The sequence below is a fragment of the Streptomyces sp. CA189 genome, assembly GCF_056428985.1.
The window spans coordinates 1-54517 of record NZ_JBWJVM010000058.1; the positions used below are offsets into that span (position 1 = coordinate 1).

Sequence of the window (54517 nt, forward strand, 5' to 3'; positions counted from 1 at the left end):
GTCGCCGCCCAGCTCAACGGCCGACCACGCAAAACGCTCGGCTGGGAAACCCCAGCCGAGCGCCTGCATAAACTCCTCGCGGCCTGAACAACCAACCACGTGTTGCGACGACCCCTAGAAACCGCCGACGGCGGGGGCCCTTCCTCGTGTGTGTGTGCGTGGGGGCTGCGACTCGCGTCCGGGGCTCACTCGTAGCGGTAGAGCCCCTGGTGGCCGAGCATGTCGCGCGGGGTGACGTCCCACGGCGGCATCGGCTCGTCGAGGGCGATCACCCGGCCGCGCTGGAGGTCGCCGAGTGCGAGCGGGGCGGCGGGCAGGTAGCCGGAGGCCGGGTGCCGCTGCTGCCAGCGGTCCCAGAGCAGGTCCACGAAGGCGTGGTGCAGCCAGAAGGCCGGGTCGTTGGGGGCCGTGCCGCCGGTCATGTGGCCGCCGATCCACTGGTGCACCTTGTTGTGGTTGCGCCACTTCTCGCTCTTCGGGGCGGCCCAGCCCTCCAGTTTGTTGCGGAAGCCGCCGCGTCCGGCCGTCGAGTCCCAGGGCGAGCTGTCGTACAGCGGGTCGTCGATGGCCCACTGGAGCTCGGCCGGGGTCGGCAGGCTGATCGGGTTCGCCGGCCGGCCCAGGTTGCGGGTGAGGAAGCGGGCCTCCGTGATGCCGACCGTGACCGTCCAGTTGCCCTTCCCGTAGGCGAACGGGCCGGTCATCACCTGGCGGTCGCTCTCGCGGCCGGTCCCGCCGAGGAAGTCCTCCGCCCACAGGGAGGAGGCCGGGCTGTTGTCGGTGGTCCAGTCCCAGTACGGGATGGTGACGCCCGCGTCGACGGTCTGGAGCAGGCGTTCGAACTCCAGCAGGTAGCGCCGGTGCCAGGGGAAGAAGGACGGCGACATGTGCCCGACGCGCAGTTTGCGGTCGCGGTCGGGGACGAAGTACTTGTCGTGGGTGCGGACGAGCGCGTCGTAGGTGCCGTTGCGCTTGAGCTCGATCACGGCCGCGGTGAAGCGCTTCTTCTGCGCGCTGGTCAGGTTCTTCTGGTTCTGCCGGGTGTACACGACCTGCTACTCCTGTCCCCCGTGCTGCGCGGCGGCGAACGCCAGCTGGGTGGTGCCCAGTTCGTCGACGGCCGCGCGGGCGAGCTCCAGCGGGGTCGCGTAGGACTGGAAGTGGTTGATCCCGCTGAGGTACGTGCCGTCGGAACGGCGCATGACGTGCAGGGCACGGCCGTCGATGCGGACACTGGTGCCCGCCGGGTCGACGGCGATGTGCCGGCCGCGGTACGTCTCCTCGCCCGCCGGGGTCAACGGTGCCGGCGTGAGGGTCTGCCGGGGACGGCGGGCGCGCAGTACGGGGGCCAGCGCCGCGGCCGTGCCCGCGAACACGGCCGCGGTGAAGGCCGTACGCAGGACCGCTCGGCGGGTGAGTGGTGCGGCGGGTGCTGCGTACATACGGTCTCCCTCGCTCGGTGGCCGGTGGCTACGGGTCTAACGCGGCGCGGCGGGCGAGGTCACCGGGGAGCCCTCTACTGCTCGGTGTGTTTGTAGTAGAGGGTGGTCGCCACCAGGCGGCCGGCCGGGTCGGTGGCGTAGTCGGGGATGGATCCGGCCTCGGTCCAGCCGGCGGCGCGGTACACCCGCTCGGCCGGGCTGCCGCTCTCGGTGTCCAGGAACAGCAGCACCACCCCGGCGCGGGCCGCGGCGGCCTCGGCCTCGGCGAGCAGCGCGCGGCCGGTGCCGCGGCCGCGGGCCTCGGGGTGGACCATCAGCTTGCGGACCTCGGCGCGGTGGCGGCCGTTGGCCTTCGTCTCGCGGCTCCAGCTGATGGTGCCGTCGATCCGGCCGTCCGGCCCCCGGGACACCCACAGCGCGAGGGAGCCCTCCTCGACGGCGGGGAGCAGCGAGTCCCACCAGGCGGCGGCCGCCCGGTGGTCGAGGTCGGCGAGGAAGCCGATGGAGGAACCGCCGCGCACGACGGCGAAGAGCAGCGCGGCGAGCTCGTCGCGGTGAGCGGTCAGGGCGGCGGCGTCGATCCGCGTGGGCGAGGCGTTCATCCGCCGAGGATAGGGATCAGCCGGCGGCGCGCTGGAGGCGGGGCAGGTGCAGATCGCGGAAGATCGCGGTCATGCGCAGGGCGAAGACCAGGGAGGCGGACACCGCGATGTTGGCGGTGTCCGGGACCCCGGCCCAGTGCAGGCCGAGGTAGGAGAGGGCTCCGGCGAGCGCGGCCGTGGCGTACACCTCTTCGCGCAGGAGCAGCGGCGGGAACTCCCCGCAGAGCACGTCGCGGACGACCTCTCCGGTGACGCCCGTCAGGACGGCCAGGATGAGCACGGCGACGGGGGTGACGTGCGCGTCGATGGCGGCGCGGGCGCCGATCACGGTGACGACGGCGAGGCCGACGGCGTCGACGATCATGAGCGCGCGGTGCGGGAGGTCGCGGCGGCGCAGGTAGAGCATGGTGGCGACGGCGACGGACCCGATGAGGACGAGTAGCAGCCAGTCGTGCGTCCAGTAGAGCGGGTGCCGGCCGAGGATGAGGTCGCGCAGGGTCCCGCCGGAGCTGCCGGCGGCGAAGGCGAGGACGAGCCCGCCGAAGGGGTCCATGTTGGCGCGGTGCGCGGCGAGGACGCCGGAGGCGGCGAACGCGGCGATGCCGAGGAGGTAGAGGGCGTGCAGCACGGCGCCTCCTTCGAGGGGCGGGGCGGGCAGGGCGGGGCCGGGCCGGGAGCGGTACGAGGGGACCCGTAGAGGTTGCCGGATCCGCCCGGGCGTCCGCATCGGCCGTTCGGCCAGGGCGGCGGCGCCGATGCACCTCCGGCCGCGCCAGGCCCGCGCCACGTGCGCACCCCTCCGGCGCCGCACCCGCGAGCCGGTGCGTCAGGCGCCGTCCGCGAGCCGGTCGCGCTGGATCCGGTGGGCGAGGGTGCGGCGCACGGAGGCCGGGGCGTCCGCGGTGGCCCCCGAGGGGACGTCGAGGCCCCGGCTGATCGCGTCGTACGCCTCCCGGTAGCCGGCGGGCAGCTCTTCCCGGTGCAGCCTCAGGTCCTCCTCGACGAGGCGTCGCAGCTCGTCCACGTCCCGGGGCGTGAAGCGCTTCTTCCCCCGGGCGACGGCATCCACGTGGCGGGCGCAGCGCGCGGTGTCCGGGTACGCCTCGGCGATCTCCTCGGCCAGGCCCCACAGGCGGCCTTCGAGCCAGGGCGCGTCGCCCTGGTCGAGGGAGAGTCCGATCGGCGGGGGCGGGTCCTCCGCCTTGTACTTCGCCACCTGCTTGGACACGGCGGGCTGGCTCATGTCGGTGAGCTGGGCGATCTTGTCCTGGGTCCAGCCGAAGCCCGCGAACACCTTGATCATCTCGGTGCGCAGCTTGCGCATCTCCTCGCCCGCGCGGATGACCTCGTTCATCTCCGCGAGCATCCGCCCGGCCTGCTCCTCCGTCAGCGACTCGGGGATCCCGAGCGCACCCTCTTCACCTGTCATAGCTCGGTTATACACCGGAAGCACGGTCCGGCGACAGGTTTCCATAACCGGGTTGTACAACCCGGTTATGAATGGCAGGCTTCATCCATGCCCACCTTCTGCGCACCCGATGGAACCCGGCTCGCCTACCGCACGATCGGAGACGGCGACCCCGTCCTCTGCATCCCCGGCGGCCCTGCGGACTCCCAGTACCTCGGCGACCTCGGCGGCCTGTCCCGGCACCGCCGGCTGATCCTCCTCGACCTGCGCGGCACCGGCCGGTCCGCGGTTCCCGAAGACACCGGCACCTACCGCTGCGACCGGCTCGTCGACGACGTGGAGGCGCTGCGCGAACACCTCGGGCTCGCCCGGACGGACCTGCTCGGCCACTCCGCCGGGGCGAACATCGCGATGGGGTACGCGGCCCGGTACCCCAGCACCCTCGGCAGGCTCGCCCTGATCGGCCCCAGCACCCGGGCCGTCGGCATCGAGATCAACGCCGCCACGCGGATCGAACTCGCACGGCTCCGCGAGGACGAGCCGTGGTTCCCGGCGGCGTTCGCCGCCCTGGAGGCCGTCTCCGCGGGCACGGGCGGCGACTGGGACGCCCTCGCCCCCTTCTTCTGCGGCCGGTGGGACACCGCGGCACGGGAGCACCACGCCGCCGGCCTGCCGCTCAACCGGGAGGCCGTCGCCCACTTCGGCGCCGAAGGCGCCTTCACCCCGGAGGCCACCCGGGCGGCGCTCGCCTCGTTGGCGGCGCCCGTCCTGCTGCTCACGGGGGAGTTCGACCTGAACAGTCCCCCTCGGTCTGCGGCCGAGCTCGCGGGACTGTTCCCCGACGCCACGCTCTCGGTACAGCCGGGAGCGGGCCACTACCCCTGGGTCGACGACGCCGGGCGGTTCGCGGCAGCCGTCGCGGAGTTCCTGGGGTGATGACCCGCCCGCCTCCTTACGGCGCCGGGAGTTCCGCGAAGTCCGCCACCAGGCCCCGGTGGTGGCCGGCCGTGCCCAGGGCCAGCGAGTCCGCCTTGGCCCGCTTGAGGTAGAGGTGCGCGGGGTGTTCCCAGGTCATGCCGATGCCCCCGTGGAGCTGTACGCACTCCTCGGCGGCCCGGACCGCCACGCCCGAGCAGTAGGCCTGGGCCACCGCCACCGTGAGCGGCGCGTCGGCGGCGCCGGACGCGAGGGCGTCGGCCGCGGCGCGGGCCGCCGCGCGGGCGGAGGCCACGTCGAGCCAGAGCCGGGCGAGACGGTGCTTGAGGGCCTGGAAGGAGCCGAGGGGCCGGTTGAACTGGTGGCGGGTGCGCAGGTACGCCACCGTCTCCGTCAGGCACCACTCGGCGGTCCCGAGCTGTTCCGAGGCGAGCAGCCCGGCCCCCGAGAGCAGTGCTCCGGCGATGGCCGCGCGGGCGGTGGCCGGGTCGGCCAGCCGGGTTCCGGGGGCACCGTCGAGGGTGATGGCGGCCAGCGGGCGGGTCAGGTCCAGCGCCACGAGCGGGGTCCGCGCGACCCCCGCCGCGTCGGCCGGGACGGCGTACAGCCCCGTGTCGGCGAGGACCAGCAGCACATCGGCGCAGACCGCGTCCGCGACCGATGTCACGCTCCCGCTCAGCGACCCCGCGCCGGAGTCCCGGACCGGTGCCGGCAGGGGTGCGCCCGGAGCCAGGGTCAGGGGCAGGGCGGGCACGCAGATGCGGCGGCCCGCCGCGAGCTCCCGTAGGAGCTCGGCGGACTCCGCGCTCTCGCAGCCGAGCAGGATCTCCGTCGAAAGGACCGCGCTCGTGAGGTACGGGACCGGCGCCGCGGCCCGGCCGAGCTCCTCCAGGACCACGGCCGCCTCCCGGTGGCCGGCCCCCTGCCCGCCCAGCTTCTCCGGTACGAGGAGCCCCGCCGTGCCGATGTCGGCGGCGAGCACCCGCCACAGTTCAGGGTCGTGGGGCCGGCCGCCCTCGATCCGGCCGAGGACGGCCGCGGGGTCGCAGCGGGCGGTCAGCAAGGACCGTACCGCCGTGCGGAGTTCCTCCTCCGTCTCGGAGTAGAGCAGGTCCAGGGGGGCTGCGGCGGGAGAGCTCATCGGGCCAGGTCCTTCCACGCGAGGTCCTTGTCGTCGCGCGGCTCGGCAGGCAGGCCGAGGACGCGTTCGGCGACGATGTTGAGGAGGATTTCGCTGGTGCCGCCCTCGATGCTGTTGCCCTTGGCGCGGAGGTAGCGGTAGCCGGCGTCGCGGCCGGTGAAGTCGACGATCTCGGGGCGGCGCAGGGTCCAGTCCTCGTACAACAGGCCTTCTTCGCCCAGGAGTTCCACCTCCAGCCCGCTGATCTCCTGGTTGAGGCGGGCGAAGGTCAGCTTCATGCCCGAGCCCTCGGGCCCGGGCTGGCCCTGGGCGAGCTGCTGGCGCAGCCGCTCCCCGGTCAGCCGGGCGACCTCGGCCTCGACCCACAGCTCCAGCAGCCGCCCGTGCAGATCGTGCGTCCGCAGTTCCGGCCGCTCGCGCCAGACGGCGGCGACCGGGGCGATCATTCCGCCCTCGCGCGGGATCCGCATGCCGCCGATGGAGACGCGTTCGTTCATCAGGGTGGTGCGGGCCACCGCCCAGCCCTGGCCCACCTCGCCGAGGCGGTGGGCGTCGGGGATCCGGACTCCGCTGAGGAAGACCTCGTTGAACTCGGCCTCGCCGGTGATCTGGCGCAGCGGGCGCACCTCGACGCCGGGGGCGGTCATGTCGCACAGGAAGTAGGTGATGCCCTGGTGCTTGGGCAGCGCGGGGTCGGTGCGGGCGATCAGGATGGCCCAGCGGGCGGTGTGGGCGCTGGAGGTCCACACCTTCTGGCCGTCCACCACCCAGTCGCCGCCGTCCTCGCCGTCCTCGCCTTTTCGTACGGCGCGGGTGCCGAGGGCGGCCAGGTCCGAGCCGGCTCCGGGCTCGCTGAAGAGCTGGCACCACACTTCCTCGCCGGTCCACAGCGGGCGCAGGAAGCGCCGCTTCTGCTCCTCGGTGCCGTACGCGAGGATCGTGGGCGCGGCCATGCCGAGGCCGATGCCGATCCGGCGCGGGTCGTTGTCGGGGGCTCCGGCCGCCGCCAGCTCGGCGTCCACGACGGGCTGCAGGGAGCGCGGCGCGCCGAGTCCGCCGAGGCCTTCGGGGTAGTGCACCCAGGCCAGTCCGGCGTCGAAGCGGGCCCGCAGGAACGCTCCGTGGTCGGTGGTGGCGGGCGGGTGCGCGACGAGCAGTTCCCGTACGCGGGCGAGCAGTCGGTCGGCGGTGACCGCGGCGGCCGTCATCGGGAGCCTCCTGCGGGCGAGCCGGGCAGCGTGGCGTCCAGGGCAGGTACGACGACCAGCCGGCCGGTGGTGCTCCCGTCGGCGAGGCGCTGCACGGCGTCCGCGGCTCCGGCGAGCGGGACCCGTTCGCTGACCAGCGGTTTGATGGAGCCTACGGCGGCGAGCCGGGTGAGTTCGGCGTGGCAGGCGGCGATCGCGGCCGGGTCCTTGGCGGCGTACAGGCCCCAGTGGAGGCCGAGGACGGCGTAGTTCTTGACGAGGGCGTGGTTCAGCGCGGGCGCCGGGATGGTGCCGCTCGCGAAGCCGACCACGATGATCCGGCCCTCGAAGGCCACGCACTTGGCCGAGGCGGTGTAGGCCTCGCCGCCGACCGGGTCGTAGACCACGTCGGCCCCGCGTCCACCGGTGAACTCCTTGACGCGGGCCACCAGTTCCTCGCTGGTGCGGTCGATGACGAGATCGCAGCCGAGCTCCTCGGCGGCGCGCACCTTGGCCTTGCCGCCGACGACCCCGATGACGGTGGCTCCGGCGGCCTTGCCGAGCTGGACGGCGGCGCTGCCGACCCCGCCGGCGGCGGCGTGCACGAGGAGGGTCTCGCCGGCCTGGAGCCGGGCCCGCCGGTGCAGGCCGAACCATCCCGTCTGGTAGCCGATGTGCAGGGCGGCCGCCTCGGCGTCGTCGAGGGTGTCCGGGGCGGGGAGCAGGGCGCGCGCGGGGGCGGTGACGTACTCGGCGAAACCGCCGTGCGGCAGGCTCGGGTTGGCGATGACGCGGCGGCCGTCGTCGGTCTCGCCGCAGATCTCGACGCCGGGGGTGAAGGGGAGCGGCGGGCGGATCTGGTACTGGCCGCGCACGAGCAGCGCGTCGGGGAAGTTGACGTTGGCGGCGAGCACCTTGAGCCTCACCTCCCCCTCGCCGGGCACCGGTTCGGGAACCTCTTCGAGGCGCATGGCCTCGCGGGGTTCGCCGGGGGTGTGTACTCGCCATGCCTGCATCCGGGGCCTCCAGCCGCCGACGGGAACCACGCCTCGCGGGCATACTAAGCGGTCGCTTGCACTGCTGTGAACCGGTGGGACCGTATGGAAACCCGGCGGGGACCCGGTGGACCGGGATCCTCCGCAGCCACTCCCGTAAATCCGGTCACTTCCCTCACGCTTTCAGGCAGCATGTGGCGTGCACGTGTCATGACTTAACGGGGAACAGCACAAGTCCAGGGGGAACCGCCACATGAGAAGAAGCATGTCCGCGACCGCTGCCGCCGCAGTCCTGGCGGGTCTGGTCACGGCGACCGGCCCGGCCGTGGCCGCCGAGGCGAAGTGCACGCCGAAGATACAGGTATTGGGACATCTCGCGCCCGACACCCACGTCCCGGACGGCGCTCCGACGCAGGGGGTCCTGGACCTCGGCCCGGGCAATCTCTCCGTCGGCTTCTCCGGCAACAAGCCGGTGTACTGGACCGGCACCCGGCTCCACCGCGTTCCGCTGGGCGACGACACCCGCACGGGCGAGGTGATCGCCGTCAACCGGAGCGGTCTGATGCTGGGCCGGGTGAGCGGCGAGAGCGGCTACCTCTTCACCTACCGGGCCGGCGACGTGGCGGTCACCCCGCTGCCGGGGAGCGGCCGGCCGGACATCGAGGCCGATCTCAACGACGCCGGATACGTCGTCTCCACCACCGCACAGGGGGTCGGCACCGTCTGGAAGGACGGCCTGAAGGTGCGGGAGCTCCCGCTGCCCGCCGACAGCGGCCCCGGGACGCGCATCAAGATGGTCACCGCCGTCAACACCGCGGGCGACGTCCTGGGGCTGGCGGAGCAGGACTACGAGGTGCCCGAGACGGGCCACCACACGTGGTGGAACTATCCGCTGATCTGGCCCGCGGACGGCTCACCGGCCCGGGCCCTGGCGCCGAGCGGCGGCGGCGGATTCGACGACAGCTACGTGCAGGACATGGACGAGAGCGGCCGGGTCGTCGGCTACAACTGGCTCGGCCCGTGGTACGAGTACAAGCCGTTCGTCTGGACCCCGCCGCACACCGGCCCCGCCTCCTCCCCCGGGGTGCTGAGCACGCACCCGTACGGCACCTTCGAAGCGATCAGCCCGACGACCGGAGTGAGCGTCGGCACGGCCAAGTTCCACCCGGAATCGCGGACCCTGCCCGACCAGGCGCAGCTGTGGCCCGGCTCCGGGCCGGTCCTCGCCCTCCCCCGGCTGGCGGCGAACGGCGCCAGCACGGCGGAGGCGGTCGCCGACCGCGACCGGGTCGGCGGATCGGCCGTGAACGCCGACGGCAGGCTCAGGCCGGTCGTCTGGACCTGCGCGAGCAAGCAGGCGTACCTGCCCCAACCGTAGGACCCAGCCGTAGCCGGTGTGACGACCATGGTGATCTGAGCGTGCGCACGCTATCGATGGCGGCATGAAGAACGCTCCGCGCGGTCTGCCCGCGCCCCCACCGCTCGGTTCCGCCGCCCTGCCGCCCGGCACGTTCACCGGCCGGGCGGTGCTCGTGACCGGCGGCGGGACCGGGCTGGGCAAGGCCATCGCCACCGAGTTCGCACGGCTCGGCGCGGACCTGGTGATCGCCGGCCGCCGGATCGAGCAGTTGAAGTCGGCTCAGGAGGAGCTGGCGGCCGTCCCCGGAGCGGGCCGGGTCACGGCCGCCGTCTGCGACATCCGCGACCCCGAACGGGTCGCCGAGGTCTTCGACGCGGCCGCGGCCGCCTTCGGCGGGGTCCCGGACGTGCTCGTCAACAACGCGGCCGCCAACTTCCCCTGCCCGGCCGAGGACTTGTCCCCCAACGCCTGGCGGGCGGTGGTCGACATCACGCTGACCGGCACCTGGTTCGTGACCCGGGAGTTCGGCCGCCGCCACCTCGCCGCGGGCAGCGCCGGGTCCATCGTGAACATCGGCGCCTCGTACGCCTGGACCGGCGGGCCGGGCTACGCCCACAGCGCCGCCGCCAAGGCGGGGGTGAAGAACCTCGTCGAGACCCTCGCCGTCGAGTGGGGTCCGTACGGCATCCAGATCAACGGCCTGGTCCCCGGGCTGTTCCCGCACGCGGACATGACCGAGGACATCCGGGGCGGGCTGGAGCGGGCCGCCCCGGAGGACAAGGACACCAGGCAGCCCGCCCTGCGGGTCGGCGCACCGCGCGAACTGGGCTGGGCCGCCACCTTCCTGGCCTCGCCCTACGCCCGCTTCATCACCGGCCACACCCTGGTGGTGGACGGGGCGAACTGGCAGCGGCGCTCGCTCGTCAACCCCGAAGTGGTGCCGGTGCGCGATCAGTTGGGTCGGGGTCCGTTCACGCCGTGAAACGCCCGCGGAGCGCGGCCAGCCCGCTGCCGTAGGTCCCTTCGCCGAAGATCTCCTCGACCTGGGCGGCGACGGCCTCGTCCGCGAGGTAGCGGGCCGACCAGAGGATCTCGCTGCCGAGCGGGTGGGGGCGTACGGCCAGGGTGGCGACGTACTCCCGGAGCGGGAGCAGGCTCTCCACCACGGCGTACGCGTACACGCGCGCCGCGGGGTCCATGGCGAGCAGCTCCTCGCGGGCGACGACCGTCCCGTCGATACTGAAGACCCGTACGGCTCCCGGCTGTTCGGGGTCGACGCCGCCCTCCATGGCGGCCTTCGGTACGTACGGATGCCACGCGTCGAGTGCGCCGAAACGGCCGACGACCTCCCAGACGGCGTCCGGGGCGGCCGGGACGACGGCGGTCCTGACCAGTTCGCGGGCGGTCAGGGCGGGTCCGGGGCTCCCGCCCTGCTCGGCGCTCCTACTCTGCTCGGCGCTCCCACCCTGCTCGGCGCTCGCACTCCGCTCGGCGCTCACCAGGCACCGTCCCCGCGCAGGACGGCGTCGGCCCCGCCGTCGATGAAGACGACCTGGCCGGTGACGTGGGTGTTCTCGGGGGCGGTCAGCCAGTCCAGCAGCGGGGCGACCTGTTCGGCGGTGGCGTGGCCGTGCAGCGGCATCGGCACGCTCGCGTCGACCACCTCGCGCATTCCGGCGTCGGCGAGGAGCGGGGCCGTCATGGGGGTGGTGATGGTGCCCGGGGCGATGGCGTTGAGCGGGATCCCGGCGCCCGCCCAGTCGACGGTGGGCGCGGTACGGCGGATCCAGCGGGCCACGGCGGCCTTGGAGGAGCCGTAGACGAGGTGGCCCTCGCCGCGCGCGACGGCGGCCGCGGCGGCTTCGGCGGCCGCCTCCTCGTCACCGGCGAGCGCGGCGTCGACGATGGCGGGGTCGGCGGGGTGGATCGAGGCCACGGAGGAGACGACGACGGCGCGGGGGTCGGCTCCGGCGGCGAGCAGCGGGCGCAGGCCCTCCAGGGTGGCGACGGCTCCGAAGTGGTTGACGCGGATGGTCAGCGGGTCGAAGGCGGCGATGCCGGCGCAGGCGACGACGGCGTCCAGGCGGCCGCCGGTGCGCGCGGTGGCGGCTACGACGAGGGCGGCGCGGCCGGCGGCCGTGGCGAGGTCGGCCTCGATGTCGGCGCCCTTGAGGTCGGCGCCGATGACGGTGTGGCCCTGGGCGCGCAACCGGTCCGCGGTGGCGCGGCCGATGCCGGAGGCGGCGCCGGTGACGAGGTAGGTACGAGTCATGGATGGCACGGTACGGCTTTATGGCATGACATGCCACAGTGCGATCGTGTGGCACATTGGCCCCATCTACCCCTGGAGGTGTTGCGGTGAGCACGGCGAGTACGGGCCGCCCGTCGTTGACGGAGCGGCGCAGGGAGACCACGCGGTACGAGATCGCGGAAGCCGCGGCCGCGCTGTTCTCGGAGCGGGGGTACGAGGCCACCACGGTCGACGACATCGCGCGGGCGGCCGGCATCTCCCTGCGCACCTTCTACCGGTACTGCCCGGCCAAGGAGGACGCGCTGACCCCGGTCCTCACCGCCGGAGTCGCCACCCTGGTCGAGGAGCTCGCCCTGCGCCCCGCGGCGGAGCCCCTCACCGAGGCGGTACAGGCCGCCTTCACCACCGCGACGGCGGGCGCGCGCTACGAGGAGCCCGGGCAGACGGTCCGCCTCATCCAGGTGATGAGCCGCGTCCCGGAGATCCGGCTGCGCTGGCTGGCGGCCGCCCGCGCGATGCAGGACCGCCTCGTCCCGGTCCTCGCCGACCGCACGGGCCGCCCCGAAGCCGCCCTGGAGACCCGCCTCTTGGCGGCCGTACTCATCGACGCGGTCACCGTCGCGCTCGAACACTGGGCCGCCGAAGACGGCCGCGACCCGCTCCCGACGGTCTCGGCCCGCGCCCTCGCCCTGCTGCGCCTGGAGGAGTAGCCGGGCCCGGTGTCCGGTGGAGGGGGCGGGTGCCGGCTGTCAGTGGTCCCGGGCACCATGGACCGCATGTCCCACGCTGATCTGACCCTTGACCGGTGGCGCTCGTTCGACCTCCCGGACGTCCGCCGGTTCGCCCGGGAAGCCGCCGGCCTGGCGGGGGCCCGACTGAGCCTGATCGATGCCGCCCCGCACCTCGGCGGCCCGCTGCACCGCGTGCTCGTCGAGCGGGACGGGCGGGAGTTCGCCCTGGTACCCGGGGGAACCGTCCGCCTCGGGTTCGACCTGGACGCCTGGGAGCCGACCCCGGAGCAGACCGCCGACTTCGAGCGGAGCCTGGCCGAGGAGTACGGGTACGGTCCCGATCTCAGGTCGCACCTCGCCGAGTTGCTGAGCCCGCCCCGGACCGTCACCCTGCCGACGGTGTTCATGGCCGTGCGGAACGAGCCGCTCACCGAAGCCCCCGCCGACATGCCCGCCGTGCTCGCGGCGCACGGGCTTCGGATGCCCGGCGCCGACGAGTGGGAGCACGCCTGCGGGGCCGGGGCGCGCACCCTCTTCCGGTGGGGCGACACCTGCCCGATCGACGAGCCGTCCTACGGCAGCGGCGCGGGCGGGCCGCGGTGCGAGCCCAACGCCTTCGGGCTGCGCATCGCCTACGACTCCTACGCCGCCGAGATCGGCGGCGACCCGGGCGCGGTGCACGGCGGGGACGGCGGCGAGTCCGTGTGCGGCGGGTACGGGGACCTGTGGGCCTGGCTGACGCTGGCCACGGCGAACCGCAACCCCGCGATGGCCGAGTTCGTGTACGGGCCCGAGGGCGAGGACGCCTGGGAGGCGTTCTCCGTCCGTCCCGTGCTCAGCCTCCGGTGAAGTGCGGCGGGCGGCGCTGCGCCTTGGCGGTGTAGCCCTCGCGGGAGTCCTCCGAGGTGAGGGTGAGGGCAGCCGTCATCGCCACCCGGTCCAGGGCCGCGGGCAGGGCGGCGTCCGCGTAGGAGTCGATCGCGCGCTTGACGCCCTGGACGGCGAGCGGGGCGTTGGCCGCGATCTCCGCCGCGAGGGCGCGGGCCATCGGCTCCAACTCGTCCAGCGGGACCACCTGTTGGACGAGGTTGAGGCGCTCCGCCGTCCGGGCGTCGATGCGGCGGCCGGTCAGGGCCAGGAACTTCGCCCAGCCGGCGCCCGCCTCGCGGGCGATCCGCAGGTCACCGCCCGCGTCCACCGCTACGCCCAACTGGGCTTCGGGCAGGGCGAACACGGCGTCCTCCGCCGCCACCCGGATGTCCGCCATCAGGGCCAGCTCGAATCCGAAGCCCAGGCAGTAGCCCTGCACCGCGGCCACGACCGGCTGCGGCAGCCGGGCCAGGACCGCGAAGCGTTCGTGGACCCAGCGGATGCCCTCGTAGTAGTTGCGGTTGCGCTCGGCCGCCGAGGCGCCCGTGATCGCGCCGCCCGGGGCCGTCACGTCGATTCCCGCGCAGAACGCCCGGCCCTCGGCCCGCAGCAGGACCACCCGTACGGCCGGGTCGAAGCGGATCCGGTCCGCCAGCAGGCCGAGCTGGCGCGTGGACTCCCAGCTCCAGCCGTTGAGCTTCTCCGGCCGGCAGAGGGTGAGTTCCGCGATCCCGTCCCTGACGTCCAGACGGATCCGTTCCTCACCCTCCGCGATCTCCGTGCTGATGGTGTCGATCACGCGGACACCTTAGGCCGCCCCGCTCAGCGCGGGAAGACCTCGAACGGCACTGCCGGACGGCCCCCGAACCGGGCCGCCGCCTGCTGGGCGTAGCCCGTCAGGAAGCCGCGGACGTACGTCTCCGGGTCCTCGTCCGTCAGCGCCGCGATGTACGCCTTGTGTTCCATCAGGGACTTCACCGACCGCTCCATCCCGGGACCGGCGTCGGCCGCGTGCGTGGGCGTCGTGGTGCCGGACACCGCCACCCAGCGCACCCCGTTCCACGGCTCCAGGCCCTGTTCCGCGAGGAGTTCGGGGAAGATCCAGCGGTTGCCCGCGTCGCCCGCCGCGTCCATGGTGGCCCGGCCGACCGCCTTGTGGTCGGGGGTGTTCCAGTAGCCGCCGCCCTCGGCCCCGCCCCACGTGTCGCGGTGGTTCATCGTGATCACCAGCTCGGGGCGGTGGCGCCGGATGGCGGCCGCGATGTCCCGGCGCAGGTCCAGGCCGTACTCCAGGACCCCGTCGCGGTGGTCGAGGAACTCCACCGTGGGCACCCCCACGACGGCCGCGCTCGCGCGCTGCTCCGCCTCGCGCAGCGGGGCGCACGCGGCGGGGTCGATGGTGTCGATGCCGGCCTCGCCGCGCGTGGCAAGCAGGTAGACGACCTCGCGGCCGCCGTCCGTCCAGTCCGCGATGGCCGCCGCGCAGCCGTACTCCAGGTCGTCCGGGTGCGCCACGACGGCCAGCGCACGCTGCCAGTCGGTCGGCATGGGCTCCAACGGGGCGGGCCCGTGCAGTTGTTCGTTCATGAGTCGCACAATAGGCGAATGGACACACAAGGGCAGGTGGTGGCCCTGCTCGACGCCACCGGGTCGTTCTTCGAGCCGGCGGTCACGGCGTTCCCGGGGGCGGGCGCCGCCGCCTGGGAGCGGGCCGCGCTGCTGGATCCGGGGGCGGCCGGGCCGGACGGCTCCTGGCGGCTGGACTTCCGGTGCTTCGCCGTGTCCCGGCCGGGCGGCCGCTGGGTGCTGATCGACGCGGGGGTCGGACCGGCACGGGGCCCGGCGGCCGGCTGGGCCCCGGTCCCGGGCCGGCTGCCCGCCGCGCTCGGGGAGGCCGGGATCGCCCCGGCCGACGTGGAGGCGGTGGTCCTGACCCACCTGCACGAGGACCACACCGGCTGGACCCAGGGCGAGGCCGGCCGGCCGTTCTTCCCCGACGCGCGGTACCTCGTACAGAGCGCGGAAGTGGCGGCCCTGGACCGGGCGGATCCCGTGTGGGACTGGACGGTGGCCCCACTGCGGGCCGCCGGACAGCTCCACGAGGTGACCGGGGAGCACCGGCTCGCTCCCGGCATCACCCTGCTGCCGACACCCGGGCACACGCCCGGCCACCAGTCGGTGCTGGTGGAAGGGACGGCCGGGCCCGGCGGCGGGGGCCGGGGCCGGGGCCGGGACGTGCTGGTGACCGGTGACGTACTGGTCCACGCGGTGCAGTTGGCCGATCCGGCGGTCCCGTACTCCCACGAACGCGACCGGGCCGCCGCCCGCGCCTCGCGGGAGGAGCTCCTGTCCCTGGCGGTCCGCCGCCGCGCCCTGCTGGCCACCGCCCACCTGACCCGGCCCTTCGTAGAGCCGACCGGACCGGGCCACCGAGCACCCTGAACACCTGCCGCGGCCGACGTGCGACCGCTCGGGAGGCGTCCTAGCATGAAAGACGGCCTTCCGAAGGAGGAAGCCATGGCCCCGCTGTCAGACAGGCACGCCGTGCGTGGCGCGAAGCGGCGGCTCGTCCGGTTCGTGCGGCTCGTACCGGCGGCCGTACTGGCCTCCGGTGCCCTGCTGCTGACGAACGGCTCCCTGCCCGCGGCGGCCCGGGTCCACGTCCCCGCGGAGGTCACGGCCGCGGCGGTGTCGTCCCTTCCGGGGCAGGCCGATGACGAGCAGCTCGCACTCGAAACCCTCGACGAGGTGGTGCGGGGCGACTTCGCCGCCGTCTCGGCCCGCTTCGACGAGACGCTCCGGCACCACGCGACTCCCGAGGCGCTCGCGCAGTCCTGGAAGGACTACCAGGAGCAGTTCGGCCCCTACCGGTCGCACGGGGACCCCCAGCAGGTCACGTCCGTCCAGGGGCCCGTGGTGAACGTGCCCCTGCGCATGGAGAAGGGGGCCGGAGAGTTCCGCGTCACCTTCAACGACGGCGGACACCTCATCGGCCTGTACTTCCTCCGCACGGGCATCCCGGTCCCCTGACTCCCCCGGCGTTCAGGGAGCTCAGGCCTCGTCGCGCACGAGCGCCAGCAGCCGGTCCAGGACGCGCGGGCCGCCGGCGCGGACCCCGTCGTGCTCGAACTCGTCCGTCACCCAGGTCTTCAGGCCGCGGATCGCCCGGGCGGTGGCCAGGGAGTGCGCGGTGTCCACGTACATGTCGTCGTGGTAGACGGCCGCGGCCACCGGCACCTCGTTGACGGCGAGCCGCGCCGGGTCGTACAGCGGGGTCCAGCCGGTACGGGCCAGCAGCAGCTCGGCGGTCTCGCGCAGCGGGGCGAGCGCCGGGTCGCAGTCGAAGTGCCAGGGGTGGATGGTCTCGCCGGTGAAGTACAGCGGCTCCGTGCCCGCGAGGGTCTTCGCGGCGTCGAACCGCGGGTGGCCGGAGCGGACCCCTTCGGCGGCCCAGCCGATGGGCGCGCCCGGGTCCTGGGCGTAGATGGCCTCGTGGATCAGGGCGTAGAGGGGGTGCCCGGCGAAGGAGAGCTGGGCGTGCACGGCCTCCAGGAAGGCGTCGGAGAGGGCGGGCCCGTCCGGGGTGGGGACGAAGGCGTCCTCCAGCAGGTAGTGCAACTGGTGGCTGCCGTCGGAGACGCCGAGGAGCAGACCGAGGGACTGGAAGGCCTCGGCCGTCAGCAGGTATCCGCCGGGGAGCTTTGCCGGGCGCTCGACGAGGTGGGCGGCGATGCGGCGGGCGCGCTCCACGTCCATGGGGTAACGGGCGTAGTGCGCCCGGTTCTTGCGCTCGACGCGGGGGTACGCGGCTTCGTACACCTCGGCGGCGGTGGCGTCGAGGGAGGGCAGCCCGCCGGTGATGAGGGCGGCGCTCAGCCCCTCGGGGGCGGCGCCCAGGTAGTGGGTGACGCAGAAGCCGCCGAAGCTCTGGCCCAGGACCGTCCAGGGCGCGCCGCCGGTGAGGAGCGGGCGGATGGTCTCGGCGTCGCGCACGATGGAGTCGGCGCGGAAGTGGGCGAGGTACTCGGCCTGCTGCGCGGGGCCGCCGCGCAGCGGCAGGGTCTGCCGGTTGACCGGGGTGGAGCGGCCGGTACCGCGCTGGTCGAGCAGCAGCACCCGGAACTCGGTGAGGGCCCGCTCCAGCCAGGCCTGCCGGCCGACGAACCGGCGGGCTCCGAAGCCGGGTCCGCCCTCCAGGTAGAGCAGCCAGGGCAGGGACTCCGGGTCCTTGCCGGTGGCGACCAGTTCGCGTGCGTACAGGTCGATCCGCTCGCCGTCGGGGCGGGCGTGGTCGAGCGGGACGGTGAAGTGGTGGTCGGTGAGGACGACACCGGGCTGGCGGTAGCTGCCGGCGGCTGCGCTCTCGGAGGGCACGGGGTTCACGGGGGTCACGGGAGGTCCCAGGGGTCGGCGCGGTGCGGTGGTGTACGCGGCAGCCGTCCCGGGGCCGGTGGGTGAGGGCGAACCGGGGCGGCGGGCCCGGCCGAGCTTACGCGAGGCCCCCGGGAGCAGTGCCGAAAGGTGCGGCCCCGTCCTTCGGCGGGCCCCTCGGGGTCTCGCCGGGCCGCTGCTCGCCGATCATCGAGCGCAGCCACGTGGCGCCCTTGAGCATGAGCAGGCCCGCGATGATCAGCAGGGCCCCCTGCCACAGGCATTCATTTTCATCACCAGTTTGCCCGGATTTGAGAGAAACCGGACGCAAGCATGACGAGCGACGACGAACCTCCCCCACGAAGGCGAGGCGCGAGGCGCGGGCGGGAGGCCCCGGCGGTCGCGTCACGGGGTCGGGGCGCCACCAGTAGCGCCCGACGATGAGCTCCTCCAGCGCGCGGAGCCTGTCCGCGGCCATGCGCGCACGGCCATCGGGGTGTTCCAACGCGACGCGGAGGTCGGACGCCAGGTGGGCCGCTTCGCGCGCCTCGCAGCCCGCGCGGAGGGATTCCGGAGAGGTCGCCGTCGCACGGGCGATGACGTCGAGAACGGTCTCCAGGTGCGGGCCGCTGAACCGGGCCAGGAAGAACCAGTCGTCGACCGGATCTCCGTTCCGTAGCGGGCCCATTCGAAATCCAGCAGGGCCGTCACGCTCCGACCGCGCGCGAGCCAGTTGTCCCAGTGGCAGTCCGCGTGGACCGGGACGACCGCACGTGCGTGCAGGGGCGCGCGCTCCGCGATCGTCCTCAGGCCGTCGAGCAGGCGGGGAGGGACGGTTCCCTGCCGTTCGAGATCCGCGAGGGTCTTGATCTCGGCGAAGAGCGCGGCCCGGCCGGCAAACCCGCCGTGGTCGAGGGCTTCTCTCAGCATCCGGTCGGCGTGGCCCGTGGGCACCCAGCCGTGCAGTCGGCCGAGCCGCTCGACCGCCTCCTGCGCCAACGCTCGCGCGGTCCCACCGTCCACGCCCGGCATGCCCGTGCCGGGAGCCTCCCCCGGCACGCGGGCGTAGCAGGCGTAGCGGATCTCGCGCGTCGCCGGCCGGTGGAGCCCGCTGCCGATCAGGGGTGCCGTGAGGCCGGCGGGCAGGTGGGGTGCGAGCGCGATCTCCCGGTTCAGCCGCCCGTGGGCGTTGGCATCGATGATCTTCACCACCACGTCCGTGCCGACGTAGACGTGGTGGGAGCCGCTCTCCACGGTGGTCATGGGGCCGGGATCGCGCCCCAGGGCCGCTGCGGCGATCGCGTGAGCGGCGTCGTGCGCTTGGCTCAGTCGGTCGTCAGCGGTCACCGCACGGTGTTCAGAACTCGACCACCGATCGGAGTACCTCGCCGCGTTCCATCCGCTCGAAGGCCGCCTCCACGCCGTCCAGGGCGATGCGCTCGGAGACGAACGCGTCGAGGTCCAGCCGGCCTTGCAGGTAGAGGTCGATGAGCAGCGGGAAGTCCCGCTCGGGCAGGCAGTCCCCGTACCAGGAGGACTTCAGGGCGCCGCCGCGTCCGAAGACGTCCAGCAGCGGGAGTTCGAGCAGCATGTCCGGCGTCGGGACGCCGACCAGTACCACCGTGCCGGCCAGGTCGCGCGCGTAGAACGCCTGCTTGTACGTCTCGGGGCGGCCGACGGCCTCGATGACCACGTCCGCGCCGTTCCCGCCGGTCAGTGCCTGGATGGCCTTGACCACGTCCTCGGCGGCGCCGTTGACGGTGTGCGTGGCGCCGAGTCCGCGCGCCCACTCCAGCTTCCGGTCGTCCAGGTCCACGGCGATGATGCGGGAGGCTCCGGCCAGCCTGGCCCCGGCGATGGCGGCGTTGCCCACTCCCCCGCAGCCGATGACGGCCACGGAGTCGCCGCGCCCCACGTTGCCGGTGTTCAGGGCGGCGCCCAGGCCGGCCATCACCCCGCAGCCGAGCAGCCCGGCGGCGGCCGGAGAGGCGGCCGGGTCCACCTTGGTGCACTGCCCGGCGGCCACCAGTGTCTTCTCGGCGAAGGCCCCGATGCCGAGGGCCGGGGAGAGCGGGGTGCCGTCCTCCAGGGTCATGGGCTGGGTGGCGTTGTGCGTGGCGAAGCAGTACCAGGGGCGGCCCCGCTTACAGGCCCTACAACTCCCGCACACCGCACGCCAGTTGAGAACGACGAAGTCGCCGGGCGCGACGGAGGTGACGTCCGGGCCGACCGACTCGACGACCCCGGCGGCCTCGTGGCCGAGCAGGAAGGGGAACTCGTCGTTGATCCCGCCCTGCCGGTAGTGCAGGTCGGTGTGGCAGACCCCGCAGGCCTGGACCCGTACGAGCGCCTCGCCGGGGCCCGGGTCGGGCACGAGGATCGTCGTGGTCTCCACCGGTGCGCCCTTGCTCCGGGCGATGACCCCTCGTACGCGATGCGTCACGTGCTACCCCGATCTCGATCACTGTCTCTTGGACGGCACCGGAGGCCCCGCGAGGGTTCCGCCGGTCCGGCCAACGTACACGCGCTGTCCCGCGTGCGGGAGTTGCCCCGCGCCCCGGCATACAGCCCGGCCTGGCGCTCTGACCGGACAGGCACACCGGCTTCCGGGCCACAGCTGTGAACAACGTACGCACGACGCTCGTGCAGGCGGTCGGCGGCGCTGTCGTCCTCTTCGGCGCGTACGCCACCTGGCGGCAGCTGAGGGTCAACCAGGAGGGGCTGAACGCCACCCGGGAGGGACACATCACCGACCGCTTCAGCCGGGCGGTCGACCAGCTCGGCAGCGAGAAGACGGACGTGCGGATCGGCGGCCTCTACGCACTGTGGCGGATCGCGGACCATTCGGCTCACGACCGGGAGGCGGTCATCTCGATCAAGGCCGCGTTCCTCCGGACTCACCTGCCATGGCCTCCGCAAGCGCAGGACTCGCCGGCGGCGGAAGCCTCGATCAACTCCGTGCCCCCGCTGGAGACACGTGCCCCGGACGCCCAGGTGGCGCTCACCGGCCTCGGAGTCCTGTGCCAGGAACGCGGGCCGGACTGGCTCAACGTCAGCTACACCGACCTGCGTCGGGCCGACTGCGACGGACTGTGGCTTCACCACATCAACTTCGACGGCGCCTGCCTGGAAGCGGCGAGCATCTACCAGGTCAACCTGACCAAGGCATCGCTGATCGCGGCCAACCTACGGCACGCGGAGCTCGGGACCTCGACTCTCCACCGGAGCCGCTGCATCGAAGCCGACCTGCGCGGCGCTCGCATGGTCAGGGCCGACCTCCGCGAGGCCGACTTCTCGGGGGCCGACCTGCGGGAGGCGAATCTGCGCAAGGCGCGGGGCCATGGCGCCAAGTTCACCGGCGCGGATCTGAGACTGGCTGACCTCCGGGGAACCGACCTCACCAGGGCCGACCTGACACGGGCGAAACGGGAGGGCGCATGGGCGAGCGACGTCACCGTCTGGCCGACAGGCTTCGACGTCCAGGCGGCCGGCGTCGTCATGGTCGAGGACCCCGGCGCCGAACCGAGCATCCCGCTGCAAGCCGCCGCGCTCGCGAGGAACGTCCCACCCCTGCGTTCGGCCTGATGCTTCAACCGAGGTAGTCCTCGGCGAGAGCGACATCCCCCGGTCAAGCCGGCTGCGTCAACCGGCCGTGCCAGAGTGGGCGAATGACCACGGACCACGCGCATTCAGCCGATCTCCGCCCGAAACCATGGCTGGGCACCGCCCCGGCCCACGGAGATCTCATCGCGGCGAAGGCACTCGTGTACGACCGCTGCGGTTTTGCGTGCTCGCAGCCAGTCCCCGAAGCCGAGAGTGCCGAGTACGCCGCCTTCGAGTTCACCCTCGACGGCCTCGCCGTTCGGTTTCGCGCCGCCAAGACGACCCCCACCAAGGCCGGCCAGTTCGTCACCGTCTGGAAGAGGTCCCCGGCCGGGCCCATCCAGCCCTTCGATGCCGCGGACCCCGTCGACCTCTTTGTCATCAGCACCCGCGACGATCACAACTTCGGCCAGTTCGTCTTTCCCACGGACGCGCTCCGCCGGCACGGCGTCGTATCAGCCAACGGTTCAGGTGGGAAACGAGCCTTTCGCATCTACCCGCCCTGGGTGACCCCTGCCAGCCGCCAGGCCGGCCGTACGCAAGCGTGGCAGCTGGGCTTCTTCCTGCGCCTGCACCAAGACGGGCCCATCAACCTGGCCCGCGCCCATGAGCTCTACCACCCGCAGGACAGTGCCGGCATCGGCCGGCCGTCACACCACCACTGATCGCCTACGAGCACTGATCATTCGGAATGACTCGTCTAGGTCAGTTCGGGCGGCAGCGCCGCCCGCAGGGCCTCTGTGAAGGCGGCCACGGCGGGGTGGGCGGCGGCGCCGCTGCGGAAGGCCACGTTGGTGCGGCGTTCCATGGCGAGGCGGGTGAGCACGACGGCCGGATCCACGTGTCCGGTGATCCCGAGCTGCGGCACCACGGCCACCCCCTGGCCGGCCGCGGCCAGGGCGAGCACGGTGGCGAACTCGTCCACCTGGTGCCGGATCCGCGGCGCGAACCCGGCGTCCTCGCAGGCCCGCACCGTCATGGCGTGACAGAGCGTGCCGGGCGTGGCGGTGATCCAGGGCGCATCGGCGTGCGCACGGAGCAACGCCCTCTGCCCGGCCCCGGGTTCGCACTCCGCCGACGCCCACTCCGTCGGCGTCGCCAGATACATCGCCTCGCGGTAGAGCGGTTCCGCGGCGAGCCCCGGCTCCTCCGGCGCAGGGACGAAGTCGTACGCGTGGATCAGGGCCACGTCCAGGTCCCCGGCCCGCAGCGCGTGCGCGACCGCCGCCGGGTCGGTTTCGGACACCATCGGCTCCAGTCCCGGGTGCCGGCGGGCCAGGGCGGCCAGGGCCGCCGGGACGATGGCCCGGGTCGCCGTGGGGAAGGAGCCGACCCGCAGCGCTCCGGCCAGTCCGCCGCGGGCCTCCGCGAGCTCGGCGTCAGCCCGCTCCAGCAGCTCCAGCACCGCGTCGGCGTGCCGGACCAGGTTCTGGCCCGCGGGCGTGAGCCGGACCCGGCGCCCGGTGCGCTCCAGGAGGGGCAGACCGGCCTCGCGCTCGAGGACCGAGAGCTGCTGGGACACCGCCGAAGGGCTGAAGGAGAGCGCCTCGGCCACCGCGGCGATGGTCCCCCGGCGGGCGAGTTCGCGCAGCAGGCGAAGGCGTCGTACATCGAGCATCGGATCAGCTTACGGATCAGATAAGAAAGGCGAACTGGATTCGATGCTCGGCGCACGCCAGGCTCGACCCATGACCCAGATGCCGAGCACGACCACGCCGCCCCCCGCCGCACCCGGCCCGTACGCCCCGCACGGGATCCACGTACCGCTGATCACCCCCTTCACCCCCGCCGGCGAGGTCGCCGCCGAGGCCCTGGAGGCGCTCGCCCACGAGGTGCTCGACGCGGGAGCCACCGGGATCGTGGCGCTCGGCACCACCGGCGAGCCGGCCGCCCTCGACGAGGCGGAGCGCGACCTCGTCACCGACGTCTGCGCCCGGGTCTGCCGGGAGCGCGGGGCGGCGCTGACCGTGGGCGCCGGGGCGAGCGGGACCCGGGCCGCCGAGGAGTCGCTCGGGCGGCTCAAGCGGTGGCCCGAGGCGCGGGCCGCGCTGGTGACCGTGCCCGCGTTCGTACGGCCCTCCGCCGCCGGGGTGCTGGCGCACTTCGAGCGGCTGGTGCGGGTGAGCCCCGTACCGCTGATCGTCTATCACGTTCCGTACCGGACCGGGCAGCCGCTGGACGCGGCCCTGTTGCGGGAGATCGGGGCGCTGCCGGGGGTGGCCGCGGTGAAGTACGCGGTCGGATCGCTCGACGGGGACGCGGTGGCACTGCTCGGTGATCTGCCGGACGGTTTCGCGGTGTTGGCGGGTGACGACACCTTCCTCTCGCCCCTGCTCGCGCTCGGCGCGGCGGGCGGGGTCCTCGCCTCGGCCCACGTCGCGACGGCCCGGTTCGTAGAGCTCGCGGCCGCCTGGCGGGCGGGCGACGCGGACCGGGCGCGGACCCTGGGCCACGCACTGGCCCGGCTGTCCGCGACCCTCTTCGCCGAGCCCAACCCGACGGTGATCAAGGGGGTGTTGTACGCGCAGGGCCGCATCCCGTCCCCTGACGTACGCCTCCCCCTGCTGCCGGCGAGCAGGGAGTCGGTCGCGGCGGCCCTGCGGGAACCGGCGCTGCAGCTTTAGAGGCCGCGCCTCCAGGCACGGGGATCAAGGCACGGGGATCAAGGCACGGGGATCATTGATCGGGCTGTGCGGGAACCCCGAGAGCGCTCATGCACATCTACCTCCTAGGACATGAGGAAGGGACGGGCCGTGCACAGCTCCGAAGCAGGTACCGACGGCAGAGGGCGGCGGCCCGGCAGTCGATGGTGGGCGCCGGGGCTGGCGAATCTCCTGATCGGCGTGGTCGCGATCGTTCCGGGCCTGTGCCTCCGGTGGCTCGTGGCCGAGTACCCGCTGGTGGACTGCGGCGGTGGCACCGGCTGCGACAAGGAGGCGTCCGAAACCGCGACCGTCCTGACGTTCGGTGCCGTGCTGAGCGGCATGCTCGTCCTGGGACTGGTTCTGGTGGTGGACGTCCTCACGCCGCGCCAAGAGGGCCGGCCGCTTCGCCACTGGCTCGGCATGGCCGTGCTGATCCCGGTCCCCTTCGCTGTCAGCCAGGCACTGGGCTGGATCTAGCGCAGCCTGATCGGAGAGGGGTCGATTGACCCCGGATGGGCGATTCGCCACCAAAGAGCGGGTCGCCCGAATCGGCCCCGGCGACGGGCGACTTGCCCGTATTGGGCCGACGCCCGCCGGCCCGTGATGTGAGTCACGCCGACGGCGTCAACATCATTTCCCCGCGAGGGGTGATTCCCTTTTCCCGGTTGGATATTCGCGAATTCCCGGGCCTCTTTTCAAGGTCATCCACCGGGCCGAATGCGGGAAGTTGATCTCCCGGTCGAATTCACGTCTTGTTCCGGCCCGCCGGACTCGCTTACGGTCGCCTCGTTCCCGGTGGTCAGCTGCCGAATCCGGCCGCCGCCAGGGCTCTTCCGTACCCCCACGTGAGGAATTCCGCCATGCCCGCACAGGGAAAGCACCGCCGGCCGAAGCAGCACAACGCACTCACCCGCAAGCTGGCCCTCGCCGGTACGGGCGGCGCGGCGCTGGCCCTCCCGCTGATCAGCGCGACCACGGCCGGGGCGGCCGAAGTGACCGCGGCCCCCGCGACCTACTCCGTGGTCAGCGGCGACACCCTGAGCAAGATCGCGGCCGAGCACTCCATCGGCGGTGGCTGGCAGAAGCTCTACGAGGCCAACAAGGGCATCGTCGGCGCGGACCCCTCGACCATCCGCCCCGGCCTGAAGCTGAAGCTCACCACGGCCGCCGCCCCCGCCGCGGCCAAGGCCGCCAAGGCCGCCACCGGCTACGCGAACAACCTCGACGGCTGGATCCGGGAGTCCCTCGACGTCCTGGCCCAGCACGGAATTCCCGGAAGCTACGAAGGAATTCACCGCAACATCATGCGCGAATCCTCGGGGAATCCGATGGCCATCAACAACTGGGACTCCAACGCGGCGGCCGGCATCCCCTCCAAGGGGCTCCTCCAGGTCATCGACCCGACCTTCAAGGCCTATCACGTACCCGGCACCTCGCTGGACTCCTACGACCCGGTCGCCAACATCACGGCCGCCTGCAATTACGCGGCGGCCCGCTACGGTTCGATCGACAACGTCAACGGCCCCTACTGAACGAGCTTGCGGTAGGCCGGCCCCAACTCGCTCACGTCCACCGAGGTGTGCACGACGAGACCGGCCCCGTTCGTTCCCCCGTTCGTTCCGTTCGCCCCGGTGGACAGGTGCTTGTGCAGGAGGTCCAGCACGGCCTCGCTCAACTCGGCCTTGACCGCCTCGGTCCGGCCCGGCAGCAGGCCGAGCTGTACGTGGACCAGCGCGGCCCCGGGCGCGCCGTCGGCCACGTACACCTCGTCCAGGCACCGGAAGCGCGTCTTGCAGTTCGCGACGGTGGCGGCCGCGACCTCGGCCGTCAACGCGTGCAGGGCCGGCGCGAATCCGCGCCGGTCGAAGGTGTCGGACAGGTTCGCCGAATAGTCGACGGTGATCTGCGGCATCGGGCGCTCCGGGTGCTCGGCGACGTGGCACGCGCAGCGCGCCCTTCCCGCATTCTCGCCGACCCGTGCGGCCCCGCCTCACTCCAGCCCGTACCGCCGTGCCGACTCCTCCTCCTGCGCCAGCCGGTGCAGGGCCTTCAGGACCGGCTGGAAGAGGACGGCCGCGGCCACCACCATCTCCACCTGCTCCGCCTCGGACGGGTACGCCTCCATGAAGTCCAGGTCGCGCACGGCCGCCTGGTACATCAGCTCGGCGTACGGAGCCATCAGTTCGGCGCCCCACGGATAGCCGAGCCGGATGAGGGTGGACACCGCCAGCACGAGCGAGCGGTGGACCGGGGAGAGGTCCCCCACCTCCCCGGCCGTCGACCAGCCCAGCATCTCCAGCAGCCGGTCCACCTCGTGCCGCGCGGTGACCACCGCCGGGTCCTCGTCGTCCGCCTCGGGCCCCTGCGGCAGCGCCCAGAGCGCCGCTCCCATCCGGATCGTCCGGCCCAGGGACTCGTCGTCCACGTGCGCGAGCACCTCCCGGACCTTGGCCACCGGAATCCCACCGACCTGGATCAGCGCGCGGATCAGCCGCAGTCGCCGCAGGTGGTCCTCGTCGTAGTCGGCGGTCGTCGCACTGACCCGCCGGCCCGGCGCCAACAGCCCTTCGCGCAGGTAGTACTTGATGGTCGCCGTGGAGACGCCACTGCGCTCGCTCAACTCCGCCAGCCGCATCCCGTGGACCTTTCTTTGGAGAGCACAGCTATCCAATTGTGCACGGGCAGCACCGCCGGACGGTGCCCCGCGCGCCTCCGGCCCTGAGCGAGCGGGTCAGGCGGCGGTACGCGGCCTGCGCGCCCGGGCGCGCACCAGGGTGCGCAGCGGAGCCGTGAAGCCGTAGCCGACGTCCTTGCGCAGGGCCCCGACGCCGGCCCGTTCGACCGCCGTGAGCTGGTGCCGCATGAGCTCCGTCATCGTCACGGCGACCGCCCGCAGTCCCGGTTCGGTGAGGTCGAGGATGTCGTCCGCGGCGGCGAGCGCGGTACGGGCCCGCCCGCACTCGGCGGCCAGCAGCTCCCGTACGGCCGGGGTGTCGCGGGCCTGTTCGAGGTCGGCCCGGGTCACGGAGTGCTCGGCGAGGCGGGCGCGCGGGATGCAGAGGCGGCCGGCCGCGAGGTCTCCGGCGAGGTCGGCGAGGAAGTCGACCCGCTGGGCGGCGTCCACGAACCGCCGCCAGCCCGCGGCCTGTTCGGCGTCGGGCCCGCCCTGGTACTGCAGGCCGGTGAAGACCAGGACCCCGGGCCAGGCATAGGCGTCGAGGTAGGCCTGGAACTCCGCCTCGGCGGCGAACCCGTCGAAGACGGCCTCCTCGGTGGCCGCGCCTTCGAGGAACCGGAACACCCAATCGGCGGGCAGGCCGCGGGAGTCGACGGCGTGGGCGTAGGCGCGCAGCAGCGGGTCGGGGCTCTCCCCCGTCTCCAGGGCGCGGCGCACGTCGGTGCCCAATTCCTTGAGCCCGGCGGCCCGCTGGTCGGCGGAGCCGGTCTCGGCGACGTCGTCGACCCGGTTCATGAAGGCGAGCCCGGCCGCCAGCCAGGGAACGAGCGGGGGCGCGGCCAGCAGCCGCAGGGCGAGGTAGGGCGCGGGTTCCCGGCGCAGGACCCGGCGGGCCGCGTAGGTGTAGTCGGCCCGGAGCCGGGGGCCGGATATCCCGGCGGTGGTGAGCGTGCTGCGCCAGCTGGGCATGGTGGTGGTTCTCCGCTTCTCCGGCCGTCAGTTCCGGTAGACCTTCTTGATCTTAAAGTCGGTGCCGGCGAGGACGTAGCCGCCCTGTCCGTACGCGTCGCTCAGGTAGGGGCGGATCGCGGGGTCCTTCATCCAGGGTGAGACGTTGAGGTAGCGCGAGCTCGGGTTGTCGACGCCGAGCTCCTTCGTCGACTCGGCCATCAGGGCGGGCAGGGCGTCCCAGTCGAGCGCCGCCATGTCCATGAGCGGTTCGTCGGGCTTCACGGTGCCGGACGGTCCGGTGCGTTTGGCGACGCCGCCGCGGTACTGCCAGGAGTCGACGGTCTTGGCTCCGGGCGCGGTGGGGATGCCGGCGAGCACGTACTCGTCGTAGACCTTCATGTCGACGAAGGTGGTGGTGCCCGTCTGCTGCCTGAGCGCCTCGACGGCGGTACGGATGTGGGCCGGGGCGATGAGGCTGCCCTTGGGCGGGGTGACCGGCTTCGGCGTGCTCGCCTTCGGGGGCAGGGCCACGGCGGTGCCCGGGGCCGGGGACGCCGGTCCGGACGCGGACGGGGTGCCCGAGGCCTTCGGGTCGCCGCTCTTGCCCGCGGCGCCGCCGGCCTTCCCGTCGGGCAGCCAGTTGACGATGCCGGCGACTCCGGCGGCCAGGACCACCGCGAGGATTCCGGCGAGCAGGGCCGGCCGGCGGCGCCGGCGCGGGGCGGGCGGCGGGGCGAAGGCCACGGGGACGGTGGACGCGTACGGGTTGCCCGCGCCCGGAACGAACGGCGCCGTCGGCATCGGCATCGGCCCGAAGCTGCCGAGGGCGACCGGCGGTACCCCTGGGGCCGCGCCGCCGAGAGCACTGCTCGCACCGCGGAGCAGCGCTTCCAGTTCCTCGGCGTCGGGGCGCACGGCCAGGTCCCGTACCAGCAGCCGTTCCAGTACGGGTCCCAGCGGGCCGGAGCGCACCGGCGCGGGGATCGGTTCGTCGAGCACCGCGACCACGGTGGCCAGGCTGGTGGCACGGCGCAGCGGGTGCACCCCTTCGGCGGCCACGTAGAGCAGCATCCCGAGCGACCACAGGTCGGAGGCGGCCAGCCCCTCCGCGCCGCGCGCCCGCTCGGGGGCTATGTACTCCGGCGACCCGATCAGCGCGCCGGTCGAGGTCAGCCCGGTCGCGCCGTGCAGGGCGGCGATCCCGAAGTCGGTGAGCACGGCGGAGCCGTTGGGCCGCAGGAGCACGTTGGCAGGTTTCACATCACGGTGCAGCACCCCCTCCGCGTGCGCGGCCCGCAGCGCGGAGAGCAGGTCGAGCCCGAGGCGCAGCACGTCCGCCACCGGCATCGGCCCGCCCTCCAGCCGGTCGGCCAGGGAGCCGCCCCTGACCAGCTCCATCACGATCCACGGATGGCCGTCGGAACCGGGCTCGGGCTCCACGATGTGGTGGATGGTGACCACGTTCGGGTGGGTGAGCCGGGCGAGGGCCCGGGCCTCGCGGACGGCCCGCTCGCGCAGTTGGACGACGAGCCCGGGCTGCGCGGCGGCGGTGGCCGGGTCCGGCGGCCGCACCTCCTTGAGCGCGACCTCCCGGTCCAGCGCGATGTCGCGGGCGCGCCACACCGTCCCCATCCCGCCGCTGCCCAGGGGCCGCGCCAGTTCGAAGCGCCCGTCGATCAACCGTCTGCCGGCCTCACTGCTGTCCATGGCCGGTCATCGTAGGCGCCGCCACCGACGCCGGTGCACCCGTACCGGGACGTGGATAGCACCGGCGTGGGAGCGGGCGCCGGCGGTACGCGGCGTGCGCCGGCCGCGGCGTGGGTGGTGTGCCTGCCCGATGTCCCTTAGGGGCCGAGGCCACGACGCGGCCCGCCGTACGGGCACGGTGGCCTGCATGGAGCTCTGATGCGGCCCGCCCGTCAGTTGCGGGAGTTGCCGAAGAGGAGGCGGTAGGCGACGAGGAGGACCAGGGAGCCCGCAATGGCGGAGCCCCAGGTCGCGAGGTCGAAGAAGTCGTTCTGGATCGACCGGTTCAGGAACTTCGCCGAGAGCCAGCCGCCGGTGAAGGCGCCGGCGATGCCGATGAGGGTGGTGCCGATCAGGCCGCCCGGGTCACGGCCGGGCAGCAGGACCTTGGCTATGGCGCCCGCGAGCAGTCCAAGGATGATCCAGCCGATGATGCCCATGCCCGTTCACTCCGCTTCGGTGTGCGCGTCGTCGTGCGCGCGGCGTTCGTTGGTGTCTCGGGTACGGAGACGCGCGAACGGGCGAAACGGTTCTCAGCTGCGGCGCCGGGCCACCGGGGCGGGCCTGACGGCGGCCACGGCCACCGCGCCCAGCACCACCGTGCCCACCGCCAGGAATCCGCCGTGCGAGCGCCAGGACAGAACCGACAGCTTCGACTGGACGGAGCCCAGCGAGCCCGCGCTCAGCACCGATGCCACCGAGGCCCCCGACAGGGCCGAGCCGATCGAGCCGGCCGACAGCACACTGCCCACGGAACCGATGGAGAGGATCGAGCCCACCGAACCGATGGACAGGATCGAGCCCACCGAACCGATCGACAGGATCGAGCTCTTGGAGCGGAGCGAGAGGAACGAGCGGAGCGAAAGGAGCGAGTACTCGTCGGCAGCCATGCGGGTCATGCTGCCACACCCGCCATCGGCTTGGCCTGGGACGGAACGGCCGCGGTCTGCTTCGGCGTTCGGGTGAGCAGCAGTACGCCCCGGGCCGCCGCGAGCGCTCCCGCAGCGGCGAGCAGGACACCGAGCGCTCCGCCCTGGATGCGTTCGCCGAGCAGGATCATGCCGATCGCGGCGGCGGCCAGCGGGTTGGTCAGGTTGACCACCGCGAGCGGGGCTCCGAGGCCGCCCCGGTAGGCCCGCTGGGACAGGAGCATCCCGCCGACTGCGAAGACCACCACGAGCAGCGCCACCGAGACGACCCGGACGCTGAGCAGGGACCCGCCCCGGCCGCCCGCCACGGCTACGGTCTGGGTCAGGGCGGAGGCGGCCGCGGAGGCCAGCCCCGACGCCGTCGCGTGGCGCAGCCCCGAGCGGGTGTCGCTCCGCGCGGTCAGCAGCATGATCACCGCGGCCGTGGCTCCGGAGACGGCGAGCGCCTCGGCCAGGGTCAGGGTTTCGTCGGGGGACGGGCCGGAGGCGGGCACCAGGAGCAGGCCGAGCCCGACGACGGTGGCCAGGGTGCCGCGCCACTCGCTGGCCACGACCCGCCGCCCGGCGCCGCGCGCGCCCAGCGGTACGGCGGCGACGAGGGTGAGCGCGCCGAGCGGCTGGACCAGGGTGAGCGGCCCGTACCGCAGGGCGGCGGCGTGCAGGAGCGCGGCGGCGGCGTTCAGGCCCGCCGACCACCACCAGGCGCCGTTGCCGAGCAGCGCCGCGGTGCTGCGGGCGACCCCGCGGCGGGCGAGGCGTTCCTGGGCGACGGCGGCGGCCGCGTAGGTGACGGCCGCGGCGAGGCAGAGCAGGACGGCGAGGAGCGTGGCGTTCACCGGACCGCTCCTACGGGCTCCGCCGGCTCCACGGCCCTCACGGCTCCCGCTCCCGAACCCGCCGGTTCCGGTACCGGCGCCGGCAGCGAGCGCCCGCCGGGCACGCTCCGCCGGGCGACGATCGAGCGGCCGACCGGGCGCGGGACCAGCAGCAGGGCGGCCCCGAGGAGCAGTGTGGCGACGATGGCGTCGAGCCAGTAGTGGTTGGCCGTGCCGACGACCACGAGCAGGGTCACCAGCGGGTGCAGCAGCCACAGGGCGCGCCACCGCGAGGAGGTCGCGGCGATCATGCCCAGGGCCAGCATCAGCGCCCAGCCGAAGTGCAGCGAGGGCATCGCGGCGAACTGGTTGGCCATGGTGTCGGCGGCGGGCGCGGCCCCGTAGACGGTCGGACCGTAGACCTGGCCGGTGTCGATCAGGTGGGCCGCGCCCAGCATCCGCGGGGGCGCGAGGGGGAAGGCCAGGTGAAGGACGAGGGCCGCGCCGGTCAGGGCGGCCAGGACCCGGCGGGTCCAGAGGTAGTGCGCGGGGCGGCGTACGTAGAGCCAGACGAGGAAGAGCACCGTGGCGGGGAAGTGCACGGCCGCGTAGTAGGTGTTCGCCGTGTGCACGAGGGCGTCGCCGTGCAGGAGCAGGCGCTGGACCAGGCCTTCGCCGGGCAGGTGCAGGGTGCGCTCGGCGTCCCAGACCCGGGCGGCGTTGCGGAAGGCCTCGTCCGTGCGGCCGGTGGCGAGCGTGCGACCGCACTTGTAGACGGCGAAGAGGCCCACGACGAGCAGGAGCTCGCGCATGAGGCGGCGGCGGGCGCCCGGCCCCGCGCCGGCCCCGTCACCTGTGGTGTGGGAGGTCATCCCCCGGTCTCGCTTCCTGTACACGGCTCATCATCGACACACCAGTGTATCGATACATTCTCGTATCGATACGAGTGTGTACCGATACGCTCGCGTTCCCGTAGACTTTCACCAGAGGCCGCTGCGCCGCGAAGCAGTGAGCAAGCAAGCAGTGAGCAAGCAAGCAGCGCCGAGCAGGTAGCAAGTGGCACGCAGCATCGAGGAGAGCCGCCCCATGACGTCGCCGACGCCGGAAGCCGCCCCGGCCCCCGCGCGCCGCTCCAAGATCACCCCGGAGCGGGAGCAGCAGCTCTACGACGCCGTCCTGGAGCAGTTGCGCGAAGACGGCTACGAGGCGCTGACCATGGAGAAGATCGCCGCCCGCGCCACCTGCGGAAAGTCCACGCTCTACCGGCAGTGGAAGACCAAACCGCAGCTCGTCGCCGCCGCCCTGCGCGCGGACCGGCGCGGGACCCTCGCCGCGGTGGACACCGGGACCCTGGCGGGCGACCTTCGCGAGGCGGCCCGGATCGCCGCCTGCACCTCGGGGCGCGACACCCGGCTGATGCAGGCCCTCGGGCACGCGGTGCTGAGCGACGAGGAGCTGAAGGCGGCCCTGCGCGAGGCTCTGGTGGAGCCGGAGCTGACGGCGTTCGACTCGATCGTGGCGCGGGCCGTGGCGCGGGGAGAGCTCGCCCCCGGGCACCCGGCCGTGGAGTTCCTGCCGGCGCAGCTGATGGGGGTGCTGCGCATCCGGCCCGTACTGGAGGGGCGCTACGCCGACGCCGAGTACCTCGTACGGTTCGTCGACACCTGCCTGCTGCCGGCGCTGGGCGCGACCGCGCCCGAGGCGGACCGGGCCCCGCTGGACCGGGCCCCCTGAACCAGCGGGCCGCCGTCCCCGATGACCGGGCGGCGGCCCGCTCGCGCTGCCTCGTGGGGACGGTGGCAGCGCGGCTCCCGGACCGGACGGCGGGCACTCCCTCGCGGAGTGGCCGCCGACCGGTCCGTGCGGCGAGCGTCCGGACCGCGCCGCCGCCCGGTCGGCTCCTGAGCGCGCCGCTACCCGGTCAGCTCCGGGCCGCGCCCATCGCCCGGGCGAACTCCTCCGGGTCGGCGTCGAAGCCCCGTACGGCCGGGTCCATCGTCCAGACCCCCGCGGCGTCCCGGGTGAACTCGGCGATCGTGACCGCGCCGGCCGCGCCGAAGCCCGTGAGGTCGTCCACGGCGAGATCGGTGTAGCCCTCCCGGATGCGCAGTCCCGTTCCCGCGACGTCCGCGAAGGTCAGTGCCGGGCCGCCGGCCGGCCGCTGGATCACCACTCCCACCACGACCCGGGTCAACTCGGCCGCGATCCGGTTCAGTTCGAGGGTCATCACCTCGTCGAAGCCCAGCCCCTGCCCGGTCCTGCTGTCCCGGTTCAGCGTGATGGTGCCGTCGGGTGCGCGGCTGCCGAAGTGCACGAGGTGGACGGGCTCCCCGTACGGGTCCGCGGCCGCGTAGACCGCGGCGAGCAGGTCGAGGTCGTGTACGGGCGCTCCCGCCGGGCTGGGATCCCACCGAAGCGCGATCTCCACCTTGGCCAGGCCCTTGCGTACTCCGCTCACCGAACTCCCCCTCCGACCACCGTGCGTTGCCCTCCCATGCTGTCACGGCTGCCGCCCCGGGGCTCGAACGACCATACGTTCCCGGCCAGTCCGGGGAACGGGGCGGCGCGCCCGGCGCGGCTACCAGTCGCCGTCCTGCACCGGCTTGCCCGGCCGGGGCCCGTTCCCCAGGGGTGCGATCTGGCCGGGGGCGGGTTCCGTCCACGGAGCCTCGTCGGCACCGAGCCATTCGCCCACCGGCTGCACCTGGCCGAGGGCGTCGGAGGGGGCGAGGTCGGCGGCGTTTTCGTCGTAGTAGTCGAACCACGGGAGTCCGGCCTTGGTGTAGGCGGCCCGGTCCACCGGCGAGGGCGGCGGCTCCTCCCCGGTGATCCGGCGCCACTCGCGCGGGGTCACCAGGTGGACGAAGACCCGCGCGGCCGGCTCGGCCGCCCAGCCCTTCGCCTTGCGGTCGTCGCGGTACACCTCCTGCCGCATGGAGCCGCCGACGCCGAGCCCCATCGCGGGCGCCGCCTGCGGAACCGGCCCGCCGCCCGACCGCCGCAGCGGGTCCCGCACCGCGGCCGGGGCCGCAGGTGCTCCGGGAGGGCCGCCCACGGGCCCGCCGGGCGCCGGGGCCGCCATCGGAGCCGGCATCGCCGGTGCCGCTCCGTAGCCGCCGCCCGGGGGGCCGCCCGGATGGCCGCCCGGATGGCCGCCCGGATGGCCGCCCGGCGGCAGGATCCCGTACGGAACGGCGCCGCCCCGGCCGGTCCCGGCCGTGCGCGCCCGCTCCTCCTCGCGCCACCGCTCCAGCGCCTTGGCGCCGAGCGGGAAGGCCTGCAGCTGCACGCCTCCGGCGGTCTCCTCGCCGGTGACCTGGCCCTCCACGGTGGCGCCGAGCCCCAGCGGGACGGCGACGAACTGGCGGACCGTGCCCGTGCCCGAGTTGATCCCGTCCAGCCAGGGCTGGCGCGGCAGCACGAGGTAGTTCTGCGGCCGGCGCCCGAGCACGCCCGTCCACCGCTCGCCGGAGACGGCGCACACCTTGCCGACCCCGACCTGGAGCGCGGTGGGCTCCCGGGTCCCCCCGAAACTGAGCCACATCGCCTCGCGCAGGTACACCGGGAGCATCACCCCGCCCTTGGCGAGCCAGTCCGCCGGAACCGTGTCCGGATAGTCCTCCACCCGCCGCAGCGGGAACTCCCCCAGCCCCGGGGGCAGATTGTGCGTACCGGTCTCCGGCAGCCGCAGCGTCCTCATGAACCGGACCTGCGCCCCCTCTCCCAGCAGCAGCGCGTTCCCCTCGACCCGTACCCCGCCCTTGGCCACCCGACCGGCTCCTCTCCCGTTCAAAACCGGATTCGCCGCAGGATCTGCCGCCATTCCGGATCGTTACCCTCAAGATTTGCTCAGATGTCGTGACACTGCGCCCGACGAGTTCCTAGCTTCCTCATATACGCGTCCACCAGCCTCCGCGGTTCCCCGCGCCCCGGCCCGGTCCCGGTGCGCTCCGCGCGCTCCCGCGCGGCTCCGCTCGCCCGCGACCCCGCGTATCCGCGTACCTCAGGAAAGAGTGCAGCATGAAGGTTCCCAAGGCCGGCGCCATCGCCGCAGTGATCGGTCTCTCCCTGACCGCATCGGCGTGTGGCGGTGACGATGACCAGGGGACCTTCTCCGTCGGCATCAAGTTCGACCAGCCGGGCGTCGGCATGCGGGAGCCCGACGGCAGCTTCAGCGGTTTCGACGTGGACGTGGCGACGTACATCGCGAAGGAGCTCGGCTACCCGAAGGACCGGATCGCGTTCAAGCAGGTCCTCAGCAACGACCGCGAGCTCCTGATCGAGTACAACGAGGTCGAGATCGTGGCGGCCAGCTACTCGATCAACGACAAGCGCAAGCAGAAGGTCGACTTCGCCGGGCCGTACTTCCTCGCGCACCAGGATCTGATGGTCCGCGCCGACGACCCCACCATCACCAAGGCCGAGGACCTCAACAGCACCACCAAGAGGCTGTGTTCGGTGACCGGCTCGACCTCGGCGGAGAACGTCAGGAAGAACCTGGCCCCCAAGGCGAGCCTCCTGGAGCTCGGCGGCTACTCCGAATGCGTCGTCGCCCTCAGGGACGGCCTGGTCGATGCCATGACCACGGACAACTCCATCCTGGCCGGTTACACCGCCCGCAAGGGCAACGAGGGCAAGTTCCGGCTGATCGGGCTGAGCCTGAGCAGCGAGAACTACGGGATCGGCATGAAGAAGGGCAACACCGAGCTCCAGGTCAAGATCAACAACGCCATCCGCAAGATGGTCGAGGACGGCACCTGGGAAGCGGCCGTGAAGAAGAACTTCGGCCCGGACTACAAGTACGAGGCGGCGCCCGCCATCACAACGGGCAGCTGACGACGGTCGAGGCGGTGGCCGGGTCCGACCAGTCGGCGTCGAAGCGGGCGTTGACCACGTAGAGCCGACCGCCGTACACCGCGGCCGTCGTCGGCTCGTCGAAGCGCGGATCGGTGATGCGCTTGACGAAGCGGGCCCGGCGGCCGTCCCCGCTCAGGGTGAACACCTCGACGGCATAGGCCCAGTTGCGCACGACGTACAGCGTCCGCCCGTGCAGGACGAGCCCGTCGCCGTAGCCCACCGAGCCGCCGTCGAGGACGGTCCGGGTGGCGGCGCCGGTGCGCGGGTCCACGCGGAAGAGGGCCTCGGCGGTGTCGTGCACCACGAGCAGCGCCTGACCGTCGGGGGTCCGCTCGATCCCGTTGGCACCCCAGTACGCGCCCCCGGGCGGGACCGGGTCCCAGTCGCCGCCGAGCCGCAGCGCACGGGGGGCCGCGCCGGGGCCGGCGAGGTCCCGGCCGAGGGGCAGGAAGTACAGGACGTCCGCGAAGGAGTCGGTGAACCAGGCGCCGCCGCAGCCGACGACGGCGTCGTTGACGAAGGCCGTGCCGGTCGCGGCCTGGTGGGTGGCCAGAACCCGCCCGTCCCCTGCGTCGACCACCCGGATCTGCCCGCTGGCGCCGCCGGCGACCAGCAGCCGCCCGTACGGGTCCAGCTTGAGGCCCACCGACATCGGTCCCTCGCCCCGGGTGATGATCCGCCCGGCTCCGGTGGCGAGGTCGAACCGGTAGACCGAGCCGTCGAGCAGCGAGCCCGTATAGGCCGTGCCGCGCGCGGAGACGGCGATCCCCTCGGGCTGGAAGCCCGCCGGGACCGCCATCGTGTCGGGCCTCGGCGGCCGGGCCGCCGCCCGTGCCCGAGCGTCCTGCGCCTGGGCGAGCGGCGCCGCCGCCCCGACGAGCGCGGCGCCTCCCAGCGCCGCGGCCGCACCGATGAACCCGCGTCGTCCAAAGCTTCCCGTCATGACTGACCCTCTCAACTGCCGTGCGCAATAGGTGGGTTGACTCACACACCCCACCACATCGATTGCTTCCCGGCAGTCCCCGGTCAGGTTCTTTCACAAGGGGACGGCGAAGCTCACTCTCCGGAAACCGGGGCCTTGCCACGCAGGACGGTCAGGAACTCCCTCATCCAGGCCGAGTGGTCGGGCCACGCGCGGGCCGACACCAGCGTGCCGTCGACCACGGCCTCGGAGTCCTCGAAGACCGCGCCGGCCGCCTTCATGTCCAGCTCCAGCGCCGGATAGGCCGTGACCCGGCGGCCGTCGAGCGCACCGGCCGCGGCGGTGATCAGGGGGCCGTGGCAGATCTGCGCGATCGGCTTGTCGGAACCGGCGAAGGCCGCCAGGATCCGCCGCACCTCGGGGTCGTTGCGCAGGTACTCCGGGGCGCGTCCACCGGGTACGACCAGCGCCGCGTACTCCCCGGGGTCCACGTCGGCGAAGGCGATGTCGGCGGGCCAGGTGTAGCCGGGCTTCTCGGTGTAGGTGTCGAAGCCGTCCTCGAAGTCGTGCACGACGAACCGCAGCTTCTTCACCGCCGGCGCCGCGATGTGCACCTCGTACCCCTCCTCGATCAGGCGCTGGTAGGGGTAGAGGACTTCCAGCGACTCCGCCGCGTCGCCGGTCACGATGAGGATCTTCGGTGCCATGGGCTGCTCCTGGTAGGGCTGTTCACGGTGTGCCTCCGCCACCGTGCCCGCGCCGCCCGGTTCTGCATAGGGATTCTTGCGCCAATCACCCGCACGAATCCCCCGCATGACGCGCGTAGAAAATCCTGCCTCCCGACACGTGCTTTTCACCTGTACGGCACATGACAATGTGAACCTCGCTCTGCCACCTGATGCCCCGCCAATTCCCCGGGCGGGAGCGGTGCGTGTGGAGAGGTACCCCCACGTGATGAGAATCTCGCGCCTTGCTCCCTGGGCAGCCGGCCTCGCGGCCGCGTCCCTCATACTGCTCCCGGCCTCCGCTTCGGCGGGCCAGCAGAACGAGGCCGCCCCCACGGCGGCCCCGGCCTCCGTCGCCGTCGACACCTACTACGCCGGCGCCGAGGGCAAGACCGGCGCCGCGCTCAAGACGGCGCTGCACAACATCATCAAGACCCAGTCCAAGGTGAATTACGACGGCGTGTGGAACGCCCTGAAGCTCACCGACCAGGACCCCGCGAACTCCAACAACGTCATCCTGCTCTACTCGGGCCGCTCCCAGTCGAAGTCCACCAACGGCGGCGGCGTCAACGACTGGAACCGCGAGCACGTCTGGGCCAAGAGCCACGGTGACTTCGGCACGGCCACCGGTCCCGGGACCGACCTGCACCACCTCAGGCCCGAGGACGTGACCGTCAACAGCACGCGCGGGAACAAGGACTTCGACATGGGCGGCGGCCCGGTCTCCGAGGCCCCCGGCAGTCTGACCGACTCCGACTCCTTCGAGCCGCGGAACGCGGTCAAGGGCGATGTCGCGCGCATGCTGCTCTACATGGCCGTGCGGTACGCCGGCGGTGACGGCTTCGCCGACCTGGAGATGAACGACAAGGTCAACAACGGCAGCGCGCCCCTCTTCGGCCGGATCAGCGTCCTGAAGCAGTGGCACCTGCAGGACCCGCCGGACGCCTTCGAGCAGCGCCGCAACCAGGTCATATACGACACCTACCAGCACAACCGGAACCCGTTCATCGACCACCCGGAGTGGGTCAACTCCATCTGGTAGGCGCCCTACTGTTCACCGAGGGCCATCCACTTCTCCGGGGTCGCGAGCGGCTCGAAGCCGACCTTGGCGTAGACCTCGTGCGCGTCCGCGGTCGCCAGCATGATCCTCCGCAGCCCGTACGGGGCGAGGTGGTCCCGTACCGCCCCCGCCAGGGCGGTGCCGAGCCCCTTGCCCCGCACGCCCCGGTCCACGTACACATCGCAGAGCCACGCGAAGGTGGACCGGTCCGTGACGATGCGGGCGTAGGCCACCTGGGCGCCGGACACGGCGTCGTAGACCCCGTAGTTGAGTGATTCCTCGATGGCCGTGTCCTGCTTCTCCCGGCTCCGTCCGAGGGCCCAGTAGGCGTCCCCGGACAGCCACCGGTGGATCAGCTCCCGGTCGAGGCGGTCGGGGGCGGTGGAAATCTCATAGCCCTCGGGCGAGGGCAGCGTGCTGTCGTCCATGCCCGCATCCAAGCAAAGCGGGCCGGACCCGGCCAGCGGGTTTCGGGCGGCCGGGCTCCAGCGGGCCGCGCTACAGCCGGTCGGCCAGGACCTTGAAGGCCGGCCAGTCCAGGGCCGGGGTGCGGGAGTCCCAGACCTTCTGGGAGAGGGCGGCGAGGGGCAGCCGGATGCCCGCCGCGACCTGGGCCTGGGTCTGGGCCCCGGCCAGATCGCACCAGACGGCGAGGCGCGCGCCCATGATCTGCCCGGCGTACCGCGCGGGCACGGCCGCGGTGCCGCGCAGCACGAGCGGGGTCCACTGCTGGTAGATGCGCCGGCCGTCGGGGTACGTGAACTGGTTCGGCTCCCCCAGCACGTAGTAGAGGTACTCGTCGTTGAGGTTGACGACCTTGCGGCCCTCGCGCAGGTACTCCAGCGGCGGCCGGGCCCCGTTCTCCTTGCCCGTCCAGTACTCGACCTGGATGTCCCGGGCGGGCTGGGCGATCCCGCCGGTGAAGAAGCCGTCGTTCCAGGCCGCCGGCGCCCGGCCCGCCGAACGGACCACGTCCGCACGGTCGTTCAGCCAGCCCGTCGCCAGGTCCTGGACGCGGGCGGTGGGCCCGTACCGCTGTCGGGCGGCGGCCGTGAGCTGCGGGAAGGAAGTCTGCGGATCACGGTAGACCAGCGCCTGGTACTCGTCGGCGCCCAGGTTCCAGAGAGAGCCGGGGAACAACGGCAGGTACTCCCGCAGGAGTTCGTCCACGAGCTTCGCCGCGGCCGGGTTCGCGATGTCGACCGCCCCCTTGACCTCCCTGCCCTGCACGTCGCGCAGTTGCAGCCCGGGGTAGGCACGCAGGACGGCTCCGAGGTGGCCCGGCGAGTCGATCTCGGGGACGACCGCGATGTGCAGCCGGGCGGCGAGCGCGGTGATCCCGCGCACCTGCGCCTTGGTGAGGTGGGGGGTGGAGACGATCTCGGGGTGGGTGTCGGACTCGATCCGGAAGGCCTGGTCGTCGGAGAAGTGCAGGCCGAGCTGGTTCAGCTTCAGATCGGCCATCTCGCGCAGCCGGTCCTCGATCCAGTCCGGGGTGAAGTGCTTGCGTGCGATGTCGAGGTTGAGCCCGCGCTGCGGTTTGGCCGGGGCGTCGCGCACGGTGCCCTCCGGGGCCGAACCGCCGCCGCTCACCTCCTGTTTGAGGGTGCGGGTGCCGTAGAACACCCCGGCCTGGTCGGGTCCGGTGATGCGGACCTGCCCGTCGCGCACGGTGAGGGTGTACGACTCGGGTGCGCCGGAGCCCTTCGGCCCGAGCGCGAGTTCCACGTCGCCCTTGCGCGGGGCGGCCGATTCGGCGAATCCGATCCGCAGTTCCCCGGCCAGCATCCTGCCCTCGTCCGCCAGGGCCGCACTGTCGGCCGGCGGTACGACGACCCGCGCCTCGGGGCCGGGCCGCCAGCCGGGGCCGTGGGCCGGCACGTGTTCCCGTACGGCCGGGATGGTGCGCGGGGCGGTGGACAGCGGAAAGGTGGGCGTCGGCGAGGGCGCCGGCGGGGCTTGCGGGGTGGAGGGGGTGACGGCGGGGTTGGCGGTGGCGGGGGCCGTTGCGCTCGGCGGGGTGGTCACCGCGGCCGGGGCCCGGGCGTTCCCCGGGCCCGAGGTGCCGGACGCGCAGCCGGGGACGGCGGCAAGGGTGACCAGCGCGGCGACTGTTGCCGTCGCGATCACGTGGCTCCGCCCGTACTGCTTCGTCTGCCGCATCATGTACCTGTCCCCCGTACCAACGTGGCACGGAGGACCGTGGTGCGCGACCCGGGCGGGTGATCAGGCGAGCGTGCCGAGCGCGGACTCGGCGAACCCGTGGTCCTGTGCCGGGGCTCCGCCGCCGACGCCGATGGCTCCGACGAGCCGGCCGTCGCGGTGGACCGGCAGCCCGCCCGCGATGAACAGCAGCGGCCGGTCCAGGGCGGTGGGCAGGGTGTGGAACGGGCCGCCGGGCTGGACGGCGTCGACGAGATCGGCGGTCGGGGCGTCCAGCTGCAGCGCCGTGAAGGCCTTGCGGGTACTGGTCTCGCCCGAGATCAGGACGGCCCGGTCGTCTCGCCGGAAGGCGAGCGGGTGGCCGCCCGCGTCGAGCACGGTGACGCTGACGGCGACCCCGGCCGCTTCGGCGGCGGCCGTGGCGGCGGCGACGAGCGCCTCGGCGTCGGCGGTGGTCAGGGGGACGACGGCGGTGCGAGTAGGGGTGGAAGTGGGGGCGGGGGTGGACATGCGGGTCTCCTGTGGTGTGGGGGGATGCGGGTCGGTACGAGGGCGGGTGGATCAGTGGTGGGCCGGGGCGGCCGCCGCCGCTGCCGGGGCGCCGGACGCGATGACCCGGCCGCCGCCTTCGCCGCCCGCGCGGGTCCCCGTACGCCGTTCCAGCGCGCCGGAGACCACGGCGAGGGCCAGGGCGGAGGCGGCCAGGGCCGCGCCGACCCAGTTCGGGGCGGTCCAGCCGAGTCCGGCGGCGATGACGAGTCCGCCGAGCCAGGCGGCGAGGGCGTTGCCGAGGTTGAAGGCGCCGATGTTGACGGCGGAGGCCAGGGTGGGGGCGCCGGCGGCCTGGTCGAGGACGCGCTTCTGCAGGGGCGGCACGGTGGCGAAGCCGAGGGCCCCGATGAGGAAGAGGGTGACGGCCGCGCCGGTACGGGTGTGGGCGGTGAGGGTGAACGCGGCCAGGACCACGGCGAGCGCGCCCAGGGAGGTGTACAGCATCGGCATCAGCGCGCGGTCGGCGAAGCGGCCGCCGACGAGGTTCCCCGCGACCATGCCGAGGCCGAGGAGGACGAGCAGCCAGGTGACGGAGGTGTCGGCGAAGCCGGCGACGTTGGTCATCATCGGGGTGATGTAGGTGATGGCGGCGAAGACCCCGCCGAAGCCGAGGACGGTCATCCCCATCGCCAGGAGCACCTGGACGTTGCGGAAGGCGGCCAGCTCGTGGCGGATCCGTACGCCCGCGGGGCGGGGCAGGTCGGGGACGAGCCGCGCGATGCCGAGCAGGCCGAGGAGGCCGAGGGAGGCGACGATCAGGAAGGTGACGCGCCAGCCGAGGTGCTGGCCGACGAGGGTGCCGAGCGGGACGCCGACGACGTTGGCCACGGTGAGGCCGGTGAACATCATGGCGATGGCTCCGGCCTTCTTCTCAGGGGCGACGAGCTCGGCCGCGACGACTGCGCCGATGCCGAAGAAGGCGCCGTGGGCGAGGGAGGCCACGACCCGTCCGGCGAGCATGACCCCGAAGGCGGGGGCCAGCGCGGAGACCACGTTGCCCACGATGAACAGGCCCATGAGCAGCATCAGCATGCGCTTGCGCGGGATGCGGGTGCCGAGGACGGTCATCAGCGGGGCGCCGAGGACCACGCCGAGGGCGTAGCCGGTGACCAGGAAGCCCGCGGTGGGGATCGAGACGCCGTACGTACCGGCGACCTCGGGAAGCAGGCCCATGATCACGAATTCGGTGGTGCCGATCCCGAAGGCGCCGATGGCGAGTGCGAGGAGTGCGAGAGGCATGAGGGGGGGGTGCCCTTCAGGGGAGGGTGCGCGTGCTGCGCGGCCGGTGTCCGCGGGGTCCGGGCCGACCGGCCCCTGGCGGGGCGGGGGTATTGACCACGGCGGGTTGCCTGCGTCCACATTAATTGCAGACGCGGATATTTGCAAGCGCGGGCAATTGCAGACGTGCCCTATCCTGGAGTCACACGCCCTCGAGGAGGAAGCCCATGACGGCCACGGACAGCGCACTCACCGCCCTCTCCCAGGGCTGGTGCGCCCTCTCCCTCCTGCACGGCCGGATCGAGACGCACATCGAGCGCGCGCTCCAGGCGGGACACGACCTGAGCGTGCGCGAGTACTCCCTGCTCGACGTGCTCAGCCGCCAGCACAGCGGCCCCGGCGGCCACCTGCGCATGCACCAGGTCGCGGACTCGGTCGTGCTCAGCCAGAGCGCGACGACGCGGCTGGTCAGCCGGCTGGAGGACCGCGGGCTGCTGAACCGCTACCTGTGCGACACCGACCGCCGGGGCATCTACACCGACGTCAGCCCGGCCGGCCTGGCACTCCTGGCCGAAGCCCGCCCCACCAACGACACCGCGCTGCGCGAGGCGCTGGACGAGGCGGCGCTCAATCCGGAACTCGCCCTGCTGGTGGCCGCGGTGAAGAACACCCCGGCGTCCTGAAAGAGCTTTTGTCCCGTCAGGGGTGTTTGAGAAGTGGCCGAGTTGGCTGCTTGGGGCTCGTGGCGTGACTAGCGTTTGCGGCTGGGGCTCCATTCGTAGGCCATGGGCGCCGTCTCCACGACCTCGCTGGGCCAGATGTCTCGAACATGGTCGAGTCGCTGGTAGTGGTCCTGGATCCAGGTCTCCGAAGGTTCGATCCCGAGCATGACGCTCAGGCGGTCGGGGTCCTGGACCGTCAACGACAGCGTGCGGTCCTCGTGCATGAAGAAGCCGAGGCTCAGCCCGCGGTCGCCACCGATCGTCGCGCCTTTGCCCGGCGTAAGCACGGTCAGGTCACGCTGCCAGGTGTCGAGGTCCTGCTGGAACAATTGAAGTGCTCTCCCGGCTGAAGCCGGGAGATTCCTGCTTACCTTGCGGCAGCGGGCTTGACGCGTTTCGCGCGCCTGACGACTGCCCTTCCGGCAGCCGGGATGAGCGCGAGGCCCATCCGGTACACGTGCAAGACGTTCCGGGCCGCGTTGTGGTCGGCGTTGCCCGACCAGCCGCAGTCCGGGTTCTTGCACACGAACACTGCCTGGGACTCCCGACTCCCGAGCGTGGTGAGACCGCACGCGGAGCAGCGCAGGCTGGTGCCGGGGGCAGGGACCTTGTGCAGGGTGCCGCCGTGCCGGGCGGTCTTGTACGTCAGCATGGTGACCGTGCGGCCCCACGCCTCCCCGCTGATGGAGCGGTTCAGCCCGGATTTCTGGGCAACGTTCCGTCCCGGTGCCTCGATGGTTCCCCTGGCCGACTTGACCATGTTCGTGATGGTGAGTGCTTCGACCACGACCGTGCCGTATGTACGGGCGATGACGGTGGTCGTGTGATGCTGCCAGTCCAGGGCCCGGCGCTTGGCTTTCGCGCGGAGTCCTGCGATCTGGTCATAGGTGCGGTGCAGCCGGCGGCTCGTGCGCTCGCCCGGCTTGCTGTGCTGCTTACGCTGCGCGCTGCTCCAGGCGCAGGAGTTTGGCCTTCTCCTTGCCGGTCAGCCATTCGCCGTGCTCGTACGTCTCGCCATCCGAGAGGGCGATGGGCACGGTGACACCCACGTCGATACCGACGTCCGGCCCTTGGTGCGCCTCTGGCGTGACCTCCAGGGTCTGAACACGGAAGGCGATGTGCCAGCCGAGCGCGTCCTTGATCAGCCGCGCCCCGGTGATCCGGTTCTCCGCGTTGGCACGCTTGCCGACCGGAAGGTCTTTGGTCCACCGGAAGCGGACCCGGCCCACCTTGGGAATGTTGACCATGCCCCAGCGGCGGTGCACCCGCACGTTGTTCAGGTCGCGGCCCTGCGGGATGTCCACGGACATCACCGTGCGGATGCGGTCCTTGAAGTTCGGGGTGTCTGCGCGGCCGTCCCAGCAGTTCTTCCATGCCTGGAAGTACGTCTTGAGTACCGCTTGCGCGGCCTGCGCGGGCAGGACGGCGAGGAAGTCGATGTCCTCGCGGGCCTGGCGGATCGCGGCGTCCGCGTTCACGAGAGTCCGCTTGTCTTTCGGCATCATCTGCCACCAGGCGTGCAGCAGGTTCCACATGGTGCGGGCCGCGTGCGCCTGGCCATCGGTCTTCAACACCTCGGCAGGCGACAGCGCGAGCCGGGCACGATGCCCGGACTGGCGCTTGACCAGGGTGTCTTGACTCACAATCGAGAGCTTAGCATTGGTTTATGTCACCGCGCTGGAACCCGAATCCCGATGTCAGAACCGGTCGCCATGTTGTCTACAACCTGCACGTTCACTTGGTTTTCGTCACCAAGTACAGGCGGAAAGCGTTCACCGGCGCCATGCTGACCCGCACTGAAGAGATCATGCGGGAGGTCTGCGCCGACTTCGAGGCCGAGCTGAAGCAGTTCAACGGAGAACAAGACCACGTGCACCTGCTCGTGCACTACCCGCCCAAAGTCCAGCTCTCCAAGCTGGTCAACTCCCTCAAGGGCGTCAGCTCCCGACGGCTCCGCCAGGAGTACGACAGCCATGTCCGCCGGTACCTGTGGGGCGGACGCTTCTGGTCCGGCTCCTACTTCGCAGGATCATGCGGCGGGGCACCCTTGACCGTCGTCAAGCAGTACATCGAAAACCAGCAGCGTCCCGTCTGACCGTCACCACGGAAGCGCAGAGCCCTCCGGCGCTCCGCGCCTCCGACCCCAAGGATGGCCTTCACCCCCGCCCTGAAGGGCGGGGGTACTGGCCAAGATCAGAGGTAGAACTCAAGCCTGGCATCGACGAAGCTCGCGGTGACCAGGACATCGGCTCGGAGAATGTCGTGGCCGGTCAGAATGCCGGGCTGATAGCGGCCGGTCACGCGGACGACGCAGCGGTCACCATCCGCGTCTCCCAGATCTATGAGGTTCACCGGGGCCGGTTCAGTCACCGTGGGTCTCGCTCTCTTGTGAGGGGCTGAGCTGCATCCTCTCGTATCGCAGGGTGGCCTTGACGGGCCGGCTGGGTCTGTCTCCCGTGGTTCGGCTACGACTCCTTCCCGTGATGACGCCGGTGAATCCCGCGTACACATGGGCCCGGCTGGAGGGTTCATGGGCATAACAGGTCGGTGTCGAGGTCCCCGAGCCCTCGCACCACCCAATATCGCTGAGGCCCTGCGGCACGGACCGTCCGTGCTCACGGCACGGTGATGGCCGGGTCCGCCGGCGACACCTCGAACGGATCGTGCTGTCCAGCGAGCCGTGGGTGGCTCCGTTCGTCGTGCGGTTGGCTCGCCGACCCGGGATCTACCCAGCCAGGGATCCGCAGGTGAAGGCCTAGACCCGCTGGGCCAGTACCTGGCCCGGCCAGGTGCCGGAGAGGAACGGGTCGGTGCGGGTGAAGCCGTTGCGCTCGTAGTACGCGACCAGTTCGCCCGTGCCGCCCGCCCAGCAGTCGACCCGCAGCAGCTCCACGCCGGCCCGCCTGGTCTCCGCCACGGCCCGGCGCAGCAGCGCGGACCCGATGCCCAGGCCGGCGTACCGCCGGTCGGAGACCAGCAGCCGGACGTACCGCTCGGGTTCCCCGGCCGGCGCGATCATCGGCATCTTCGGGCTGGGCCCGGAGTCCAGCACCAGGGCTCCGACGGGCACCCCGTCCAACTCCGCGACGTACGGGTCGTTCTCGGTCGTGTACCGCTGGACCCGCTCCACTCCGCCGGGAATGCGCGAGTACGGGGTCGTCCCCCACTGCTCGGTGTTGCCGCGGGCGTTCATCCAGGCCACCGCGGAGTCGAGCATGTCCAGAACGGCGGGTACGTCGGCCGGGCCGCCCGGCCGGATCCGTATGCCGTGTGTCGTGGTGTCGTTCATGGGGCGAGCCTAAGCGCTGTCCCGGTGCGTACCCGTGGCGCTCGGCGCGCGGTACCCCGTGGGCGTCGGCCCGTACGCCTCGCGGAACGCGGACTGCATCCGGTGGGAGGCGAGTTCCGGGCGGCCCAGGTCGGTGCGGCACTGTTCGAGGCGGCGGCGTGGTCCTCCAGGGCGGTCATGAAGGAGGCCGGGATCGTCAGCCGCACCTGCCCGCCGTCCGCGAGCATCGTGTTGTCGGAGGGGGGCGAGGTCCCACAGCATGAGGTCCCCGGCCCCGACCGTGCACGCGTTGCGCTGCTGGGACATCGACGTGACGTTCGAACCGCTCCCCCGTCAGCGTCAGCGGCGGCTCGGTGAAGCCGTGGGCGGCCGGGCCGAGGCCGAGGCCGACGGCGGCGATACGGCCGCCGACGGGCCCGACGGAGTGGAGGGTGCGGAGGGTGCGGAACTCGGCCGTGCCGTACCCGTACCCGTACCGGCATCCGGCGCCCGCGACGGGCTCACGGTGGGCACGTGCGAGGTCGAGGGCACGGCCGAAGGCGTGGTCGGTGACGGGGAAGCCGACGGGGACGGACCGGACGGAACCGGGCCGGTCGGCGAGGGCGACGGCGGCGCGGCCGGCGGCACCGGTACCGGGCCCGGGCGGACCGGGGCGTCCGGAGCCAGTACGGCGTACCCCACCACCACCGCGGCCGCCGCGGCCAGCCCCGCCAGGGGCAGCGTGAACCCGCGCGGCCAGGCCCACGGCAGTCGCCGTACCCCCGGCCCCGGCGGCTGCGCCGGGCGCAGTTCGCGCACGGTGATGCCGGCCGCGCGGGCGTCCAGGGCCTGCCGCAGCCGGTACTCGACCGGCCGCCCGGCCGGAGCCCCGAAGGGATCGGGGGCCGCGGGCGGCTCCTGTCGATGCGTCATATCCGACCCTCCAGAATCCGTTCCAGCGCGTCCAGCCCACGGCTCGCGTTCGACTTGACCGCCCCCCGGCTGATCCCCAGCGTCTCGGCGATCTCCGCCTCGCTGAGGTCGGCCCAGTAGCGCAGCACCAGGACCTGCCGCCGCCTCGGCGTCAGCCGCCCCATCGCGGCGAGGACCTCGCGGTGCGCCTCGTCGAGGACCACGGAGGCCTCGGCGGAGGGTACGTCGGCGGGTGCCTGCGGGGTCCACGCGCGGGCGGTCCGGCGGCGGCGCAGCACGGAGCGGGCGGTGTTCACGACGGCGGTGCGCAGGTAGCCCAGTGCGTTGTCCACCTCCGTGATCCGCTCGCCGTGGCGCCGGTACAACGCCGTGAAGGCGTCCTGCACCACGTCCTCGGCGGTACCGAGATCGTCCACCAGCAGCACCGCCAGCCGGACCATCCGCAGCCGGTGGGCGTGGTAGAGCTCGGTCACGGTGGGCGGCGGGCCGCCCCCCTCGGAGGGGTGGCCGTACGTGTACCCGTGCCGGTACGGCTCCGGCGGCGCGGGCGGGGCCTGCGCGGCGGAGCGCTCACGGCGCAGCAGGAACGACCACAAGCCCCGTCGCGGCCGGTCGAAACCGGTCGCGGCGGGGCCCAGGGAGAGTGCGAGGTGGAGCACGGGGGTCCTCAGCCGTTGGCGCGGCGCCGCACGGTGTACAGGGTCGCGGCCCCGGCGGTGAGCAGCACGGCGGCCCCGGCGCCGAGTGCGGCCGTGGTGGCGGAGGAGCCAGTATGCGCGAGCTCGGGCCCGCCGGGCGAGGTCGGGGCGGCGCTGGGGACGGCGGTCGCGGGCCTGCTGGGGGACGGGCTCGCGGTCGCGGGCCTGCTGGGGGACGGGCTCGCGGTCGCGGGCCTGCTCACCGAGGGCGCGGGGGCCGAGGGGGCCACGCTCGGCGCCGTGCTCGGCGTCGCGGTCGTCGCCGGTGCGGGCGCGGCGACGGTCGGCGAGGGGGACGACGCCCCTTGTGCGGCGGAGGCCGGCCCGGCCAGCGCGACGGCCACCCCGGCGGCGGCGACGGCGAGGCCCGTCGCCCTGCGGACGGACAGCGGGGCGCGCTTCAGGTTCTTCACGGTGGTTCTCCACGGTCGGCTGCGGGGCGCGGGATCACGCCCTTCACCCCCGCACGACGCGCGAGTGCCCGTGAGGTTGCCGCCGTTCCCGAAAAACTTTTCGCGGCCCCGGCCGCCGCCCGTTCAAGCCCGGCTCGACCCCCGCGGCTCCCGGGCCTCCCGCAGCCGCCGCAGGGCCGTGCCGATGACGGCCACCCCCTCCTCGATCTCCCCCACCGGGCCCGCCGCGTAGCCGAGCACCAGGCCCGCGGGGCCCGGGGCCATCCGGTGCCAGGACAGCGGGTGGGCCTTGACCCCGAGGTCCAGGGCCGCGGCGGCGAGGTCCGTGTCGTCGAAGCCCCCGGCGCGCTCCGCTCCGTCGAAGGTGACCATCAGGTGCAGCCCGGCCGCCGCCCCGTGCACCCGCGCGCCGGGCAGTTCGGCGGCGATCGCGCGGAGCATCGCGTCCCGGCGGGCCCGGTGGCGGCGGCGTACGAAGCGCAGGTGGCGCTCCAGCTCCCCGGAGGCCATCAGCCGGGCCAGCACCAGCTGGGCGAGGACGGGATTGCCGAGGTCGGCGTAGCGCTTGGCCTCGATCACGGCGTCCAGCCGGCGCGGCGGGACCAGCAGCCAGCCCAGTCGCAGCGCGGGGGCGAGGAGCTTGGAGACGCTGCCGGTGTAGCAGACGGCCTCCGGGAGCATGGCCCGCAGCGCGGGGACGGGCGCGCGGTCGTAGCGGTGCTCGGCGTCGTAGTCGTCTTCGATGACGACTCCCCCGGCCGCCGCCCAGCCGAGGAGTTCGCGGCGCCGTTCCCCGTCGAGGACGACCCCGGTCGGGAACTGGTGCGCCGGTGTCAGCACCACCGCCTGGGCCGGGCCGGCCGCCAGGGCGGCGGTGTCGATGCCGCTCCCGTCGACCGGTACGGGCAGGATCTCCATGCCCCCGTGTTGCAGTTGTTGGCGCGCCCCGAGCGAGCCGGGGTCCTCCACCGCCACGCGCCGTACGCCCTCCGCGCGCAGCACCTGGGCCAGCAGCCCCAGCGCCTGGGCCACGCCCGCCACCACGACCACCTCGTCGGGGTCGGCACGGATCCCGCGGTTCAGGGCGAGCCAGCCGACGACCGCCTCGCGCAGCGCGGGGGTGCCCTGCGGGTTCCCGTAGCCGAAGTCGGCGGGGGTGAGCTCGGCCAGGACCCGGCGCTCCGCCTGGAGCCAGGCCGTACGCGGGAACGCGGTCAGATCGGGCGCCCCGGGCGAGAGGTCGATCCGGCACGGGGCGGCGCGCAGTGCGTCGACGGGGCCGCCCCGTGGTCCCGGGGTGAACGGGCCGGCCGGATCCGGGGCTCCGGACCGGGCGGGCCGGGACGGCGGCGGCCGCTCGGTCACCGGCGCGGCCAGCACGACCGTCCCGGCCCGGCCGCGGCCGGACACCTGGCCGGTCTCCGCCAGCCGCTGGTAGGCCTCGGTGACCAGTCCCCGGGAGACCCGGAGTTCGGCGGCGAGGACGCGGCTGGCGGGGAGCCGGCTGCCGACGGCGAGCGTGCCGTCGGCGATGGCGGCACGCAGCCGGTCGGCGAGCCAGTCGGTACGGCCGCCGGCCGGGGCCCGGCCGATGTCGAGCTGGAGGAAGTCCGACCCCGCGGTTCCGGGGGCCGCAGTTTCGGGGGCCGCTGCGTCGGAGGCCGCGGTTTCGGAGGCCGGTGCTTCGGTCTCCACCACTTCGGACCCCTGGATGGCGCTCTCTTTGGACCTGTCCACGGGTCCATTGTGGCCCCAGGCTCGACGGTATGAGTACCTCACCCCCTTCACCCCGGCAGTTGCGCGACCTCGCCCCCGGCATCATCGGCATGGCTCTCGTCGGCAGCAGCGTCACCGTCTCCCACTCCCTCGTGGACTCCCCGCTCTTCGGCGTGCAGGCCGCCCGATACGCCGCGGCCGCGCTGCTCCTGTTCGGCCTGGCCCGCCTCGCGCGGGTGCCGATCAGGGCCCCGCGCGGCCGGGAGTGGCTGTGGCTGGGCGGGGTCGCCGCGACCGGGCTGGTGCTGTTCAACGTGGCCGTCGTACGGGGCGTCGCGCACGCGGAGCCTGCGGTCATCGCCGTCGCCGTGGCCTGCGCACCGATCCTGCTCGGGGTGATCGGGCCGTTGCTGGAGGGCCGCAGGCCGAGCCCCCGGGTGCTGCTCGCCGCGCTGGTGGTCGTCGCCGGGGCGGTCCTGGTGGAGGGAACGGGCCGGACGGACGCGGCCGGTGTCGGCTGGGCCGCGCTCGCGCTGGGCTGCGAGGCCGCCTTCACGCTGCTCGCGGTGCCGGTGCTGCGGCGCCACGGCCCGTGGGGGGTCTCGCTGCACGCGGTGTGGCTGGGCGCGGTGATGCTGGCGGTGCTCACCGTCTGCGTCGAGGGGCCTTCGGCGCTCGTGTCGGTGACCCCGCGCCAGTGGGCGGCCGTCGGATACCTCGCCGTCCTGGTGACGGCCGTGGCCTTCCTCCTCTGGTACCGCACGGTGGCCGCGGTGGGCGCCGGCCGGGCCGGGCTGCTCGCCGGGGTGGCGCCGCTCGCGGCGGCGGGCGCGGGAACCGTCACCGGCGGCGGGGTGCCGGGGCCGGCGGTGTGGCTGGGCCTGGCCGTGGTGGTCGCCGGGCTGGCGGCCGGACTCCGGCCGGAGCGGGCCCCGGGCGGGCCGGCGGGCGCGCTGCCCGCGCCGGTCACGCCGCCCGCACCGCCCGCACCGGTCGCACCCGTCGCACCCGTCGCACCGGTCGCACCGGTCGCACCGGTCGCACCGGTCGGGCGAAAGCCTCGTAACGCCCGGGAGTCCGCGACCCCTTGAACACTCCCCTTGAGCACTCCCCTTGAGCGCGCCCCGCCTTGTGGATCACAATCCGCAGATGGCAACGCCTCCGTACAGCAGCTGGATGCGGTACTTCTCGCCGACCGCCAACCACCGCCGGCTCGGCCTGGTGTGCCTCGGTGTCGGGGTGCAGGAGGGCGTACTGCCGGTGGTCGGCCCGCGCGCGCTCGACCATCACGTCGCGGTGGTGGTCTGCGCCGGCCGGGGCTGGTTCAGCCACGGCGGGCGGGCCCCGCAGCCGGTGACGGCCCCGGCGCTGCTGTGGCTCGTGCCCGGGGTGGAACACCACTACGGCCCCGATCCGCAGACCGGCTGGGAGGAGTGCTTCGTGGATTTCGCCGGCCACAGCGTGGAGGCGTACACCGACCTCGGCTACGTCACCCCCGACCGCCCGCTGGTACCCCTCAGCGGCACGGCCGGGGTGCGGCACGTGGTCGACGGGATCGTACGGGCGGCCCGGCTCGGCGGCCCGCTGCTGGAGGTGGAAGCGGCCGCGGCCGTGCACGGGCTGCTCGTCGCGCTGCGCTACGCCCGGGCCGGGGTGTCGCGGCACGGGGACACCGTGATGGACACCCTGGCCCGGGACGCGCTGCTGCCGATATCGGTGGCCGAGCACGCCGCCCGGCTCGGGATGACCCTCCCCGAACTGCGCGGGGCCGTGCGCGGCAGTACCGGGGAGGGGGTCAAGGAGTATCTCCTCGGCATCCGCCTGAGCCGGGCGAAGGAACTGCTGGCCCGGACCGACCTGCCGGTCGCCGGGGTCGCCCGGCGGGTCGGTTACGAGGATGCCGCCTACTTCAGCAGGCTGTTCAGCCGCCGGGTGGGCGTGGCGCCCGTCCGGTTCCGCCGCCAGCAGTCGGTGCAGCAGCGGTCGCCGCGGTGGCTCCCGTCGAGCCCGGAGCCGTCCCCGCCGGCACCCGTCACGGCAGGTAGCCGATGTTGAGTTCCGCGACCGCCGTCCACGGATTGCCCGAAACCTCCCTCGTGGCCTTGAGCTTGACGTAGCGGGCGGTCCGCGCCGTGAAAGCGACGTCCTGCTGCGCGGTGGTGTTCGGATAAGTCCCGGAGGCGGCCGCCGTCCCCCAGGTGACCCCGTCCGTGGACGTGAGGACCTGGTAGTCGGCGATGCGCCCGTTGCTCTGGGTCTGCCGGGGCAGGTAGTGCAGGGCGGAGACGTTGTACGAGGCGCCGAGGTCGAGGGTGATCTCGTGCGGCATCGGCGCGGTGGCCTGGTACCACTGGGTGTGCCAGATGGTGGCGCCGTCCCCGTCGAGCACGTTGGCCGCGGCGCCGTTCTCGCCGGCGGTCTCCTGGCTGTCGACGGCCTTGACGCTCATCTGCGTCTGCGGGACGAGGAGTTCGCCGCCGCTCCCGGTGCCCAGGTCGTCGACGGCGAGGTCGTCGAGGATGAAGTCGGCCTCGTTGTGGGAGCCTTCGCCGGTCACCTTCCGCACGCCGATCCACGCGTCGGTCCCCGCGGTGAAGGTCTTGGTGAAGGTGGTGGCCGTACGGGCCTGGTTCAGCGCGGTGGCCGTCTCGGTGCTCCCGGAGCCGGTGATGAACTGGTAGTCGCCGCTGAAGCCGTTCTCGTAGCTGAAGGTGACCTTGTACGAGCGGCCGGGTGTCAGCCGCAGGGTCTGTGGGAGGGTCCGGTAGACCAGGCCCTGCCGCTCCTCGTGCGATTTCAGCGAGTTCTGCCCGCTGATCACGTCGTCGACCAGTTTTCCGCTCCAACCCGCCTGGGTGTACGGGGTGTTGCGCTGGGCGATGTGGGTGCGCGGGTCGGTGGCCGAGCCGCCGGCGCCGCCGAAGGCGAAGGGGCCCCAGCCCGCGTCGACGTTCTCGAAGTCCTCGGTGAACCAGTGGCCGTTCAGCGGGGTGCGGGCGGAGCGGACCACCCGTACGTCGTCCAGGTAGACGGTGCCGGAGCCGGAGGCCGCCGACAGCTTGAGGGTGGCCGTGGACTGGCCGGACGGCACGTCGAAGAACACCTTCATGCGCTGCATCTTGGTGCCGTTCTTCTCGCTGCCGCCGAGGTTGTTGGTCAGCGTCGAGGAGTCCGCGTAGACGGAGGCGGCCGTGCCTCCGGTGGGGGTCACGGCGAGGGTGGTGGCCCGGCCCGCCGGGGTGGAGACCCAGACGGAGGCGGCGTAGGTGCCGGGGGTGAGCCCGGTGAGCTGCTGGGAGACGGCGGGCGCGGTGCTCGCGGCCATCGTGAGCTCGTTCTGCCCCTGGGCGTTGCGGGTGACGGCGGCGCCGGCCCCGGTGACGGTCCAGGCGTTCAGGTTGCCGGAGAAGAAGGAGGGGTCCTTGACGGGGGCGCCCTCGCCCCAGTTCGGGTCGGCCTGGGCGGGGGCGGCGCCGTTGGTGACCACGTAGGCGGTCCTGGCGGCGGCGTTGATGGTGACCTGCCCGCCGGTGACGGCAAGGTCGCCGACCAGCTGGCGTCCGGTGTCGGTCAGTTTGTACAGCTTGGGCGAGGACCAGCCGGCCGGCAGGGCCCAGGTGGTGGAGGCGGCCTTGTCGTTCCAGTGGTAGAGCTTGCCGTCGCGCGGGAGCAGGTAGGCGGATCCGTCGAGGACGGTCCGGCCGGCCGTGGTGATCTTCCGGGTGTTCCCGGACGTGGAGACGGTGGTGCCGTTGGCGAGGGTGACCGTGTTGGCGGTCCACTTCACGATCGGGGATTCCTGGAGGTACTTGGTCGGCAGGTTGGTCGCGAACGTGGTCGTGAGGAAGGAGGTGAAGTCCCGCTTGCCCTGCCAGCCCTCGTAGGCGGTGATCTCCGCGCCGCCGAGCAGCGGGTTGGCGGCGATCCAGTCGTCCTTGGTGTGGTTGGCGATGAAGCGGGCGATGTTCGAGTTGATGCCCTTGAGGTCGGTGCCGCCGTAGTTGACGTCGGTGGCCCAGTGGTGCCAGAGGGACTGTCCGGTCAGGGAGGCGGGGAACTCGGTGGCGAGCTGGTAGCCCAGACCGCCGATCTCGCGTTCGAGCTTGCGCGAGAGGTAGCCGTCGCCGTACCAGACGTCCACGTAGAGGAAGTCCAGGCCGGGGGCGGCCGCCTTGAGGTCCTGGAGCCGCTTGAGGCGCCCGCCGGACTGGCCGTCCTTGCGGGTGTCCACGTAGTACGACTGGTCGAGCCAGTCCCAGCCGAGGCCGCCGGTCTGGTGCGCCGGGTCGAAGGTGGCCGAGACCGGGTACTCCTCGGTGGCGTTGATGTGGACGCCGAAGTCGGCGTTGTAGGTGTGGCCGACGGTGGTGAGGGTGTTCAGGTCGGTGGCGCCGCCGAGCTTGGAGCCGATGTTCTTGTAGTCCATGTGGGCCGAGTCGTGGCCCTCGGAGGCGTACCCCTTGAGCAGGACGAACTGGCCGAGTCCGTCGGTGGCGAGGTTGACCCGCTTGGTCTCGTCGAGGGTCTCGGCGAAGGGGTGGGTGGCCGCGGAGGCGAAGTTGAAGGGGATGCGCTGCACGACCCGGTCGGCGGTCTGCTGCCAGCCGGTG

The 54517-nt window shown here is 73.0% G+C and carries 59 protein-coding genes and 1 pseudogene (1 of these 60 cut by a window edge); 19 read left to right on the plus strand and 41 right to left on the minus strand.

Features of this window, described 5'->3' with window-relative positions; genetic code table 11:
- Window positions 1–185 precede the first annotated feature (185 nt).
- From AC061S_RS31610 to AC061S_RS31630, 5 genes are all read right to left on the minus strand, one after another.
- On the minus strand, window positions 186–1049 hold the full coding sequence (locus AC061S_RS31610; RefSeq protein ID WP_478689305.1) for a tyrosinase family protein: 864 nt from the start codon (window positions 1047–1049) through the stop codon (window positions 186–188).
- 6 nt (window positions 1050–1055) lie between these two features.
- Window positions 1056–1442 (minus strand): tyrosinase family oxidase copper chaperone, encoded by a 387-nt coding sequence (locus AC061S_RS31615; protein WP_478689306.1) that lies wholly within the window; start codon window positions 1440–1442, stop codon window positions 1056–1058.
- Between the two features lie 74 nt (window positions 1443–1516).
- Window positions 1517–2044: a GNAT family N-acetyltransferase gene (locus AC061S_RS31620; protein ID WP_478689307.1), complete on the minus strand. Its 528-nt coding sequence runs from the start codon at window positions 2042–2044 to the stop codon at window positions 1517–1519.
- A 16-nt stretch (window positions 2045–2060) separates the two neighbouring features.
- Window positions 2061–2831 carry a trimeric intracellular cation channel family protein gene (locus AC061S_RS31625; protein WP_478689308.1) on the minus strand — a complete coding sequence of 257 codons (771 nt, stop codon included), beginning with the start codon at window positions 2829–2831 and terminating at the stop codon, window positions 2061–2063.
- Between the two features lie 39 nt (window positions 2832–2870).
- On the minus strand, window positions 2871–3473 hold the full coding sequence (locus AC061S_RS31630; RefSeq protein ID WP_478689309.1) for a sigma-70 family RNA polymerase sigma factor: 603 nt from the start codon (window positions 3471–3473) through the stop codon (window positions 2871–2873).
- 87 nt (window positions 3474–3560) lie between these two features.
- On the opposite strand from AC061S_RS31630, the gene AC061S_RS31635 reads away from it, so the two are divergent.
- The gene (locus tag AC061S_RS31635; protein WP_478689310.1) at window positions 3561–4388 is read left to right on the plus strand and encodes an alpha/beta fold hydrolase; all 828 of its coding nucleotides are present in this window, start codon (window positions 3561–3563) and stop codon (window positions 4386–4388) included.
- Window positions 4389–4404: 16 nt separating this feature from the next.
- Here AC061S_RS31635 and AC061S_RS31640 read toward each other — a convergent pair whose 3' ends face one another.
- The 3 genes from AC061S_RS31640 to AC061S_RS31650 are packed head-to-tail and all read right to left on the minus strand — an operon-like array spanning window position 4405 to window position 7732.
- Entirely contained in the window at window positions 4405–5529 is a 1125-nt protein-coding gene (locus AC061S_RS31640) for an acyl-CoA dehydrogenase family protein (RefSeq protein WP_478689311.1), read from the minus strand.
- A complete protein-coding gene (locus AC061S_RS31645) occupies window positions 5526–6737 on the minus strand; it encodes an acyl-CoA dehydrogenase family protein (protein ID WP_478689312.1) in 1212 nt (403 codons plus the stop codon). The genes AC061S_RS31640 and AC061S_RS31645 overlap by 4 nt, the downstream gene beginning before the upstream one ends.
- On the minus strand, window positions 6734–7732 hold the full coding sequence (locus AC061S_RS31650; protein ID WP_478689313.1) for an NADPH:quinone oxidoreductase family protein: 999 nt from the start codon (window positions 7730–7732) through the stop codon (window positions 6734–6736). The genes AC061S_RS31645 and AC061S_RS31650 overlap by 4 nt, the downstream gene beginning before the upstream one ends.
- 244 nt (window positions 7733–7976) lie before the next feature.
- Between AC061S_RS31650 and AC061S_RS31655 the strand changes: the two genes are divergently transcribed.
- Window positions 7977–9089 carry a hypothetical protein gene (locus AC061S_RS31655; RefSeq protein ID WP_478689314.1) on the plus strand — a complete coding sequence of 371 codons (1113 nt, stop codon included), beginning with the start codon at window positions 7977–7979 and terminating at the stop codon, window positions 9087–9089.
- A 64-nt stretch (window positions 9090–9153) separates the two neighbouring features.
- Window positions 9154–10053 (plus strand): SDR family oxidoreductase, encoded by a 900-nt coding sequence (locus tag AC061S_RS31660; protein ID WP_478689315.1) that lies wholly within the window; start codon window positions 9154–9156, stop codon window positions 10051–10053.
- On the opposite strand, the gene AC061S_RS31665 is transcribed toward AC061S_RS31660, so the two are convergent.
- Both AC061S_RS31665 and AC061S_RS31670 read right to left on the minus strand, forming a co-directional pair.
- Window positions 10043–10570, minus strand: a complete 528-nt coding sequence (locus AC061S_RS31665) for an SRPBCC family protein (protein WP_478689316.1) — start codon at window positions 10568–10570, stop codon at window positions 10043–10045. The two genes, AC061S_RS31660 and AC061S_RS31665, sit on opposite strands and share 11 nt — an antisense overlap.
- Window positions 10567–11343, minus strand: coding sequence for an SDR family oxidoreductase (locus AC061S_RS31670; RefSeq protein ID WP_478689317.1), 777 nt, complete (start codon window positions 11341–11343; stop codon window positions 10567–10569). The genes AC061S_RS31665 and AC061S_RS31670 overlap by 4 nt, the downstream gene beginning before the upstream one ends.
- Window positions 11344–11429: 86 nt before the next feature.
- On the opposite strand from AC061S_RS31670, the gene AC061S_RS31675 reads away from it, so the two are divergent.
- Together AC061S_RS31675 and AC061S_RS31680 are read left to right on the plus strand one after the other, a co-directional pair.
- Window positions 11430–12032, plus strand: a complete 603-nt coding sequence (locus tag AC061S_RS31675; protein WP_478689318.1) for a TetR/AcrR family transcriptional regulator — start codon at window positions 11430–11432, stop codon at window positions 12030–12032.
- A 66-nt stretch (window positions 12033–12098) separates the two neighbouring features.
- Entirely contained in the window at window positions 12099–12902 is an 804-nt protein-coding gene (locus AC061S_RS31680) for a hypothetical protein (protein ID WP_478689319.1), read from the plus strand.
- On the opposite strand, the gene AC061S_RS31685 is transcribed toward AC061S_RS31680, so the two are convergent.
- A complete protein-coding gene (locus AC061S_RS31685) occupies window positions 12889–13722 on the minus strand; it encodes an enoyl-CoA hydratase/isomerase family protein (RefSeq protein ID WP_478689320.1) in 834 nt (277 codons plus the stop codon). The genes AC061S_RS31680 and AC061S_RS31685 overlap by 14 nt on opposite strands.
- Before the next feature lie 23 nt (window positions 13723–13745).
- Window positions 13746–14510 carry a PIG-L deacetylase family protein gene (locus AC061S_RS31690; protein WP_478689321.1) on the minus strand — a complete coding sequence of 255 codons (765 nt, stop codon included), beginning with the start codon at window positions 14508–14510 and terminating at the stop codon, window positions 13746–13748.
- A gap of 18 nt (window positions 14511–14528) precedes the next feature.
- Here AC061S_RS31690 and AC061S_RS31695 point away from each other — a divergent pair, with 18 nt between their 5' ends.
- Together AC061S_RS31695 and AC061S_RS31700 are read left to right on the plus strand one after the other, a co-directional pair.
- Window positions 14529–15365, plus strand: a complete 837-nt coding sequence (locus AC061S_RS31695; RefSeq protein WP_478689322.1) for an MBL fold metallo-hydrolase — start codon at window positions 14529–14531, stop codon at window positions 15363–15365.
- A 75-nt stretch (window positions 15366–15440) separates the two neighbouring features.
- A complete protein-coding gene (locus AC061S_RS31700; protein ID WP_478689323.1) occupies window positions 15441–15953 on the plus strand; it encodes a DUF3887 domain-containing protein in 513 nt (170 codons plus the stop codon).
- Between the two features lie 21 nt (window positions 15954–15974).
- Here the strand turns inward: AC061S_RS31700 and AC061S_RS31705 are convergent, their stop codons facing one another.
- The 3 genes from AC061S_RS31705 to AC061S_RS31715 all read right to left on the minus strand — a co-directional run bounded on the left by AC061S_RS31705 (window position 15975) and on the right by AC061S_RS31715 (window position 19737).
- Complete coding sequence (locus AC061S_RS31705) at window positions 15975–17306, minus strand: alpha/beta fold hydrolase (RefSeq protein WP_478689324.1); 1332 nt, start codon at window positions 17304–17306, stop codon at window positions 15975–15977.
- Between the two features lie 393 nt (window positions 17307–17699).
- A complete protein-coding gene (locus AC061S_RS31710) occupies window positions 17700–18641 on the minus strand; it encodes a phosphotransferase (protein WP_478689325.1) in 942 nt (313 codons plus the stop codon).
- Window positions 18642–18651: 10 nt separating this feature from the next.
- Window positions 18652–19737, minus strand: a complete 1086-nt coding sequence (locus AC061S_RS31715) for an S-(hydroxymethyl)mycothiol dehydrogenase (protein ID WP_478689326.1) — start codon at window positions 19735–19737, stop codon at window positions 18652–18654.
- Window positions 19738–19913: 176 nt separating this feature from the next.
- On the opposite strand from AC061S_RS31715, the gene AC061S_RS31720 reads away from it, so the two are divergent.
- Both AC061S_RS31720 and AC061S_RS31725 read left to right on the plus strand, forming a co-directional pair.
- Window positions 19914–20879 (plus strand): pentapeptide repeat-containing protein, encoded by a 966-nt coding sequence (locus AC061S_RS31720; RefSeq protein ID WP_478689327.1) that lies wholly within the window; start codon window positions 19914–19916, stop codon window positions 20877–20879.
- 83 nt (window positions 20880–20962) lie between these two features.
- The gene (locus AC061S_RS31725; RefSeq protein ID WP_478689328.1) at window positions 20963–21562 is read left to right on the plus strand and encodes a MepB family protein; all 600 of its coding nucleotides are present in this window, start codon (window positions 20963–20965) and stop codon (window positions 21560–21562) included.
- A 35-nt stretch (window positions 21563–21597) separates the two neighbouring features.
- Here AC061S_RS31725 and AC061S_RS31730 read toward each other — a convergent pair whose 3' ends face one another.
- Window positions 21598–22515 carry a LysR substrate-binding domain-containing protein gene (locus AC061S_RS31730; protein WP_478689329.1) on the minus strand — a complete coding sequence of 306 codons (918 nt, stop codon included), beginning with the start codon at window positions 22513–22515 and terminating at the stop codon, window positions 21598–21600.
- Between the two features lie 79 nt (window positions 22516–22594).
- Here AC061S_RS31730 and AC061S_RS31735 point away from each other — a divergent pair, with 79 nt between their 5' ends.
- The 3 genes from AC061S_RS31735 to AC061S_RS31745 all read left to right on the plus strand — a co-directional run bounded on the left by AC061S_RS31735 (window position 22595) and on the right by AC061S_RS31745 (window position 25074).
- The gene (locus tag AC061S_RS31735) at window positions 22595–23521 is read left to right on the plus strand and encodes a dihydrodipicolinate synthase family protein (RefSeq protein WP_478689363.1); all 927 of its coding nucleotides are present in this window, start codon (window positions 22595–22597) and stop codon (window positions 23519–23521) included.
- A 129-nt stretch (window positions 23522–23650) separates the two neighbouring features.
- Complete coding sequence (locus AC061S_RS31740; protein WP_478689330.1) at window positions 23651–24019, plus strand: hypothetical protein; 369 nt, start codon at window positions 23651–23653, stop codon at window positions 24017–24019.
- 383 nt (window positions 24020–24402) lie between these two features.
- Window positions 24403–25074, plus strand: a complete 672-nt coding sequence (locus AC061S_RS31745) for a transglycosylase SLT domain-containing protein (RefSeq protein WP_478689331.1) — start codon at window positions 24403–24405, stop codon at window positions 25072–25074.
- On the opposite strand, the gene AC061S_RS31750 is transcribed toward AC061S_RS31745, so the two are convergent.
- From AC061S_RS31750 to AC061S_RS31785, 8 genes are all read right to left on the minus strand, one after another.
- On the minus strand, window positions 25068–25454 hold the full coding sequence (locus AC061S_RS31750; protein WP_478689332.1) for a 5-carboxymethyl-2-hydroxymuconate Delta-isomerase: 387 nt from the start codon (window positions 25452–25454) through the stop codon (window positions 25068–25070). The two genes, AC061S_RS31745 and AC061S_RS31750, sit on opposite strands and share 7 nt — an antisense overlap.
- Before the next feature lie 78 nt (window positions 25455–25532).
- A complete protein-coding gene (locus AC061S_RS31755) occupies window positions 25533–26177 on the minus strand; it encodes a MerR family transcriptional regulator (protein ID WP_478689333.1) in 645 nt (214 codons plus the stop codon).
- Window positions 26178–26273: 96 nt separating this feature from the next.
- Complete coding sequence (locus tag AC061S_RS31760) at window positions 26274–27188, minus strand: phytoene/squalene synthase family protein (protein ID WP_478689334.1); 915 nt, start codon at window positions 27186–27188, stop codon at window positions 26274–26276.
- Window positions 27189–27215: 27 nt separating this feature from the next.
- Window positions 27216–28877, minus strand: coding sequence for a serine/threonine-protein kinase (locus AC061S_RS31765; protein WP_478689335.1), 1662 nt, complete (start codon window positions 28875–28877; stop codon window positions 27216–27218).
- Between the two features lie 212 nt (window positions 28878–29089).
- The gene (locus tag AC061S_RS31770) at window positions 29090–29356 is read right to left on the minus strand and encodes a GlsB/YeaQ/YmgE family stress response membrane protein (protein ID WP_478689336.1); all 267 of its coding nucleotides are present in this window, start codon (window positions 29354–29356) and stop codon (window positions 29090–29092) included.
- Between the two features lie 93 nt (window positions 29357–29449).
- The gene (locus tag AC061S_RS31775; RefSeq protein ID WP_478689337.1) at window positions 29450–29806 is read right to left on the minus strand and encodes a hypothetical protein; all 357 of its coding nucleotides are present in this window, start codon (window positions 29804–29806) and stop codon (window positions 29450–29452) included.
- Between the two features lie 5 nt (window positions 29807–29811).
- Window positions 29812–30681, minus strand: coding sequence for a hypothetical protein (locus tag AC061S_RS31780; protein WP_478689338.1), 870 nt, complete (start codon window positions 30679–30681; stop codon window positions 29812–29814).
- Window positions 30678–31532 carry a phosphatase PAP2 family protein gene (locus AC061S_RS31785; protein WP_478689339.1) on the minus strand — a complete coding sequence of 285 codons (855 nt, stop codon included), beginning with the start codon at window positions 31530–31532 and terminating at the stop codon, window positions 30678–30680. The genes AC061S_RS31780 and AC061S_RS31785 overlap by 4 nt, the downstream gene beginning before the upstream one ends.
- Before the next feature lie 214 nt (window positions 31533–31746).
- On the opposite strand from AC061S_RS31785, the gene AC061S_RS31790 reads away from it, so the two are divergent.
- Entirely contained in the window at window positions 31747–32394 is a 648-nt protein-coding gene (locus AC061S_RS31790) for a TetR/AcrR family transcriptional regulator (protein WP_478689340.1), read from the plus strand.
- A 187-nt stretch (window positions 32395–32581) separates the two neighbouring features.
- Here the strand turns inward: AC061S_RS31790 and AC061S_RS31795 are convergent, their stop codons facing one another.
- On the minus strand, window positions 32582–33118 hold the full coding sequence (locus AC061S_RS31795) for a TerD family protein (protein ID WP_478689341.1): 537 nt from the start codon (window positions 33116–33118) through the stop codon (window positions 32582–32584).
- A gap of 120 nt (window positions 33119–33238) precedes the next feature.
- On the minus strand, window positions 33239–34429 hold the full coding sequence (locus AC061S_RS31800) for a hypothetical protein (RefSeq protein ID WP_478689342.1): 1191 nt from the start codon (window positions 34427–34429) through the stop codon (window positions 33239–33241).
- A 251-nt stretch (window positions 34430–34680) separates the two neighbouring features.
- Here AC061S_RS31800 and AC061S_RS31805 point away from each other — a divergent pair, with 251 nt between their 5' ends.
- Complete coding sequence (locus AC061S_RS31805) at window positions 34681–35496, plus strand: glutamate ABC transporter substrate-binding protein (protein ID WP_478689343.1); 816 nt, start codon at window positions 34681–34683, stop codon at window positions 35494–35496.
- Here the strand turns inward: AC061S_RS31805 and AC061S_RS31810 are convergent.
- Window positions 35480–36460 (minus strand): SMP-30/gluconolactonase/LRE family protein, encoded by a 981-nt coding sequence (locus tag AC061S_RS31810; protein ID WP_478689344.1) that lies wholly within the window; start codon window positions 36458–36460, stop codon window positions 35480–35482. The two genes, AC061S_RS31805 and AC061S_RS31810, sit on opposite strands and share 17 nt — an antisense overlap.
- A gap of 113 nt (window positions 36461–36573) precedes the next feature.
- Complete coding sequence (locus tag AC061S_RS31815) at window positions 36574–37146, minus strand: DJ-1/PfpI family protein (protein WP_478689345.1); 573 nt, start codon at window positions 37144–37146, stop codon at window positions 36574–36576.
- Window positions 37147–37393: 247 nt separating this feature from the next.
- Here AC061S_RS31815 and AC061S_RS31820 point away from each other — a divergent pair, with 247 nt between their 5' ends.
- On the plus strand, window positions 37394–38206 hold the full coding sequence (locus tag AC061S_RS31820; protein ID WP_478689346.1) for an endonuclease I family protein: 813 nt from the start codon (window positions 37394–37396) through the stop codon (window positions 38204–38206).
- A gap of 5 nt (window positions 38207–38211) precedes the next feature.
- Here the strand turns inward: AC061S_RS31820 and AC061S_RS31825 are convergent, their stop codons facing one another.
- The 4 genes from AC061S_RS31825 to AC061S_RS31840 form a co-directional block, all read right to left on the minus strand.
- The gene (locus AC061S_RS31825; protein ID WP_478689347.1) at window positions 38212–38652 is read right to left on the minus strand and encodes a GNAT family N-acetyltransferase; all 441 of its coding nucleotides are present in this window, start codon (window positions 38650–38652) and stop codon (window positions 38212–38214) included.
- Window positions 38653–38722: 70 nt separating this feature from the next.
- The gene (locus AC061S_RS31830; RefSeq protein ID WP_478689348.1) at window positions 38723–40390 is read right to left on the minus strand and encodes a beta-N-acetylhexosaminidase; all 1668 of its coding nucleotides are present in this window, start codon (window positions 40388–40390) and stop codon (window positions 38723–38725) included.
- Window positions 40391–40450: 60 nt separating this feature from the next.
- Window positions 40451–40897: a GlcG/HbpS family heme-binding protein gene (locus AC061S_RS31835; protein ID WP_478689349.1), complete on the minus strand. Its 447-nt coding sequence runs from the start codon at window positions 40895–40897 to the stop codon at window positions 40451–40453.
- Between the two features lie 51 nt (window positions 40898–40948).
- Window positions 40949–42178, minus strand: a complete 1230-nt coding sequence (locus AC061S_RS31840) for an MFS transporter (RefSeq protein ID WP_478689350.1) — start codon at window positions 42176–42178, stop codon at window positions 40949–40951.
- A gap of 206 nt (window positions 42179–42384) precedes the next feature.
- On the opposite strand from AC061S_RS31840, the gene AC061S_RS31845 reads away from it, so the two are divergent.
- Window positions 42385–42840 (plus strand): MarR family winged helix-turn-helix transcriptional regulator, encoded by a 456-nt coding sequence (locus AC061S_RS31845; protein WP_478689351.1) that lies wholly within the window; start codon window positions 42385–42387, stop codon window positions 42838–42840.
- Window positions 42841–42908: 68 nt separating this feature from the next.
- On the opposite strand, the gene AC061S_RS31850 is transcribed toward AC061S_RS31845, so the two are convergent.
- Window positions 42909–43208: a DUF5959 family protein gene (locus AC061S_RS31850; protein WP_478689352.1), complete on the minus strand. Its 300-nt coding sequence runs from the start codon at window positions 43206–43208 to the stop codon at window positions 42909–42911.
- A 38-nt stretch (window positions 43209–43246) separates the two neighbouring features.
- A pseudogene (locus AC061S_RS31855) lies at window positions 43247–44522 on the minus strand (RNA-guided endonuclease InsQ/TnpB family protein).
- A gap of 23 nt (window positions 44523–44545) precedes the next feature.
- Here AC061S_RS31855 and tnpA point away from each other — a divergent pair.
- Window positions 44546–44974 (plus strand): IS200/IS605 family transposase, encoded by a 429-nt coding sequence (gene tnpA / locus AC061S_RS31860; RefSeq protein ID WP_478689353.1) that lies wholly within the window; start codon window positions 44546–44548, stop codon window positions 44972–44974.
- A 98-nt stretch (window positions 44975–45072) separates the two neighbouring features.
- On the opposite strand, the gene AC061S_RS31865 is transcribed toward tnpA, so the two are convergent.
- The 6 genes from AC061S_RS31865 to pdxR form a co-directional block, all read right to left on the minus strand.
- Entirely contained in the window at window positions 45073–45249 is a 177-nt protein-coding gene (locus AC061S_RS31865; RefSeq protein ID WP_478689354.1) for a DUF5959 family protein, read from the minus strand.
- Window positions 45250–45634: 385 nt separating this feature from the next.
- A complete protein-coding gene (locus AC061S_RS31870) occupies window positions 45635–46168 on the minus strand; it encodes a GNAT family N-acetyltransferase (RefSeq protein ID WP_478689355.1) in 534 nt (177 codons plus the stop codon).
- 339 nt (window positions 46169–46507) lie between these two features.
- Window positions 46508–47080, minus strand: coding sequence for a hypothetical protein (locus AC061S_RS31875; RefSeq protein WP_478689356.1), 573 nt, complete (start codon window positions 47078–47080; stop codon window positions 46508–46510).
- Complete coding sequence (locus AC061S_RS31880; protein WP_478689357.1) at window positions 47077–47739, minus strand: SigE family RNA polymerase sigma factor; 663 nt, start codon at window positions 47737–47739, stop codon at window positions 47077–47079. The genes AC061S_RS31875 and AC061S_RS31880 overlap by 4 nt, the downstream gene beginning before the upstream one ends.
- Before the next feature lie 8 nt (window positions 47740–47747).
- Window positions 47748–48191 (minus strand): LAETG motif-containing sortase-dependent surface protein, encoded by a 444-nt coding sequence (locus tag AC061S_RS31885; protein ID WP_478689358.1) that lies wholly within the window; start codon window positions 48189–48191, stop codon window positions 47748–47750.
- A 123-nt stretch (window positions 48192–48314) separates the two neighbouring features.
- Entirely contained in the window at window positions 48315–49928 is a 1614-nt protein-coding gene (gene pdxR, locus AC061S_RS31890) for a MocR-like pyridoxine biosynthesis transcription factor PdxR (RefSeq protein ID WP_478689359.1), read from the minus strand.
- A 29-nt stretch (window positions 49929–49957) separates the two neighbouring features.
- Here pdxR and AC061S_RS31895 point away from each other — a divergent pair, with 29 nt between their 5' ends.
- Together AC061S_RS31895 and AC061S_RS31900 are read left to right on the plus strand one after the other, a co-directional pair.
- The gene (locus AC061S_RS31895) at window positions 49958–50998 is read left to right on the plus strand and encodes a DMT family transporter (protein ID WP_478689360.1); all 1041 of its coding nucleotides are present in this window, start codon (window positions 49958–49960) and stop codon (window positions 50996–50998) included.
- A gap of 58 nt (window positions 50999–51056) precedes the next feature.
- Window positions 51057–51962 carry a helix-turn-helix domain-containing protein gene (locus AC061S_RS31900; protein WP_478689361.1) on the plus strand — a complete coding sequence of 302 codons (906 nt, stop codon included), beginning with the start codon at window positions 51057–51059 and terminating at the stop codon, window positions 51960–51962.
- Here the strand turns inward: AC061S_RS31900 and AC061S_RS31905 are convergent.
- Window positions 51940–54517, minus strand: the 3' portion of a protein-coding gene (locus AC061S_RS31905; RefSeq protein ID WP_478689362.1) for an endo-alpha-N-acetylgalactosaminidase family protein. Its footprint extends 860 nt past the window's final position; only the last 2578 of its 3438 coding nucleotides appear in the window; its start codon lies off the right edge, out of view; it ends in the stop codon at window positions 51940–51942. The genes AC061S_RS31900 and AC061S_RS31905 overlap by 23 nt on opposite strands.

Coding starts and splice junctions, on each gene's coding strand:
- AC061S_RS31615 (WP_478689306.1), bottom strand. CDS start 1,442: ATGTACGCAGCACCCGCCGCACCACTCACCCGCCGAGCGGTCCTGCGT.
- AC061S_RS31620 (WP_478689307.1), bottom strand. CDS start 2,044: ATGAACGCCTCGCCCACGCGGATCGACGCCGCCGCCCTGACCGCTCAC.
- AC061S_RS31630 (WP_478689309.1), bottom strand. CDS start 3,473: ATGACAGGTGAAGAGGGTGCGCTCGGGATCCCCGAGTCGCTGACGGAG.
- AC061S_RS31635 (WP_478689310.1), top strand. CDS start 3,561: ATGCCCACCTTCTGCGCACCCGATGGAACCCGGCTCGCCTACCGCACG.
- AC061S_RS31640 (WP_478689311.1), bottom strand. CDS start 5,529: ATGAGCTCTCCCGCCGCAGCCCCCCTGGACCTGCTCTACTCCGAGACG.
- AC061S_RS31645 (WP_478689312.1), bottom strand. CDS start 6,737: ATGACGGCCGCCGCGGTCACCGCCGACCGACTGCTCGCCCGCGTACGG.
- AC061S_RS31650 (WP_478689313.1), bottom strand. CDS start 7,732: ATGCAGGCATGGCGAGTACACACCCCCGGCGAACCCCGCGAGGCCATG.
- AC061S_RS31655 (WP_478689314.1), top strand. CDS start 7,977: ATGTCCGCGACCGCTGCCGCCGCAGTCCTGGCGGGTCTGGTCACGGCG.
- AC061S_RS31660 (WP_478689315.1), top strand. CDS start 9,154: ATGAAGAACGCTCCGCGCGGTCTGCCCGCGCCCCCACCGCTCGGTTCC.
- AC061S_RS31670 (WP_478689317.1), bottom strand. CDS start 11,343: ATGACTCGTACCTACCTCGTCACCGGCGCCGCCTCCGGCATCGGCCGC.
- AC061S_RS31680 (WP_478689319.1), top strand. CDS start 12,099: ATGTCCCACGCTGATCTGACCCTTGACCGGTGGCGCTCGTTCGACCTC.
- AC061S_RS31690 (WP_478689321.1), bottom strand. CDS start 14,510: ATGAACGAACAACTGCACGGGCCCGCCCCGTTGGAGCCCATGCCGACC.
- AC061S_RS31695 (WP_478689322.1), top strand. CDS start 14,529: ATGGACACACAAGGGCAGGTGGTGGCCCTGCTCGACGCCACCGGGTCG.
- AC061S_RS31700 (WP_478689323.1), top strand. CDS start 15,441: ATGGCCCCGCTGTCAGACAGGCACGCCGTGCGTGGCGCGAAGCGGCGG.
- AC061S_RS31725 (WP_478689328.1), top strand. CDS start 20,963: ATGACCACGGACCACGCGCATTCAGCCGATCTCCGCCCGAAACCATGG.
- AC061S_RS31730 (WP_478689329.1), bottom strand. CDS start 22,515: ATGCTCGATGTACGACGCCTTCGCCTGCTGCGCGAACTCGCCCGCCGG.
- AC061S_RS31735 (WP_478689363.1), top strand. CDS start 22,595: ATGCCGAGCACGACCACGCCGCCCCCCGCCGCACCCGGCCCGTACGCC.
- AC061S_RS31745 (WP_478689331.1), top strand. CDS start 24,403: ATGCCCGCACAGGGAAAGCACCGCCGGCCGAAGCAGCACAACGCACTC.
- AC061S_RS31750 (WP_478689332.1), bottom strand. CDS start 25,454: ATGCCGCAGATCACCGTCGACTATTCGGCGAACCTGTCCGACACCTTC.
- AC061S_RS31755 (WP_478689333.1), bottom strand. CDS start 26,177: ATGCGGCTGGCGGAGTTGAGCGAGCGCAGTGGCGTCTCCACGGCGACC.
- AC061S_RS31760 (WP_478689334.1), bottom strand. CDS start 27,188: ATGCCCAGCTGGCGCAGCACGCTCACCACCGCCGGGATATCCGGCCCC.
- AC061S_RS31765 (WP_478689335.1), bottom strand. CDS start 28,877: ATGGACAGCAGTGAGGCCGGCAGACGGTTGATCGACGGGCGCTTCGAA.
- AC061S_RS31770 (WP_478689336.1), bottom strand. CDS start 29,356: ATGGGCATCATCGGCTGGATCATCCTTGGACTGCTCGCGGGCGCCATA.
- AC061S_RS31775 (WP_478689337.1), bottom strand. CDS start 29,806: ATGGCTGCCGACGAGTACTCGCTCCTTTCGCTCCGCTCGTTCCTCTCG.
- AC061S_RS31785 (WP_478689339.1), bottom strand. CDS start 31,532: ATGACCTCCCACACCACAGGTGACGGGGCCGGCGCGGGGCCGGGCGCC.
- AC061S_RS31790 (WP_478689340.1), top strand. CDS start 31,747: ATGACGTCGCCGACGCCGGAAGCCGCCCCGGCCCCCGCGCGCCGCTCC.
- AC061S_RS31805 (WP_478689343.1), top strand. CDS start 34,681: ATGAAGGTTCCCAAGGCCGGCGCCATCGCCGCAGTGATCGGTCTCTCC.
- AC061S_RS31810 (WP_478689344.1), bottom strand. CDS start 36,460: ATGACGGGAAGCTTTGGACGACGCGGGTTCATCGGTGCGGCCGCGGCG.
- AC061S_RS31815 (WP_478689345.1), bottom strand. CDS start 37,146: ATGGCACCGAAGATCCTCATCGTGACCGGCGACGCGGCGGAGTCGCTG.
- AC061S_RS31820 (WP_478689346.1), top strand. CDS start 37,394: ATGAGAATCTCGCGCCTTGCTCCCTGGGCAGCCGGCCTCGCGGCCGCG.
- AC061S_RS31825 (WP_478689347.1), bottom strand. CDS start 38,652: ATGGACGACAGCACGCTGCCCTCGCCCGAGGGCTATGAGATTTCCACC.
- AC061S_RS31830 (WP_478689348.1), bottom strand. CDS start 40,390: ATGATGCGGCAGACGAAGCAGTACGGGCGGAGCCACGTGATCGCGACG.
- AC061S_RS31835 (WP_478689349.1), bottom strand. CDS start 40,897: ATGTCCACCCCCGCCCCCACTTCCACCCCTACTCGCACCGCCGTCGTC.
- AC061S_RS31840 (WP_478689350.1), bottom strand. CDS start 42,178: ATGCCTCTCGCACTCCTCGCACTCGCCATCGGCGCCTTCGGGATCGGC.
- AC061S_RS31845 (WP_478689351.1), top strand. CDS start 42,385: ATGACGGCCACGGACAGCGCACTCACCGCCCTCTCCCAGGGCTGGTGC.
- tnpA (WP_478689353.1), top strand. CDS start 44,546: ATGTCACCGCGCTGGAACCCGAATCCCGATGTCAGAACCGGTCGCCAT.
- AC061S_RS31870 (WP_478689355.1), bottom strand. CDS start 46,168: ATGAACGACACCACGACACACGGCATACGGATCCGGCCGGGCGGCCCG.
- AC061S_RS31875 (WP_478689356.1), bottom strand. CDS start 47,080: ATGACGCATCGACAGGAGCCGCCCGCGGCCCCCGATCCCTTCGGGGCT.
- AC061S_RS31895 (WP_478689360.1), top strand. CDS start 49,958: ATGAGTACCTCACCCCCTTCACCCCGGCAGTTGCGCGACCTCGCCCCC.
- AC061S_RS31900 (WP_478689361.1), top strand. CDS start 51,057: ATGGCAACGCCTCCGTACAGCAGCTGGATGCGGTACTTCTCGCCGACC.